Source organism: Nonomuraea sp. NPDC049607, from assembly GCF_040675375.1.
In the GTDB taxonomy this organism is placed as follows: domain Bacteria; phylum Actinomycetota; class Actinomycetes; order Streptosporangiales; family Streptosporangiaceae; genus Nonomuraea.
Window position 1 is genome coordinate 57,382 of the sequence record NZ_JBFAOV010000034.1, and the last position, 43,283, is coordinate 100,664.

A 43,283-nucleotide genomic window follows, 5' to 3' on the forward strand; every position below is an offset into this window, starting at 1 on the left:
CGCCGACGCGCTGCCGCAGCACGTCGATGACCTCGTCCAGGCCGCGGCGGAGCACGTCGGCGGCGGTCAGGATGCCGAACCCGAGCCGCCGGTCGTCCTCCAGGTCCTTCTTGCCGTACAGAGGACCCCGGATGCCGACGTGGCTCAGCGCCTCGGTGTCGAGGATGCCCTCCTCGACCGCCCGCCGGAAGGGGGTGCCGTGGGTGTACTCGGCGCCGAAGTAGGTGTCCCAGGTGTCGAGGTGCGCGTCGAAGTGCAGCAGCGCCACGGGACCGTGCTTCTTGGCCGCCGAGCGCAGCAGCGGCAGCGCGATCGTGTGGTCGCCGCCGATGGTGACGAGCTTGGCATCCAGCTCGTCGGCCGCGGCCTCGATGGTCTCGACGGCCGCGCCGATGTCGAACGGGTTCGCCGCGATGTCACCGGCGTCGGCCACCTGCACGCGCTCGAACGGCGACACGTCCAGCCCCGGGTGGTAGGGCCGCAGCAGCCGGGACGCCTCCCGTACGGCGGCGGGCCCGAACCGGGCGCCCGGACGGTAGGACACGCCCGCGTCGAAGGGCACGCCCACGACGGCCACGTCCGCCCGCTCGACCTGGTCGAGCCGGGGCAGCCGGGCGAAGGTGGCGGGCCCGGCGAAACGCGGGACCCGGGAGGAGTCAACGGGACCGATGTGCATGTCCGTCAGTGTTCGTCACGCTTCTGACCTGCGGCAATTGTTACTCCCACAAAGTAATACGGTGTGTGTTGTGGTTGACCACAAGATGACGGTCGAAGACCTTCTCCGCTCCCCGGCTCTCCAGCTCCGCGTGCTCGCCGGCGAGGCCGGGCTGTCCCGCTCGGTCTCGTGGGCGCACGTCAGCGAGCTGGCCGACCCGACGCCCTGGCTGCTCGGCGCCGAGGTCATCATGACCACCGGCATCGGCCTGCCGCGCTCGGCCGCCCGGCAGCGCGCCTACCTCGAACGCCTCGACGACGCCGGGGTCTCGGCGCTCGCCCTGTCGGCCCAGCTCCACGTCCCGCCGCTGCATCCGGCGTTCTTCGAGGCCGCCGAGGAGCGCGGCATGCCGGTGCTGGAGGTGCCGCTCGCGGTGCCGTTCATCGCCGTCTCGCAGGAGGTGGCGGCGGCGCTGCAGGAGGACGCCAGCCACCGGCTGGGCGCCCAGCTCCAGGTGTTCGGGGCGCTGCGCTGGCTGGCCGCCGAGGACCTCGACACCGTCACGTTGTTCAAACGCCTGGAACGCCTGTCCGGCTACGACGTCTACCTGTGCACCCCGCAGGGCCGGCCGCTGCTGCCCGGCGTGCCGGTCCCCTCGCTCGGCGTCCTGCCCGCCGAGCCCGACGCGCCGCCCACGATCCCGGGCGGCTTCGCGCTGCCGGTGCCGGCGCCCGGCGGCCCCGCCGGGTTCCTGGTGGCCTTCGAGCGCGAGGGCGCGCGGCCCGCCGGGCTGGCCGTGGTCCAGCACATCGCCACCGTGGCCGCCCTCCAGGTCGCCATGGCCAGGCACGAGCGCGAGACCCTGCGCAGAGAGGGCGCCGAGACGCTGGCCGAGCTGCTCCAGGACGTGCTCGACCCGCCCGCGGCCCGCCGCCGCCTGGCCCGGATGGGCCTGCCGCTGGAGGCCGGGTCGGTGCTGCTCGTCGTGCGTCACGCGCCCGACGACGCGCTGCGCAGGGCGGTGGGCGAGCTGCCGCACCTGATGCTCAGGCGCGGCGACGACCACTACCTGCTGGGGCCGCCCGGCCTGGCGCCGGCGGTCGCCGCCGTGCCCGGGGTGAGCGCGGGGGCGAGCCGCCCGTTCCCGCCGGGCGAGTCGCTGCGGGTCGCCCAGCGCGAGGCCGTGTGGGCCGCCGCGCACGCCGCCGAGTCGGGCAAACCGCTGGTCCACTACGGCGACGACACCACGGGCCGCTGGCTGCCCGACGACCCCTCGACGCTGTCGGCGCTGGTCGACCACGTGCTGGGCGAGGTGCTGGCCTACGACGAGGCCCACGACTCGCGGCTGCTGCTGTCGGTGCGCACCTGGATGGAGCGCAACCGGCACGTCGAGAACGCGGCGGCCGCGCTGCACGTCCACCCCAACACGCTGGCCTACCGGCTGCGCAGGTTCGCCGCGCTGAGCGGACGCGACCTGTCCTCCAGCGCGGCGTTCGCCGAGGTCTGGCTGGCCGTGCGCGCCGCCCGCCAACTCGGCCTGTGCTGAGCCCTTCCGGTCAGCGGAGCTGGACGGTGGCGATCTCCCATGGCTTCAGCGGCAGCCTGAGCGTGCCCTCCTCCGCCTCCAGCGGCTCCTCGGGGCGGCCGGTCAGACCGGCCCGCCTGGCCCTGGTGAAGGCACCCCGCACGACGGCCTCCGTGTCCGTCTCGGTGAGCGCCACCAGGCGCAGCTCGTGCCAGTCGTCGCGGCGGCGCAGCGAGGTCATCGTCACGCCCTGGCCGGACACCGACAGCCCGGCCGCCGCCGGGGGCTGCGGCAGGTCCCATTCGCCCCTGCCGGGCACGACCAGCAGGTCGTGCCGGAACCTCTCCGCCTCCGGCGGCACGTCCCGCCAGTCCATGTACGGCATCAGCGCCAGCGACACGGTGTGCGGCCCGCGTGACTGCGCCGCCGGGGTCGGGAGCTGCGGACCGGCCGGCTCGGGGCGCAGCGCGTTGTGGTTGCGCGACAGGTAGCCGACCGAGCGGAGCAGCGTGAGCGCCAGCTCGTAACCGTCGTCCAGCAGCTCGTACTCGGTCACGTGCTCCAGCAGCGCGGCCACGCCGCCGGCGGCCACCCAGCCGGAGGCGGGGAAGGTCGGCAGCGGGGTCTCGCCGCAGCCGCCCTCGCTCTCCAGCCCCCGCCTCACCACCGCGAACTGCCCCTCGGCCAGCGAATGGTCGGCATGCCGGGGCAGCGGCACGTGCAACCGCACCCGATGGTCGGCGCACCGGTTGTCGAACGACACCCGCAGCCGGACGAACGGCTCACCCGCCCGCAGCTCGACCAGCATGGTGACCATGACGTCCTCGGTCTCGCCGGTGCGCGCGCGCGGCGGGAGCTGCGGCGAGAACTCGACGCCCTCGCCCGCCGCCGGCCACAGGTACATCCGGGTCACCTCCACGACGGCCACGAGCGGGCCCGGGCAGATGAGCTCCGTGCTGATCGACACCGGCTCGGACACGACCAGGTCGTCCTTGGGGGGCGCGTGGTTGTAGGTGTCGCCGGAGTCGCCGCCGTCCTCGATGCGGCACACGCCGGTGATCGTGCGGCCGTCCTTGCCGAACAGGCCGAGGGTGCCGTCCGGCTCGATCTCGACCCGCAGCAGGCCGTTGTCCAGCGCGCTCTCGTCGGCCTGGACGGGCAGGACCTCGGTGTCGGAGCCGAACCAGCAGTGCTGATGATGCCGGCTCTTCCAGGTCTCCCCCGGCGGCATGGAGTACGGGACCCCTTCCTCCCCCGGCAGCAGGTTCGTGTGGCCGAGGGCGGGCACCTCGACGAAGGCCGCGACCGTGCGCCGGACCTCGGCCTCGACGCGGACGTACTCCACACCGTCGAGCGCGCCGCGCAGCTCGGCCGGGTCGAACGGGCCGATCGGCTCGCGGGCCACGGTGAGGATGAGGGTGTCCTCCAGCACCTCCCAGTCGACGATGTGCTGGCCGTACAGCTCGGTGCCGTGCACGTAGGTCAGCACGGTGGCCGGGTCGATGCGCTCGTCCAGCAGGAGCGTCGGCGCGTACTCCAGGGTGTGGGTGGGCACCGGGAGGCCGGCGGGGTCCACCAGCGGTTCCAGACCGGCCATGTCGACGATCACCACGCCGCTGCGGTCGGCCGGCGTCGGGTTGACGACGAGCACGCCGTGGACCGGCACCGCCGCCGCCAGCCGCGCGGTCACCATGTCGCGGACGGCCTGCCCCAGGTGCTCGGCCTCGGCGATGCGCGCGGCGACCTGCTGGGCGGTCTCGTCCACGCCGCAGCCGGTGACCGAGTCGTGGCCGCTCGCGTCCACCAGCCGCCGCCAGGCCATGTCGAGGAACCGGCCGGGCCACGGGCCGCCCCAGAGCGCGGCCAGGGGCTCGGCGTAGCGCTCGACCATGCGCTCGGCCCGGCCCATGGCCTGTTTCACGGCGGCGCGGACGGAGATGACGCCGGGCAGGATGTTGGCGCGGGCGTGCGAGCGCAGCTCGCCGTAGACCTCGGGCAGCCCCGCGGTGTCACCCGGAAATTTCTCGATATAGCCGGACAAGGTGTCCATGCGGGCGCCGATGGCCGCCACCATCTCCGGCAGCCCGCGCACGGGGGCCGAGTGGTCGGTGCCGTACATGGCCAGCAGCTCGCCCTCGGGGCCGTGCCAGGCCCGCATGGACGTGACGAACTCCGCCGCCCGCCCCTCCAGCCCCTTGACGTCGGAGAACAGGTGGGCGCCGTTGCCGTAGCCGCCCTCGGGCAGGTACTGGGTGCGGATCGCCGTGCCGTCGGGAGCCACCCAGGCGAAGGCGTCGGTCGTCACCGACGAGGGCACCCCGCGGTAGACGCAGGCGTGCTCCAACCCGGCCCGCCGCAGGATCTGCGGCATCTGGGCGGCGTGGCCGAACATGTCGGGCAGGTAGCCGACCCGCATCGCGCCGCCGAGCTTCTCCGCCCCGGCCAGCCCGAGTTCGAGGTTGCGGACGATGTTCTCGCCCGAGCACAGGAACTCGTCGAGCAGGATCTGCCACGGCCCCACCGCCAGCCGTCCGGACTCGACGAGCGCGGCGACGCGGTCCCGGTTCTCCGGGCGGACCTCCAGGTAGTCGTCCACGCAGGCGAGCTGGCCGTCGAGGGTGAAGTGGTAGGCGGGCTCGGCCTCCATGGTGTCGAGCACCTCGTCGAGCAGGTCCACCAGCCTCAGGCGGAAGCGCTGGAAGGGCTCGTACCACTCTCTGTCCCAGTGTGTGTGCGGAACGACCACTATGTCCATGCCGCCGCCTCCCCTCCGATGGGCAGCCGATGCTGGACGGCGTAGCGGGCGGCGATCCGCTGAGCCGTCACGATGTCCTCCAGTGCGCCGCCCGCGTCGGTGATCGGCGGGCTGCCATCGTTCACATAAGCATGGAAGGCCGTCAGTTGTACCTCGAACGCCTCGGTCACCTCGCGGTGCTCGGCGCGGGTCTCGGCCCCGGAGACCACGGTGAGGGTGGTGGGCGCGTTCATCAGGTAGGGGGTGGGGAAGGCCAGCTCGAACGTGCCCTCTTCGTGGTGGATCGCGACGGTCTCGCGGTAGGCGGGGTAGTCGTCCAGGTAGTGCCAGCGGATGTGGAAACGGCCCGCCACGGGCAGCGGCCCGGAGATCTCCAACGAGCCGGGCGTCGGCCCCCAGCTCTCCACGTACGAGATCTCCTCGGGCGAGCCGGTGAAGCGCCGCAGCAGCGACAGGTCGTGGCAGATCGACCCCAGGGAGACCGCGTACACGTTGCGCAGCGACTCCGGGGCCGCCTGGCCCAGCGCCCGGGAGACGAGCGCGTCCTCGGCCTCGCGCAACGCCCCGAGCACGCCGGGCTCGACGTCGCTGGCCCGCGTCAGGTTCGCGAACGCCAGCTGCGACTCCCCGCTCGGATGCAGCACGGTCACCTCGACCGACCGGATGGCCGCCGGCCCGCCCAGCTCGTCCAGCAGCGCGGCGGCCCGGCGCACGGCGGGGTCGTACTGCTTCATGTAGCCGACCATCAGCCGCCCCTCGGGCAGCGCCGCCACCTCGGCCCTGGTCAGCGCTAGCGGCTTCTCGCACAGCACGGCGTACCCGGCGGCCAGCGCCCGGCGCACGGTCTCGCCGTGGGAGCCGGAGGCCAGCACGATCACGGCTTCGAAGCCGCCGTCGGACAACATCTCCGCCAGGTCGGTGTGGCGCCGGGGCGCGCCCAGCCGGTCGCCGACGGCGTCGGCCAGCGTGCGCGACAGGTCGCAGACGGCGCTCACCTCGAACAGGTCCCGCCGCCTGGACAGCAGCGGCACGTAGACCGCCTGGGTGACGGCCCCGCACCCGACCAGCGCGATCTTCACAGGCCCAGCTCCCTCAGCCGGTCGCGGTTGGCCGCCTGGTCGGCGATGTTCCGCTCGACCGGCCGACGGCCCGGCATCGTGTCCTGCTCGACCACGATCCAGCCCTCGTAGCCGATGGCGTCGAGCGCCGCCACGACCGCGGGCAGGTCGAGCTCGCCCGCGCCCAGGCGGGTGAAGCCGCCCCTGCCCATCAGCTCGCGCAGGTCGGCGCCGTCGTCGAGGGCCTGGGCGAGGATCTTGGTGTCGCCGTCCTTGACGTGCACGTGCCCGATCCGGCCGGCCCAGTCGCGCAGCGCCGCCACCGGGTCACCACCGGCCAGCAGCAGATGGCCGGTGTCCAGGCAGAGCTGCACGTCGGTCAGCTCCAGGAGGCGCTCGACGTCGCCGGGGGTCTCGACGTAGGTGCCGAGGTGGTGGTGGAAGGCGGGTTCCAGGCCGCGTTCGCGGCAGCGGTCGGCGGCCTCCTGGACGCGGGCGGCGTACCCGGGCCAGTCGGAGGCGGGCAGCCCGGGGGCGCTCCCGCCGGGCCTGGCGAACCTCTCGGGCGAGCCCGAGCAGGCCAGCGTGGGCCGGGGCGCGAACGGGGCGGGCGCCTCGGGCGCGGCGGTGAACACGTCGAGCGCGGCCTCCAGCGCGGGCAGCCCCCGCCGGTACGCCTCGGCGTCGCCGTAGCGCAGGTCGACCCAGCCGCCGGCGAGCAGCAGGCCGTGCGCCGCCAGCCGGGCGGCCAGCTCGGGGCCGGTGCCGAGGTAGCCGATGGGCCCGGAGTCGATGCCCTGGTAACCGGCCTCGGCCAGCGCGCGGACCATCTCGTCGGGGCCCAGGGGCGGCGGTGCGTCGCTGAGCTCGAAGACGCCGAAGCTCACCGGCGCGTTCGCGACTCTCCTCACTCGCATAGGGCGATCACCTCGTTCTCGTAGGTCTCCAGGCGGTGGCGTCCCTCGGCGGCCGGCAGCAGCACCCGCTCGCCGCGGACGGCCTGGCGGGCGCCACCTGGGCGGACCAGCACCAGGCCGTCGGCGTCGAGCGCGAGCAGCTCGTCGCCCAGCCGGAGCAGCAGTGGCGCGTCCGGCCCGGCCGAGACCGCGGTGCGCCCGGCGCGTACGCCGTCGAGCACCGCGCCCGGCTCCTCGGCCAGCACCCACGTGGTCGGCGCGCCCGGGAGCCCGTCGCTGCCGTCGCGGTGGAAGTCGCTGCCGCCGATCGCCACCACGTCGTCGCGCCAGGCGTCGGCCCAGGCCAGCGGCGCTCCCCAGCGGCGGTCCCACCATCCGGAGCTCCACACCTCGGCCACCCTCGGACGTTCGGCGAGGGGCAGCAGCCAGGCGCAGTCGCCGCCCAGCGGGTGGTTGATGGAGATCAGGCCGCCCGCGCGGCCGGCGTGCTCGGCCCAGGAGTCGGCGGGCCGCCGGAAGTCCACCCAGCCGACCTCGCCGAACACGTTGGCGTGGCCGCGGTCGGTGGTGACCTCCTGGCCGGGGATGAGGGTGACGCCGCGGTCGGTCGCACGCAGCCAGGGGTGGTGGCTGACGGTGTTGTGGTCGGTGACGGCCAGGAAGTCCAGGCCCCGGCCGCGGGCCAGCTCGGCCAGCTCGGCGACGGTGAGCGAGCCGTCGCTGTGGACGGTGTGCGCGTGGAAGTCGCCGGCGAACCAGCGCAGCCCACCGACGTCGGGGACGTCCCTGCGCGGCGGCCGTTCGCCGGGCGGCGGCTCGGCGGCGACCGGCTCGGACGGGGCCGTGCGCAGGACCGAGACCTCCAGGATGAAGTCGAGCCCCTGCGGCGGCACGCGGTGCAGCCCGAGCCACACGTGCCAGGTTCCGGGCTCGGGGTCGCCGGGCAGGTAGCCGGGGGTGGCCCAGTCGCGGGTGATCGTGAACTCGGCGCGCGCCCCTCCCGACCAGCCGCGGAAGCCGTCGGGTGAGCCGCAGCCGAGGTCGAGCACGCCCTGGGACCGGTCGTAGTCGAGCCGCACGGTGACGGCCCCGGACCCGGCGGGCACCTCGAAGGGCAGCTCGCGCAGCGCCCGTTCGAGGCGGTCGTCGAGGCTCCAGTGGCCTTTCACGCCGCTCCGCCCTTGCCTGAGGCGGGGCGGAAGGAGAGCTTGGTGGTGTGCTGTTCGTGGTGGACGCCGTTGGGGACGAACATGAGCGAACCTCCTCACCGTCCGACACTACAGAAGTGAGGTGACGGGGGCCCGGCCTGAACGATCATTCCTAACTTAGCGGACATCCTTATGTCATGACAATATGCCATAGTGTCGAGATAGGGTGCGTCCTCTGGAGGTGCGTTGTACGACCTGATCACGATCGGCCGCTGCGGCGTCGACGTCTATCCGTTGCAGACCGGCGTCGGGCTGGCCGACGTCGAGACCTTCGGCAAGTTCCTCGGCGGCAGCCCGACCAACGTCGCCGTCGCGGCGGCACGCCATGGGCTGCGCTCCGCGGTGATCACCGCGGTGGGCGCCGACCCCTTCGGCGCCTACGTACGACGGGCCATCCGCGACTTCGGCGTGGACGACTCCCACGTCAGCGTCATCGAGGGCCCGGCCACCCCCGTCACGTTCTGCGAGATCTTCCCGCCCGACCACTTCCCGATCTACTTCTACCGCGGCGAGCACCCGCCCGACCTGCGTCTCACCCCCGGCCACCTCGACCTCGACGCCATCCGCGCGACCGGCCTGTTCTGGTTCTCGCTCACCGGCCTGAGCAAGGAGCCGAGCCGCGCGGCGCACGCCGCCGCCCTGTCGGCCCGCACCTCCGGCTGGACCGTGTTCGACCTCGACCACCGCCCGGCGCTGTGGGAGTCGCGCGAGGCCGCCCGCGCGGCGGCGCGCGAGGCGCTGCCGCACGCGAACGTGGCGGTCGGCAACCTCGACGAGGTGGAGAACGCGGTGGGCGTGCGCGACCCGGAGGCGGCGGCGAGGGCGCTGCTCGACGCCGGGGTCCGGGTGGCGATCGTCAAGATGGGCCCGGCCGGGGTGCTCGCCCGCACGGCCACCGAGACCGTCGTGGCCGAGCCGGTCGAGGTGAAGGTGGTCAACGGCATCGGGGCCGGGGACGCGTTCGGCGGCGCGGTCTGCCTCGGGCTGCTGCGCGGCTGGCCGCTGGAACGCACGATCCGCTTCGCCAACGCCGCCGGGGCCTTCGTGGCCGCCCGCCTGGCCTGCGCCGACGCCATGCCCACCACCGACGAGGTGCACGAACTGCTGGACGAGGTGCCCACGTGAGCGACCTCACGCTGCCGGGTACGGCCCGCTACGAGTGGCTCACGCGCGTCCGCGCGACGCGCCCCGAGGAGATCGCCGCGGCCGCCGCCCGCCGGCGACGCCGGAGGATGCCCGAGGCGGACGAACGGCTGCTGATCATCGCCGCCGACCATCCGGCCAGGGGCGCCCTGTCCGTACGCGACCGCCCGCTGGCCATGGGCAGCCGCCACGACCTGCTCGACCGGCTCCAGACGGCCCTGGCCCGGCCGGGGGTGGACGGCATCCTCGCCTCCCCCGACGTCCTGGAGGACCTGCTCCTGCTGGGCGCACTGGAGGGCAGGCTGGCGTTCGGCTCGATGAACCGGGGCGGCCTGCAGGGCTCGGTGTTCGAGCTGGACGACCGCTTCACCGGCTTCGACCCCGAGGCCATCGACTCGATGCGCCTCGACGGCGGCAAGATGTTGTGCCGCATCGACCCCGGCGACCACGCGACGGCCGCCACCCTGGAGTCGTGCGCCCACGCGGTGACCGGGCTGGCCCGCAGGCGGCTGGTGGCCATGGTGGAGCCGTTCTGGGCGGCGCGCTCGGAGTCGGGCGTGCTGCGCAACGACCTGTCCCCCGACGCCGTGATCCGCTCGATCAGCGTCGCCCAGGCGCTCGGCGCCACCTCGGCCCACACCTGGCTGAAGATCCCCGTGGTGGCCGAGATGGACCGGGTGATGGCCGCCACCACGCTGCCCACGCTGCTCCTCGGCGGCGACCCGCCCGACATCGGCGCGGCCTACGCCGACTGGCACCGCGCGCTGGCCCTGCCCGGCGTGCGCGGCCTGGTCGTCGGCCGCGCCCTGCTCTACCCATCGGACGACGACGTGGCGGCTGCGGTGGACGGCGCCGCCGCCCTGGTGAGAGAGGCACACGCATGACCTACCTGCCCTACGGCAAGGCCGCCGGCGGCCCCTGGTCGGTGGAGATCACTCCGTCGCTGGCCGGATGGACGTACTCGGGGCTGCGGGTGGCGGACCTGACCGGCGCGCCGCTGGAGTTCGACACCGGCGAGGAGGAGATGATCGTCCTTCCGCTGGCGGGGTCGTGCACGGTCGAGGTCGCCGGGGAGACGTTCGTGCTGGCCGGGCGCGGCTCGGTGTTCGAGGGGCCGAGCGACTTCGCGTACCTGCCGATCGGCGTCCGGGCCACGTTGAGCGGCTCGGGACGCATCGCGCTGCCGTCGGCCCGCGCGACCCGGGCGCTGCCGCCGCGGCACGTGCCCGCCTCCCGGGTGCCGGTGGAGATCAGGGGCGCGGGGCAGGCCAGCCGGCAGGTGAACAACTTCTGCGCCCCCGGCGTGTTCGACTGCGACAAGCTCATGGCCGTCGAGGTGCTGACGCCGGGCGGCAACTGGTCGTCCTATCCGCCGCACAAGCACGACACCCCCAACCCCGGCGAGGCGGTGCTGGAGGAGGTCTATTACTTCGAGGTCGCCGGCGACGGGCTCGGCTACCAGCGCGTCTACTCCTCCGAGCGGGGGCAGGTCGACACGCTGGCCGAGGTCTCCTCCGGCGACGTCGTCCTGGTCCCGTACGGCTACCACGGGCCCTCCATGGCCGCCCCCGGGTACGACCTGTACTACCTCAACGTGCTGGCGGGCCCGGCGGAGGAGCGTTCGATGGCGTTCTGCGACGATCCCCGGCACGCCTGGATCCGTTCGTCCTGGTCGGGCCAGGACATCGACCCGAGACTGCCGTTCGGGGGGCGCGCATGACCCGGTTGACCGTCGCGCAGGCCGTCGTGCGCTTCCTGGCCGCCCAGTGGAGCGAGCGGGACGGCGTGGAGCGCCGCTTCTTCGGCGGCTGCTTCGGCATCTTCGGCCACGGCAACGTCGCCGGGCTCGGCCAGGCGCTGGCCACCGGGGGCGAGGACCTGCCCTACCACCTGGCCCGCAACGAGCAGGCCATGGTGCACACGGCCGCCGCCTACGCCCGGACCGCCAACCGGCTGGCCACGCTGGCCTGCACGACCTCGATCGGCCCCGGCGCGACGAACATGATCACGGGGGCGGCCGGCGCGACCGTCAACAGGCTGCCCGTGCTCCTGCTGCCCGGCGACGTCTTCTCCACCCGCGTCGCCAACCCGGTGCTCCAGGAGCTGGAGGACCCGCGTTCGTACGACGTCTCGGTCAACGACTGCTTCAGGCCGGTCTCGCGGTACTGGGACCGGATCAACCGTCCGGAGCAGCTGCCGGCCGCGCTGACGGCGGCCCTGCGGGTGCTCACGGACCCGGCCGAGACCGGCGCGGTGACGCTGGCGCTGCCGCAGGACGTGCAGGCCGAGTCCTGCGACTGGCCCGAGGAGCTGTTCGCCCGCCGGGTGTGGCACGTGCCGCGCCCGCGGCCGGACCGCGCCGCGCTGGCCAGGGCGGCCGAGCTGATCAGGTCGGCGGCCCGTCCGCTGATCGTCTCGGGCGGCGGGACGATCTACAGCGAGGCCACCGCCGAACTGGCCGCCTTCGCCGAGGCGCACGGCATCCCGGTCGCCGAGACCCAGGCCGGCAAGGGGTCGCTGCCGCACGGCCATCCGCTGGCGATGGGCGCGGTGGGCGCGACCGGCACCACCGCGGCCAACGCGCTGGCCCGCGAGGCCGACGTGATCATCGGGATCGGCACCCGCTACAGCGACTTCACCACCGCGTCGAGATCGCTCTTCGCGGCGGACGCCAGGTTCGTGAACGTCAACATCACCGCCTTCGACGCCGCCAAGCTGTCAGGGCTGCAACTGGTCGCCGACGCCCGGGAGTGCCTGACCGACCTGACCGCGGCCTGCGCCGGCCGGCGCCCCGACGACGCCTACCTGGCCAAGGCCGCCGAGCTGTCCCGCGACTGGGACGCGAGCGTGGACCGCGCGTACTCCCTCGACGGCTCCCCGCTGTCGCAGGCGGCGATCATCGGCGCCGTGAACGCGGCGGCGGGCGCGGACGGCGTCGTGGTGTGCGCGGCCGGGTCCATGCCGGGCGACCTGCACAAGCTGTGGCGGCCGAGCGGCCCCGGCAACTACCACGTCGAGTACGGCAACTCCTGCATGGGCTATGAGATCGCGGGCGGCGTGGGCGTCAAGATGGCCGCGCCGGAGCGCGAGGTGTTCGTCCTGGTGGGTGACGGGTCGTACCTGATGATGGCGCAGGAGCTGGTCACCGCGGTCGCCGAGGACGTGAAGCTGGTCGTCGTCCTGGTGGACAACTCGGGTTTCGCCTCCATCGGGCGGCTGTCGGAGAGCGTCGGCGCGCGCCGCCTGGGCACGTCCTACCGCTCCCGTACGGGCGGCCCGCTGCCGGTCGACCTGGCGGCCAACGCCGCGAGCCTGGGCGCGGCCGTGCTGCGTCCGGAATCGCTCGCCGACCTGCGCAAGGCCCTGGAGGAGGCCCGCTCGTCCGCCGGGACGACCGTCGTGTACGTGCGCACCGACCCCATGGCCGACGACGCCCCCTCCTCGCAGGCGTGGTGGGACGTGCCCGTCGCCGGGGTGGGCGCGGCGGCCGAGCGGGCGGCGTACGAGGAGGCCAAGCGGTCGCAGCGGCCGCACCTGACCCCGCCGTCCTGACAGGGTTGCCCTCGATCACTGCCGGGAAAGGCTCTGACCAGGCACGATCGGGGGTTGGGCATGAGGCCGTGGCGGGTGCTGGGGTGGATCGCGATCATCGCGGTGGCCTTCTTCTGCCTCTATCACCTGCGCACGGTCGTCATGTCCGTGATCATCGGCGTCTTCCTCACGGCGTTGCTGCACCCGCCGGCCCGCTGGCTCACCTCCCGCGGGCTCGGCCCGGCGCTGGCCACCACGATCGTCTTCGTCGGCGGTCTGCTGCTGGCCGGCGCGCTCATCGCGCTGCTGGTGCCGCCCACGGTGGACAGCCTGAGCGAGATGCGCACCAGCCTGGGCAAGGCGTTCGGCGACCTGCACGGCCTGGCCGCCCGGTTCGGGCTCGACGACCAGCGGCTGCTCGCGCAGGCCAGGGAGTACGTGTCCAAGCAGGGCAGGCAGATCACCAGCGGCGCCATCGCCGGGGTCAGGACGGCCGGCGAGATCGTCGTCGGCGCGGTGCTCGCGGTCATCCTGTCGGTGTACTTCGTGCACGGCGGCGAGCGGCTGTTCGCCTGGATCGTCGATCTCGTGCCCGAGGGGGCCAAGGCGCGCTGCCGCGACACCGGCACGTTGATCTTCGCGGTGATCGGGCGCTACATCCGCGGGGTGGCGATCGTGGGCGTGGTCGACGGGTTCTTCATCGGGCTCGCGCTGTGGATCCTCGGCGTGCCGATCGCGCTGCCGCTGGCCGTGCTGACGTTCGTGGGGGCGTTCCTGCCGGTGGTGGGGGCGTTCATGGCCGGGCTGCTGGCGGCGGTGGTGGCGCTCGTGGCCAAGGGGTGGCTGGTGGCGCTGATCGTGGTCGCGGTGACGGTGGCGGTGCAGCAGCTCGAAGGGCACGTGCTGGCGCCGCAGGTCTACGGCAAGGCGCTCGACCTGCCGGGAGCGGTCATCCTGGTCGCGATCACGGTGGGCAGCGTGATCGCGGGCATCACCGGGGCGTTCCTGGCCGCACCGGTGACCTCGGTGCTCGTCGCGCTGCTGCGGCGGCCCGCGGCCCATCTGATCACTCCCGGGCCGCGCTGACCTCCTCAAGCTGCTCACGCGACCACTCGATCCGCCCCTCCCGCAGGTCGGCGATGACGGCGCGGAGCCAGCGGGCCTCGGCCGCCGTCACCTCGCGCAGGTATTCGCACTCCAGCATCGTGACCCGCGGCAGGCCCTCCTCGGCCAGGCCCGACTCCAGCTCGGCGAGCGTGCGCTCCACGGCCGCCGCCCGCCGCTCCAGCGCGTCGGCCAGCCCGCCGGGGCCGAGCAGCATCGCGTTCGCCAGCGCCGCGGGGAACTGCGGGAACTCCTGTTTTGGACGGCTGAGCATGTCGTCCATCCAGGTCAGCAGCCGCTCGCGGCCAGCGTCGGTGATCTCGTAGACCGTGCGCTCCGGGTACTGCTGGTCGCGCCCGGTCTCCCTGACCCTGATCAGCCCGGCCTCGCCCAGCCGGTCGATCGTGCGGTAGAGCCCGGCCCGCTGGCCCACGTTGACCACCAGGTCCTTGCCCCACTGCTTGAGCAGCCGCTGGATGCCGTACGGGTGCAGGGGCTGGTGGTTCAGCAGGGTCAGCACGGTCAGAGCGAGCGGCGAGCCGCGGTCGAGCGCCATGGGTTCACTTTATCGTTCGGCGAGACTAGTTGACTTGCTACTAGTTGCAATGCAACTATCAAGCCCATGACCACAGCAGACCGCCCAGAGGGCGTCATGACCGAAATTCCCGTGCTGATCGTCGGCGGCGGCTACGCCGGGCTCACCGCCGCCCTGTTCCTGTCGCACCACGGGGTGCCCTGCGTGCTCGTCGACCGCCACCCCGGCGTGTCGCTCCTGGGCAGGGCGCGCGGCATCACCCCGCGCACGATGGAGATCTACCGGCCGTTCGGCCTGGAGCAGGCCGTCAAGGAGGCCGGACGGCCCTTCGACGAGGAGGGGGGCGTGGCCCGCTGCGCGACGCTGGCCGGCGAATGGCAGTGGCTCTTCGAGGGCGGCTCCTCCCGGGCGATGCCCGAGCTGACCGCGGGCGAGTACGGCATGGCCGACCAGAGCACGGTCGAGCCGGTCCTCGCCGAGGCCGCCCGCGCCCGGGGCGCCGACCTGCGCTTCGACACCATGTGCCGGTCGGTCGAGCCCGACGCCGACGGCGTCACGGTGGTGACCGAGGACGTTCGCACCGGCGAGCGGCGGACCCTGCGCGCCCGCTACCTGATCGCCGCCGACGGCTACCGCGGCACGATCAGGGAGCAACTGGGCATCGCCCGCGAAGGGCACGGCGTCCTGCGCAACTACCTGTCCTTCGTCTTCAGGGCCGACCTGTCGGAGCTGGTCACCAAGCGGGCGCTGTTCTGGATCCTCGGCGCGCCCGGCGGGACGGCCTCGGGCGCGATGGTCTCCCACGCGCTGCCGAACCATTGGGGCATGGCCCTGACGTACGACCCCGCGTCCGAGTCGCCGGCCGACTTCACCGACGAGCGGCTGGCCGCCTCGGCCAAGGAGCTGATCGGCCGCGACCTGCCGGTGGAGATCGTCAGCAGGGCCGCGTGGGAGGAGGCGGTGGGCGTCGCCGCCCGCTACCGCGAGGGGCGGGTCTTCCTGGTCGGCGACGCGGCGCACGTCTGGCCGCCGGCCGGCGGGCTGGGCGCCAACTCGGCCGTCCAGGACACGCACAACCTGGCCTGGAAGCTGGCCGCCGTGCTCGACGGCCGGGCCGGCGACGCGCTGCTGGACACCTACGAGGCCGAACGCCGCCCGGTGGCCCTGACGCTGGCCGACCTGACCGTACGCAGCCAGGCGGCCAGGTTCGGCCCCGGCCAGGAGGACGACCCGCTGGACCACGTGCTGGCGATCTTTGGACAGCGCTACCGGTCGTCGGCCATGGTCGGAGCCACGCACGAGACGGTGCTCGGCGACGCGGTGGCCCAGGGCGCCCGTCCCGGCACCCGCGCCCCGCACCTCTGGCTCGACCGGGACGGCGTGCGCATCGGCGTCCACGACCTGTTCCACGACGCCTTCGTCCTGCTGTGCGGCCCCGGCGGCGCCGACTGGGCGCGGGCCGCCGGCCCCGGCGTACGGGTCCACCAAGTGGGCGCGGACGTGCTCGACGTCGAGGACGCCTGGGCCGCGCGCTACGGCGACGCCGCCGCCGTCCTGGTCCGCCCTGACGGCTACGTGGCCTGGCGGGCCGACGGGCCGGCGGTCGAGGGCGAGGTCGGCAGGGTGCTCGCCCAGGTGCTCGGATCCGGCACATGACCGTCATATGGTGAGTCATGCGATGGATCACGTTCGACTGTTTCGGCACCCTCGTCGACTGGCGGCACGGCATCGGCAGCAGCCTTGAGCTGATCGCGCCCGGCAGGGGGGAGGAGCTGCTGGAGGCGTACCTGCGGCACGAGACCGCGGTCGAGACCGAGACGCCGCGGGCCCGCTACCGCGACGTCATGGCCGAGGCGCTGCGCCGCGCCTGCGCCGACGCCGCGTTCCCGCTGAACGACGACGACGCCCGGGTGCTGGGCGACACCCTGCCCTACTGGCCGGTGTTCGGCGAGGTCGGGGAGGAGTTGTCGGCCCTGCGGGCGGCGGGCCGGCGGCTGGCGCTGCTGACCAACTGCGACCGCGACCTGATCGCCCAGACGCTGCGACGGCTGCCCGTGCCGTTCGACGCGGTGGTCACCGCCGAGGACGCCGGGGCCTACAAGCCGGACGAGGCGCACTTCGAGCACTTCAGGAAGGCGTACGAGCCGGCGGAGTGGGTGCACGTGGCGCAGAGCCACTTCCACGACATGGTCCCGGCGCAGCGCCTCGGCCTCCGCCGGGTGTGGATCAACCGGCACGGCGAGCGGCCCGCCGACCCGGAGGTCGTCCGGGTGGTCCTGCCCGACCTCCGCGGCCTGCTCGCCGCCGTCGAACGGGCCTAGCGGGGCTTGTCCAGGATCTCGGCGACGCCTTCGAGGAAGGAGTCGACGTCGGCGATCAGGTAGCCGGCGCGGAAGAGCACGGTCGAGAACCGGGCCTCGCGCACCTCCTCGGCGGTCACGGCGAACTCGGTCGTGCCGCGCAGGGTGGCGACGACGCGGTCGAGGAAGGCGTCCACCTCGTCCTCGTCGTAGCCGGTGCCCATGCGGCCGGGGCGGAAGGCCACCCGTTCGACGCGGGCGGCCTGGGTCTCGAACCACTCCTCGCGCAGCAGTTCCCCGGTGGGTTCGGCCATGGCCGGCCGTACCGGGCGCTTGGCCTGGGTCTCCAGGGCCACGACGAACGCCTCCAGCGCGAAGTCCACCGCGGTCTCGTGGTAGCCGCCGCGCTTGGCGCGGAAGGTCGCGGCGCGGACGTCGTCCGCGGTGACGGGCTCGACCGGGTGCGGGCCCCTGCCGAGGGTCGACTCGATGCGCACGATCAGGGCGTCGACTTCCACGGGGTCATAGCCTGAACGCATACCCATGACGCGCGGAAAGCGGTTCAAGCCCACTCCTCCAGAGATGTGCCGGGGTGTCTCCATTGTGAGGGCCTTTATCCCCGCCCTGCGCCCTGACATATAACGTTGCAGCACCATGCGACTGTTACAGGTCTCCTTCCGCTACCGGAGACGTCAGCCCTTCATCCTCGAAGAAGCCGACGCGCAGCTCGCACCGGGCGACGTGATCGAGCTGACCGGGGTCAACGGGGCGGGGAAGTCAACCTTGCTGCGGCTCCTCGCGGGGCTCGCGCGGCCGACGCGGGGGCGCATCACCGACCGTCCCGGCGTCGTGGGCTTCGCCCCCGACCGCTTCCCGACGTCCCAGCCGTTCACGGTGACCGCCTACCTGAACCACATGGCCTCCGTACGCGGCGGCGCGTGGCGGCCCTGGGCCGAACGCCTGAACATGGGCCACCTCCTCGGCCTGCCGCTCGGCGAGCTGTCCAAGGGCAGCGCGCACAAGGTCGGCCTGGCCCAGGCCCTGATGGCGGACCCCGGCCTGCTGATCCTGGACGAGCCCTTCGCCGGCCTGGACGCCGACGCCCGCGAGACGCTGCCCGCCATCGCCACCGAGGTCGCCGGACGCGGGGGCATCGTCATCGCCAGCGACCACCAGGGCGGCCTGCGCGGCCTTCCCGGGCTGCGCTCGTGGTCGGTCGTGGACGGCCGGCTCAAGGAGGCCACCCCCGCGGCCACCGGCCACGAACGCGACCCGGAACGCCCGAGGGTCACCGTGGCGGTCACCCTGCCCGCCGACGAGCTCCCGCTCTTCCTGACCAGGATGCGCGACAAGGGCTACCAGGCCGGCGAGATCGAGGACGCCCCAGCCCTCCCCCACCCCGCCGAGGAGCCCGGATGATCGCTCTGGCCGTCTTCCGCCTGGCCGCGTACGTGCGGTCGCACCGCGTCCACCAGGCGCTCCTGCTCACCCTCGCGATGCTCGCGATCGTCTACGGCAGCCGGGCGCCCAAGGGCACCGAGGCCGCCGTGCTGGCCGACGGCGCCGTGCTGATCATCCCCATTCTGGCCTGGGCCACGCGAAGCCTGCTGGACACCGAGCCCGACCGGCAGCGCGAGCTGTCCGCGATCATGGTGGGCGGGCGCGGCAAGGAGGTCGGGGCGGGGCTCGTGGCGAGCCTGGCCGCCTGCGCCGGGCTGGCCGCCCTCGGGCTCGGCTGGGCCGTCCTGCTCGGGCTGAGCGAACGTCCCGGCCGGGACGTGCTCGGCGCGGCCCTCGTCCTGCACGCCCTGGCCGTGCTCGCCGGGACCGCGCTCGGGGCGCTCACCAGCCGGGCCGTGCTGCGCTCCCCCGCGGTCTCGATCATGTCGCTGGTGCTCGGCTTCCTGGTGATGCTGCTGCTCAGCGCGTCCCCGGCGTACTGGCTGACGGTTCCGCTGGTGGTCTGGATGCGGACGGCCGGGTCCGGTGAGCTGCTCGACCAGCTGCCCCAACTGGCCGCGATCTCCCTGGTGTGGTGCCTGGCGGGACTCGCCCTGTATGCCTGGAGGCGCCGTAGGGTAGGTTAGTGAGCATTCACTCACCCCCGAGGAGGCAACGGTGAAGGTGATCTGCCTGGGTGACAGCATCACCCGTGGGCAAGTGAGCGTCGACTACGTGGCCATGCTGCGCGACCGGCTGCCCGGCGAGACGGTGATCAACGCGGGCGTCAACTACGAGCCGTCGTCCGAGCTGCTCAAACGCCTCGACGACGTCGTGCGGCAGGATCCGGACGTGGTCACCGTGCTCATCGGCACCAACGACGCCAACGCCACTCTGAGCGAGAAGCGGGCGAGGGCCCTGCGCAAGCGCTGGAAGCTCGCGGAGAACCCCACGCCCGCCGCGTACGCCGCCAACCTGACGGCCATCGCCGCCCGCCTGCAGAACGAGACCATGGCCCGCGTGGCGCTGATCTCCCCGCCGGTCATCGGCGAGGACCTGGACTCGGTCGCGGTGCGCCGCACCCAGGAGTTCGCCGAGATCGTCAGGACGGTCGCCGCCGAGCAGGGCGTGACCTACCTGCCGCTCAACGAGCGCATGACCGCCGACCTGGAAGGCACCTCGCCCCGCACCCACTACCGCCCCGAGGGCAATCAGGCGCAGACCGCCGCGATGCAGCACTTCCTGCTCGGCCGCAGCCTGGACGCCATCTCCAGGGGCCGCGGCCTGCGGCTCACCACCGACACCGTGCACCTCAACAGCCGGGGCGCCGCCATGATCGCCGACTTGGTCGAGACCTTCGCCGCCCGCTCGACCGCCACGAGATGAACCGCCCCCGCCGCCCGCCGCGAGGTGAAGGCGCACGCTGATCGGTGGCGGGGCCGGACCCTACTCGGCCGCGGCGAGCTGGCCGCAGGCGCCGTCGATCTCGCGGCCGCGGGTGTCGCGCACGGTCACCGGCACCCCGTGGAACTCCAGCCGGCGCACGAACGCCCGCTCGTCCTCCGGCCGGGAGGCCGTCCACTTGGAGCCGGGCGTGGGGTTGAGCGGGATCAGGTTGACGTGCACGAGCTTGTTCCTGACCAGCTTGCCGAGCAGGTCGGCCCGCCACTCCTGGTCGTTGACGTCCTTGATCAGGGCGTACTCGATGGAGATGCGGCGCTTGGTCCTGGCCGCGTACGACCAGGCCGCGTCGAGGACCTCGGCCACCTTCCAGCGCGTGTTGATCGGCACGAGCGTGTCGCGCAGCTCGTCGTCGGGCGCGTGCAGGGACAGCGCCAGCGTGACCGGCAGCCCCTCGTCGGCGAGCTTGCCGATGGCGGGCACCAGCCCGACGGTCGAGACCGTGACGCCGCGGGCGGAGATGCCGAGGCCGTGCGGCGCGGGCTCGACGATACGGCGCACGGCGCCGATCACCTGCTTGTAGTTGGCCAGCGGCTCGCCCATGCCCATGAAGACGATGTTGCTCACCCGGCCGGGCCCGCCCGGCACCTCGCCCGCCGCCAGCGCGCGGGCCCCGGAGACCACCTGCTCGACGATCTCGGCGGTGGACATGTTGCGGGTCAGGCCCGCCTGGCCGGTGGCGCAGAACGGGCAGTTCATGCCACAGCCGGCCTGCGACGACACGCACATCGTGACCCGCTCGGGATAGCGCATGAGCACCGACTCGACCAGCGCGCCGTCGAACAGCCGCCACAACGTCTTGCGGGTCGTGCCGCCGTCGGTGGTCAGCTCCTTGACCGGCGTGAGCAGCGTCGGCAGCAGCGCCGACAGCTTGTCGCGGGCCGCCGGGGACAGGTCGGTCATCGCGGCGACGTCGGTGGTGTGGCGCTCGAAGTAGTGGCGCGAGAGCTGGTCGGCGCGGAAGGCCTTCTCACCCAGCTCGGCGACCGCGGCCCGGCGCTCGGCCATGGACAGGTCCGCCAGGTGCCGCGCGGGCTTGGCCCGCCGCGGCGCGACGAAGGTGAGCTGGCCTGGCTGCTGGGACACGTTTCTGCCTTTGCTCGGGGGACTACCGGGATTTCTCACCGGCCAGGTTAGTGAACGCCGGCCGCGGAGGCGGCATTCCTGATCACGGTACGGCTCGCGTCAGGGTCGCCGCCCGATCTACAGTCATCTCGTATGGCGATTTTCCGGTCGGCATCTGGCGAGGGTGGGACCGAGGTCGTCCTCGCCGCCGGTAACCCCTACGGCAGCCGCACGCTCGTGGTCGAGCGGGACGAGGACTCCTCGGTAGCTTACCTGTGCTCGCCGGAGGGCGCCGTCCACGGAGCGGTCTGGCTGGCCAACCATCGGCCGGCCCCGGCCGTGGTCGACCTGGCCCGGATCAACTCCGGCCTGCCCCCGCTGATGCCCAGGAGCAACACGACGCATCCCGAGGGACGCAGGCCGCTCGGGCAGCTGTCCGCCCTGTGGTTCGAGGAGGGCGACGGCGTGGCCCTCTACGAGGACGACGACCTGCTCGCCGTCATCCCCGGCTGGGCCGACATGAGCAGGGGCATGCCTGGCTACGCCCGCGACGCCGTGGGCGAGTCGCCGTTCGCGTGGGCGCTGTCGGAGGCGCTGGAGGGGCTGCGACCGCGCATCTCCAACGCCACCTCCTACTGGCGCTGGCGGCACGGCGAGGGGTCGTGGCCGTCGTTCCAGCAGTTCGTCATGGGCCATCTCGACCGGGTGCTGGGCCCGGCGGGCCGCTACTGGGACGCCAGCGGCGAGCGCCTGCCGACCGTCGGCATCACCGAACGGCCCCCGTACGAGGGCCGCGAGCCGACCGTGCTGTCCACGGTGGGGATGAGCTGCCAGCGCATGCCGACGGTCGAGCAGTGGATCGACCGCCCCGACGCCTACGCCCGCATCGAGCTGGCCGTGGCCACCCGGGACGACCCCAGGGACGCGGCGCTGCTGCTGGTGTGGCTGGCCCAGTATCCGTGGCACTCGGTGACCTGGCTCGGCCACGGGCACACGGCCAAGTGGTACCACGAGCCGTCGACGTTCCCGCTGGGGCCACAGTACTCGGGGGTCCTCATGCGGGCCGACCCACCCGACATGCCAGACATGTCGGGGTTCGCGTTCGGCGGGGAGGCCGTCCGGTGGTTGTGGCTCACCCCCGTGACGACGGAGGCGTTAGAGGAACAGCGTCAGTAGCAGCCAGACCGGCACCAGCGTGGTCACCAGCGAGTCGAGGCGGTCCATCAGGCCGCCGTGCCCCGGCAGGATCGTGCCGAGGTCCTTGATGCCGAGGTCCCGCTTGATCATCGACTCGATGAGGTCGCCCACGGTCGCCAGCAACGCCGCCAGCGCTCCGATCAGCGCGCCCAGCCAGAGCGGGCCGTCCAGCAGCCAGGTCACCAGCCAGCCGCCGACCAGCGTGCAGGCGATCACCGACCCGGCGAAGCCCTCCCAGGTCTTCTTCGGGCTGATGACCGTCATCTTGTGCCTGCCGAACAGCACACCCGCGACGTAGCCGCCGATGTCGCTGGCCACGGTCACCGCGATGAAGATCAGCACCCGGTCGCGACCGTCGGGCGGCGCGAGCAGCAACGCCACGAACGCCGCCAGCATCGCCGGGTAGAACAGCGTGAACACCGAGGCCGTGCCGTCGCGCACGTAGCCGTCGGTGCCGTCGCTGAACATCCGCCAGACCAGCAGCACGAACGCGAACACCGCGAACGACCCCAGCAGCCAGAAGGGACCGCCCCAGTACGCCCCGGCCTGCATGGCCACCAGGCCCGCGAGCACCGGGACGGCCGGGACCTTGATCCCGCGCGTGGCGAACGCCTTGGTCAGCTCCAGCACGCCCACGCCGACGCACACCACGACCACCAGGAGGAAGAGCTCCTTGATCGTGTAGAGGGTACCGAGGACCAGTGCACCCAGCCCCACACCCACCGCGATCGCGGCCGGCAGGTTCCTTCCGGTACGGCTGCCGCCGTCGGGACCGGTGCCGGCCGTACGTTCTTCCACAGACACTCTCCATAGCCACGGCCCCCGCCTTCCGGCGAGGGCCGCGAGGCGTGCCGCTCAGACTTCGAGCAGCTCGGCTTCCTTGTGCTTGAGCAGCTCGTCGATCTTGGCGACGTGCTTCTGGGTGAGGTCGTCGAGTTCCTTCTCCGCCCGGCGGACCTCGTCCTCGCCCGCCTCGCCGTCCTTGATCATCTTGTCGAGGGCCTCCTTGGCCGTACGACGGATGTTGCGGATCGACACCTTGGCGTGCTCGCCCTTGTTCTTGGCGACCTTGATGTACTCCTTGCGGCGCTCCTCGGACAGCTCCGGGAACGTCACGCGGATCACGTCGCCGGTGTTGGTCGGGTTGACGCCGAGGTCGGAGTCGCGGATGGCCTTCTCGATCGCACCCATCGCGCTCTTGTCGAAGGGCTGGATGATGACCATGCGCGCCTCGGGCAGGTGGAACGAGGCCAACTGCTGCACCGGTGTCGGAGTGCCGTAGTACTCCGCATTGATCTTGTTGAACATCGCGGGGGTGACCCGGCCGGTCCGGATGGTCGCGAAGTCCTCCTTCGCGACCGAGACGGCCTTGTCCATCTTCTCCTCGGCTTCGAGGAGGGTTTCGTCGATCACAGCGGCTCCCTGTCTACTAGCTGGCGGTGTCGGGCTAGAGCTCCCTCATTTGCCTGCGGGACTCACCAGCGTGCCGATTTTCTCACCGCGTACCGCTCGCAGGATGTTGCCCTCGCCCATCAGGTCGAAGACCACGATCGGCAGATCGTTGTCCTTGCACAGGCTGATCGCGGTCGCGTCCATGACCGCGAGGTCGCGGAGCAGCACCTCGCCGTAGTCAAGGTGGTCGAACCGGACCGCGTCGGGGTTCTTGCGCGGGTCGGAGTCGTAGATCCCGTCGACCTGCGTGCCCTTGAGCAGCGCCTCGGCGCCGATCTCCAGGGCCCGCTGGGACGCCGCGGTGTCGGTGGAGAAGTACGGCGAGCCGAGACCCGCTCCGAAGATGACCACGCGGCCCTTCTCCAGGTGCCTGATCGCGCGGCGCGGCAGGAAGGGCTCGGCGACCTGCTGCATGGTGATGGCGGTCTGGACGCGGGTCTCGACGCCCCGCCTCTCCAGGAAGTCCTGCAGCGCCAGGCAGTTGATCACCGTGCCGAGCATGCCCATGTAGTCGGCCCTGGCGCGGTCGATGCCGCCCTGGGACAGGGTGGCGCCGCGGAACATGTTCCCCCCGCCGACGACGACCGCGACCTGCACGCCCTCGCGCACGGCCTCGGTGATCGAGTCGGCCAGGTGGTCGACGACGGCCGGGGCGATGCCCAGCGGGTCGTCTCCGGCGAACGCCTCGCCTGACAGCTTCAACATCACCCGCTTCCACCTCAGTGGACTCTGCGGGCTGGGTGATGAGGAAGCCGCCGTCCGTGTGGATTCGTGGGCTGACTCCCGGTGGTCCTGCACGGCGGCGGCCTCCTTCATAGGGTGAAACTCTGGGCAGGCAGTTTGCTCAAGCCTAAGCCTGGCCGACCTTGAATCGGACGAAGGCGAGCACCTCGACGCCGTTCTCCTCGGCGTACTTGCCCACGCTCTTCTTGTTGTCCTTCACGAAGGCCTGCTGGACCAGGGTGAAGTCCTTGTACCAGCCGTTGACGCGACCCTCGACGATCTTGCCGATGGCGGCCTCGGGCTTGCCCTCCTCGCGGGTCATCTCCTCGAAGAGCTTGCGCTCCTTCTCGACGACCTCGGCGGGGACGGAGTCGGCCTTGAGGTACTGCGGGGCCATCGCCGCGGCGTGCTGGGCGATGTCCTTGGCGACCTCGGCGTTCGGCTTGTCGAGCTGCACGAGCACGCCCACCGCCGGCGGCAGCGCCGGGTCGGTCTTGTGCATGTACGCGCCGATGTAGCCGCCCTCGAGCACGGCGAAGCGGCGGATCTCGATCTTCTCGCCGAGCGCGGCGTTGGCCACGTCCAGGTGCTCCTTGACGGACTTGCCGTCGAAGGAGGAGTCGAGCAGCGTCGCCACGTCGGCGGGCTTGCTCTCCAGGATGTGCGCGACCACACCGGCGGCCAGCTCCTGGAAGCGCTCGCCCTTGGCCACGAAGTCGGTCTCGCAGTTGAGCTCGAGCAGGGCGGCGGAGGAGTCGCCGTCCTGCTGGAGGGCGACGAGGCCGTTGGAGGCCGTGCGGGCCTCGCGCTTGCCCACGTCCTTGGCGCCCTTGAGGCGCAGGAGCTCGATGGCGCGGTCGAAGTCGCCTTCGGACTCCTCAAGCGCCTTCTTGCAGTCCATCATGCCGGCAGCGGTGATCTCGCGAAGCCGCTTGACGTCGGCCATGTTCACGGAAGCCATTGCTCTTATTCCTTGTGGGATTTCGTCGTCGTCGTGGGATCGGGGTGGACGCCCTGGGCGCCCTCCCCTGGTCGGTGCGGCAGGAGCGTGCCGTACCAGGGCCTTGTCGTGCGCGGGTCGTGCGCGGGTCGTGCGTTCTGCCTCGGTCTTGCGCGGTCTCAGGCTGTGATGCTCGGTTGCGGACTGTCGTGCCGGGTCGCCCTTGGACGATGCCCGGACGCCGAACTTCCGCCGACAGGCCGGCCTTCCACCTGCCCCCGGACTCCCGTCCGACCGGCTGGGCATTCACCCGGCCTTCCGGCCATCCGCCCGATCGCCCCGGGTTTCCACCTGGCCTGCCTGGCTTTCACCTGGCCTGCCCGGCTGTCGCCCGGGACTCCACGTCAGCAGGACGGGCTCCGCCGGTGGAGCGCCGCTCCGCCTCGCTCGGCATACTGCCCAGCGAGGCTCGGCTTATCGCTCCGGCCCGATGGTCATCCCCCTCGGCTCACCGCCTCGGTTCCCGATGGCCACCCGGCCTCGCTCACCGCCTCGGCCCGACGCCACCCTGCTTCGGCTTACCGCCTCGGCGTGGTGCCGTCCTGCCCGGCTTGCCGTCCCGGCTCGGCCGTTTGCCCAGTCGAGACGCGTACCTTGCCCTTCCAAGCCTCAGCCCTCACAGGACCCGGGCCCTTCCGGAACCCTCGCCCCTCACGGGACGGGCCCCTTCCGGAACCCTCGCCCCTCGTAGGACCTCGGCCCTTCCGGAAGCCTCACCTGCAACCGGACCTGGGCCCCTTTCGGAGCCTCAGCCCTCGCAGGACCTCGGTTCCGCTCGCCCTCGCTCAGCCGGGTGCCCGCCCCGCGCCGCGGTCTGTGACGACCTGCGGCGCGGAACCGGCGCCTGTGCCGTGCCCGGCCTCACGCCCGAGCCCGGCGGCCGGGTCTCAGGCCTGCGGCTCGGACTCGGGCTTCGCCTCGGCGGCCGGCGCGTCCTCGGCCGGAGCCTCGGCAGCGGGGGCCTCCTCAGCGGGGGCCTCAGCCGGAGCCTCCTCGGCCGGAGCCTCGGCCGCGGGAGCCTCTTCGGCGGCGGCCTCAGGAGCGGCCTCCTCAGCGGCGGCCTGACCCTGGCCCTGCTCGATGAGCTCGCGCTCCCACTCGGCCAGCGGCTCGGCGGCGGCCGGCTTCTCGTCGCCGCGGGCGGCGCCGGAGCGAGCCATCAGACCGGCGGCGACACCGTCGGCGACGACCCTGGTGAGCAGGCCGACGGCGCGGATGGCGTCGTCGTTGCCCGGGATCGGGTAGTCGACCTCGTCGGGGTCGCAGTTGGTGTCGAGGATCGCGACGACCGGGATGCCAAGCTTCTTGGCCTCGCTGATCGCGATGTGCTCCTTCTTCGTGTCCACGATCCACACCGCGCTGGGCACGCGGCCCATGTCACGGATGCCGCCGAGCGTGCGCTCGAGCTTGTCCTTCTCGCGACGGCGCATGAGGAGCTCCTTCTTGGTGAGCCCCGAGCCGGCGACGTTGTCGAAGTCGAGCTCCTCGAGCTCCTTCAGACGCTGAAGCCTCTTGTGCACGGTGGAGAAGTTGGTGAGCATGCCGCCCAGCCAGCGCTGGTTCACGTAGGGCATGCCGACCCGCGCGGCCTGCTCGGAGATGGCCTCCTGAGCCTGCTTCTTGGTGCCGATGAACAGGATCGTGCCGCCGTGGGCGACGGTCTCCTTGACGAAGTCGTAGGCACGGTCGATGTACGACAGCGACTTCTGCAGGTCGATGATGTAAATGCCGTTGCGCTCGGTGAAGATGAAGCGCTTCATCTTCGGGTTCCACCGACGGGTCTGGTGGCCGAAGTGAACGCCGCTCTCGAGCAGCTGTCGCATGGTGACGACGGGGGCCATGTGATGGTCCTCCAGGTCTGGGCGCCCTGCGGATGGGCGCAGTTCTCGGTTGTGCCGCGGCAGCGCGTTGTCTACCGCCCTGATGCCCCAAAACCGCTCCAGCCGGGCCGAGGCCCGGACCGAGGGTGCGGTCCGCAACGGGGCATGCGAAGTCGGCCTGTTGCCACAGGCCATCGAAAAGTCTACCTCCCACACCGCCCCAGGCTGACCGTCTGAGGTCAAACCGACATTCCGGGTACGGCTCAGCCCGCACCGTGGTCCTCCGTGGGCAACCCCGGCCACGTCCTGGGGGCGACCGGGAAGAGGCTGATCTGCGCCTCGGCGACCCTGGCCCCGCTCGGCGCCTCCTCCGGACTGCGCCGATGAGCGATGTACGGCTCCAGCAGCTTCTCGATCTCCGCATTCAGCCGTCCGAGCTCGCTCGCGTCGACCCTGATCCGGGTGCGGCTGAAGCGGATCACGTCGCGCCATTCGTCCGGCTCGTGCTCGCTCCTGGCCAGGGCCCGGTCCGCCTCGTCGCCGGCCTCCTTGCGGAACGCCTTGATCAGCAGGGTCTTGGCGTCACGGACCTCCGGCTGGTCGTCCGGCAGCACGCCCACGCTGAACGGCTTGTGCGTCGATCTCCACAGCCGTTCGCGTCCGTCGCCCCTGGGCGGGGCGTCCTCGACGAAGCCGTACTTGGCCAGCATGCGCAGGTGGTAGCTCGCGGCGCTGGGCGTGATCCCGGCGATCTCCGCCACCTCGGTCGCCGTGGCACTGCCCTCCACGCCGAGCCGGTTGAGGATCAGGAGCCTCGCCGGGTGGGCCAGCGCTCGCATCATCTTGGGATCGCTGAGCCTCTCCATGTCCTGCGTCATGTGCCAAAGGTACCCGCCGGCAGATGTGAAGCATTCCCTTTACAACTCTGAAGGGATTCCTTCATACTTATGAAGTCTTCCTTTCACATCTGCCCCCGCACTCCCCGAACTCGGCATCCCGGAGACCCTGAGCATGGACACGACGCCCCCAGTCCCCCTTCGCAAGCAGCGCGACTACCGCCTCCTGTGGAGCGCCCGCACGATCTCGATCACCGGCTCGGAGGTCTCCAAGCTGGCCGTCCCCCTGACCGCCATCACGCTGCTGACCGCCTCCCCCACCGAGATGGGGCTGCTCACCGCCGCCGCGCCCCTGCCCGCCCTGCTGTTCGGCCTCCAGTCGGGCGCCATCTCCGACCGCCTCGCCCGGCACCGCCCGCTGATGATCGCCTGCGAGCTCGTGTCCTGCGCGGCGGCCCTCACCGTCCCGCTGGCCTGGCTGTTCGGCGTCCTCACCGTGCCCTGGCTGGTCATCGTGGCCCTGGTCATCGGTACGGCCGGCGTCATGTTCAAGTCCGCCAACTTCCCCTACATAGCCGCGGTCGTGGACCCGTCGCAGCGCACCGAGGCCATGGCCGGCTTCCAAGCCTCGTACTCGGTGGCCTCCGTGAGCGGACCCGGCCTGGCCGGCATCCTGGTCCAGACGCTCACCGCGCCGTTCGCCGTACTGGCGGAGGCGCTGTCCTTCCTCGCCTCCGCCTTCCTGCTGCGCTCGATCCGCACGCCCGAGCACAACGAGCCCAACCGCTCGTCCAGCATGTGGCGCGACATCGTCGAGGGCCTGCGAACCAGCCTCACCAACCGCACGCTCCGAGCCGTCCTCGGCGCGGGTGTGACGATCAACTTCTTCGCCATGGCGTACATCGCCGTCTACATGCTCTACATGGTCAACACGCTCGGCATCCCCAAGGGGATGATCGGCTTCCTCACGGCCCTGAGCGGCCTGGGCGGTCTCCTGGGCGCCTGGCTCACCTCCCGCCTGGCCAAGCGCTACGGCGAGAACCGCGTCCTGCTCGTCGCCGTCCTGTTCTTCCCGCTGGACATCCTCGCCGTCGGCGTCGTGGACGGTCCCCTCTGGGTGAAGCTCACCGTCCTCGGCCTCACCGGCGTGATGACCGGCGTCATCGTGGTCGCCTTCTCCACCTGCATGGGCGTGATCACACTCCGCGACACCCCCACCGCCCTCCGGGGCCGCGTGAACGCCACCATGACCTTCGCCGTGCAGGGCGTCCTGGCCCTCGGCGGGCTGACCGGCGGCGTACTGGGCGAGTTCATCGGGCTGCGACCGGTCATTCTGCTGAGCGCGGCGGGCATCGCCCTGAGCACCCTGTGGATCTGGCTCTCCCCCCTACGCCCCAACAGTCCTCAGAAGCAGCACCTCCACACCCCGCCCCCTCCCTCTCAGCCCTCCCTCCCCCACGCGCTGACCCACCTCATCGAATCCAAGCGCCGCTCCCTCATCTAGCCCCTCGACCGCGCCCGATGAACTCCACAGCACCGCACAACGCCCCGCCCCCCGCCCCTGGCCTCCCGCCGCCACGGCTCTCCCCCCTGAGGCTCCTTGCCCCCGCCGCCACGGCCCCTCCCTCTGAGGCTTCTCGACCCGCCGCCACGGACCCTCCTCTGTGTCACGGTCGCGCGGCGCTCAACAGCGCCCGTTCTGGTGACGCCGACGGCGCCGTTCTCCGCCCCCACCCATCGCCACCACCTCTTGCCCCCACAGCTCCCCCACCCGCCCCCCTAACTGGCTGCTACCGCCGTCCACAGGAGGCTCACCCCCGCTCCCTTCGTCCACAGAATCCCGCTCGCCTCGACCTCCGGAGGGCGCCCCCGACAAGACTCCCCGCCATGTCCCCTCACCCAGCACCCCCACCGCCGGAGCCCTGCCCCCGGAACAAGGCACGCCAAGCCCTGACCGCATTGGCCATGCTCACAACGGTGATCAGCATCACGGCCATCACCACCCCGGTTCCTCCGGCAAGGGCCACCCCACCCGCCTGGCGCTGGCCACTCGACGGCACCCCCCGCATCCTGCGCCGCTTCGCCCCGCCCTCCGCCCCATGGCTGGCCGGACACCGAGGCATGGACCTGGCCGCCCCTGCCGACACGCCCGTCCTGGCCGCCGGCACAGGCACCGTCCACTACGCAGGCTCAGTAGGCGGAAGAGGGGTCGTCACCATCGACCACCCAAGCGGCCTCCGAACGACGTACCTGCCGATCACCGCGTCGGTGAAGCAAGGCGAGCCGATCATGATGGGCGCCCGTCTGGGAGTCGTACAAGCCGTACAGGGCCACTGCCAGGAGTCATGCCTGCACTGGGGCCTCATCCAAAGCTCCCGCTACCTGGACCCGCTGCTCCTGTTGGGCCACGCCTCCATCCGCCTCCTCCCCCTCTGGCCCACATCCACCACGCCCCCAGTCACCCCACCCCTGCTGCCTCCAACCCCCAAGGCACGGTCCGAAGCGCCCCTCACCTTCCCCTTCGCCCCCACTGAAAGCTCTGCGCCCAACACCACAACCCCGCCCACCAGCGCGCCCCAGCCCCTGCCTCAGCCCCTACCTCCGCCCCCGCTCCTCGTCCCCCTACACCCGTCCCTGCTCACGCTCCTGGGGCACCACGACTCCCCTTCCGCCCCGCAGAACCCACCCCCATCCCCCAACGCCACCGCCATGCAAACGCTCGCGCCTGTCGCACTTCCGGGCACCGAACCTCTGATCATCACCCCTGAAGCCACCCCCTCTCGTCCCGAGATGCGCTCCAGCAACCTGCCCGTCCGCACCCGATGGGCCTCAGCTCCCAAGCAACCGTTTGATCCAACCGAGCGCCCCACCACACCCCGCAAACCCGACATCCAGCTCCTCGCACATGCGGCCTCCCTGCCCACAGCCACAGCAGCCGGACTGGGCACTCTCCTTGGCGCCGTCCTCCTGATCACGGCCCTACGTCGCCGCCGACGCCTCCACAAGAAGCCGCACAGCCCAAGAACCGGCCAACCCGGTCAACATCGCAAGCCCCCACGATCGGAAGGAGCACACAGACGCCCGGATCCCCCCCTCACAGCGCTCCTCCTGAAGCCCGAAAACCCACCAAAAAAAGAGACCTTCGCCCTCAGCGCTCCAACACTCGCGTATACAGCCCCAAGCTCACGCCGAGACCCACAGCTGTCACTCCGAGAACCGCATAGATCCCTCCAGAGCGGCCACGATGCTCCTTCGCCCCGGAATGATGCACGCGACCCGCCAACCCTCATCGGGGCACGCTTGAGTCTCCGAACCGGACCAAGCCCCTCCCCCAGAGTGACTCCTTCGCCCCTCGTCCCCCTCACCGCCGCCGGCGCCATCGCCGCCGCGGGCGCCATCGCCGCCGCCAGCGCCGCCGGACCCTCGGACCACCAACTCGCGAGGCGACAGGCTGCCCTGCCGAGTTGTGGCTTGAAGTAGCGCACGAGTCGCACAACCCCGTGGAAGTTGTGAGTCGCGTGTTGCAACACGACGTCCGTTGCAAAGTGAGTTGTGGCTGTTCGTGGCGACCAGGGCGCCCCGCCCCTAAACGAGCAGCGCCGATGAAGTTCGTGGCCGCGTGGGAGGCCAATGTCACTGGCTGCCCGGCCATCGCTTCCCTACATGCGAGACACCTCCCTGCGTCGCGAAGGGAAGCTGATGAAGCGACAACCACGCCTTGGTCCCCCTCTGGGCACACAGGGGCGACCCATGTCTTCTTTTCGTACGCACTCCCAGCGGGTGATCCCTCTTCTCCTGCTCCGCTGCGGGAACGTCGGCTCCCCCTGCTCCGTTGCAGGAAAGTCCGGCGATGCGCGTGCCCTGTGATCTGGAAGACGCTGGGCCATCTGGGATAGGGCCGGCGAAATGGGGTGTCCCCTATACCGGCACATGCCAGGCTCTTCAAGCGTTCAGCGCAGGCACCCCTCGTCTCCGCACGCCTCCTGTCCAGCTGTACTCGCGCGCCTCCTGTCCAGCCGTACTCGGACCCCGGCGCTCCGCGGCCAGGTGGATCACCGCCTCCTTGTCTCTCCGGGCCGTCGTACGTTCACGATCTGCGCCCGCGGAGGCACGTGCCTGCACTCCGTCGCTTCTCATCCCTCCAACAGCTCTCGCATTGGCGTCACCGCTGTGTCTCCACACCGCCGGGTCCTCAGGTCGATGTGTCGTCATGCCTAAGGTGTCGGCGTCGCCTGGGCGGTGCGCGTTGAACCCACCTGCGTTCGTGAGCTCAAGCTTCGACGCCCAACGGCCCACTCGCTCCCTCGTCTCCCAGCGGGTCAGCGAAGGCCACAGAGCGAAGGGTTTCTGGGGCGAAAGGCCGCAGGTCGCCAAGGTGGAGGGTTGTGAGGGGGCGGAGGGCCGTAGGCAGTCAGTGGGAACGGTGTGAGGAGGGGCGTGAGGGATTTGTGAGCGGACGGTTGCAGCCCTGGTTTCATCGATCAGGCGCGGGGGTGGGCTTGGCGGTAGGCGGTGCGGAGGCGGTCGATCGAGACGTGGGTGTAGATCTGGGTCGTGTTGAGGGAGGCGTGACCGAGCAGTTCCTGGACGCTCCGCAGGTCCGCTCCCCCTTCGAGCAGATGGGTTGCCGCGGTGTGCCGCAGGCCGTGTGGGCCCATGTCCGGGGCGCCCTCCGTCTGGGCCAGTCGCGCGTGGACCACCCGCCGTACGGTGCCCGCGTCGATCCGGCCGCCACGGACGCCGAGGAAGAGGGCCGGCCCGGAGCGTTCTCGAACCCAGATGGGGCGTCCGTTGATGCACCATCGGTCCAGGGCTCGAAGGGCCGGTAGTCCGAACGGCACGGAACGCTCCTTTCGTCCCTTGCCCAGGACCCTGATGACGTGCCGGTCCCGGTCCACGTCGTCGACGTCGAGCGCGCAGAGTTCACCCACCCGCACGCCTGTGGCGTACAGGAGCTCCAGGAGAGCCTGGTCTCGGAGGTCCTTGGGGTCGCCCGTGGAGGCGGGCGCGTTCAGGACGGTCTGGGCCTGCTCCTGGTCGAGCACGGCGGGCAACGGGCGTGGCGCCTTGGCGCTGCCCAGCAACAGCCCGGGATCGGCGGCCAGCCAACCCCGGCGATGGCAGTACGCGGTGAAGGTGCGGACGCAGGCTGTTCTGCGGGCCAGCGTGGCCCTCGCCTTGCCGGCGCCGTGCTGGTCGGCCAGCCAGGCTCGCAGCTCGCCGATGTCCAGGCCGTCGAGCCGACCGCGAAGGTGGTCGAGGAGGGCGGTGATGTCGGAGAGATAGGCACGCACTGTGTGCGGAGAGAGGTCGCGTTCGAACCGCAGGTACCTCTCGAACTCCGCAAGGACTTCGTCGGCATTCAGGTCGGGGTTCAGGCTGTCGTTCAAGTCGTTGTCCAAGGCTTCCCCACTGTCCGCGCGGACATCCACCAGTCGTATCACTGCTCGCTCATGCCCGGCTCAGTACGGTGCCCACCGGGCCGCGTCGGCAACCCCACCGTCCCAGTGATCGCGCACGTCCCGCTACAGGCGCTGACGGCGGCTCGGCTGCGCGTCGCGCCGTCCACATGTCGGTCACCTGCGTGCGACTCATCCCATGAACTCGTGCGTGACCGGTCAGAAGGGGGTTGCGAGTTCTTGGGGGTGGGGTGGGGGCGGAGTGTCGTCTTCCGCGGGGGGAGGTGGGTCTGTGGCTGGGGCTTCGTTGGCGGGAGGCGGGGCCAGAGCCATGGTTTCAGGGGCCTTCAGGTAGCTGGTTGTGGTTTTGCGGAGGCGCCAACCGCCGGCTGCTCGTTCTATGTAGCCGGCCGCGGCCAGGCCGCCCAGGGCGCTCAGCGTGATGTCCATGCTGACGCCGGCCGAGACAGCTATCGATGCGGGACCGGCGCCGCCGCGGGTGGGGATGGCGTCCAGGACTCTCTTGGTGGATTCGCTGAGACGGTCACGGGAGACGACGGGGGTTCTCGTCTGTTGGGCCAGGTCGTCGCCTATGACGCCGACCAGGTCGATCATTTCCTCTGGCGTCGTGACGCAGACCGCCTTGCGTTCCCGCAGGAGTTTGTGGCACCCGGCCGACAGCGCGGACGTGGTGGGGCCTGGCACGGCGCCCAGGTGCCGATTGAGGGTGAGCGCGTGGCCTGCGGTGTTCAGGGCACCGCTGCGCAGGGCTGCCTCCACCACGGCCGTTCCTCTGGTCAGGGCGGCGATGAGACGGTTCCTGATCAGGAAGCGAGCGCGGGTGGGGTGGACGCCGGGCGGACATTCGCTCATCACGACACCCTGGTCGCGAACCTTGGCGAACAGGTCCTGATGGCCGCTCGGATAACAGATGTCCACTCCGCAGGCCAGGACGACCACCGTGGGCGACTCGGCCAGCAGGGCACCTTTGTGCGCCGCGCCGTCCACCCCGTACGCGCCGCCGGAGACGACGGACCAGCCTGCCTCGCTGAGGCCGATGCCGAAGTTGGCCGCGATGTGCAGGCCGTACTGGGTGGCCGCTCGCGCTCCTACGACGGCCACGGATTTGAGACAGGCGAAGCGGAGGTCGGCCGAGCCGTGCAGCCAGAGGCCGAGGGGACGGCTCGGGCCGAGGTGGTCCAGCTGCGTGGGCCATTCGGGATCGCCGGGGATGATCAGCCTGGCTCCGAACCGCTCGCCGGCTTCCAGGTCGGCGGCGGGCTTCGAGGCCGCCAACCGGACGAACCAGGCGTTCAGCCGCCCCGGCAGGTCACACGGACGTTCCTGCCGCGACTCCTGAGCGGTGAAGGCCGGGGGAAGTGCGCGCTCGCGGATCGCCTCCACCGCGCCGGAGGCACCGAGGTGCGCCACCAGACGGCCCATGGCCGTGTCGCCCACGTCGGCGGCTCGCATGAGGGCCGCACGTGCCACATGCTCCGGACTGGTCACATTGCCTCCTGATGATCTTCATGGGCGGGTGGGTGGCCGGGGTCACGGTCGTACTCCGAGCCAGAAGCCGAGGGCTGCGGTGGTCTCGTCTTCTTCGGGGCGGTCTTTGCCTGCGAGGTCGGCAAGGGTCCAGGCGACGCGCAAGGTGCGGTCGAGGCCGCGGGCGGTGAGGGAGCCCGAGTCGAGACAGGAGGTCATGGGCTTCATCGCCGCCTCGGAGGGACGGAAGTCGGCATGGAGGACGGAGGAGGGGATCTCGGCGTTCGTCCGCCAAGGGGTGTGGGCCAGGCGTTTGACGGCGCGTCGGCGAGCCAGCAGGACGCGTTCCGCCACCGTCTCGCTGGACTCGACGAACTGACGGTCGGCCAGAAGCTCGCGTCTGGACGAGCGGGCGACCGTGACCTTCATGTCGATGCGGTCGAGCAGGGGGCCGGACAGTCGGCCCAGGTATCGGCGTCTGGTGGTGGGCGAGCAGCGGCAGGTGGCGCCGGCCTGGTCGTCGGCCTGGGCGCAGGGGCACGGGTTCGCGGCCAGCACGAGCATGAACCGGGCGGGGAACGTGACCGAGGCCGCGGATCTGGACACGGTGACGCGCCCGGATTCCAGCGGTTGCCGCAACGAGTCGAGGACGTGACGAGGGAACTCGGGAGCCTCGTCCATGAACAGCAGGCCCCTGTGGGCGAGGGACACCGCGCCCGGACGGACGACCGTGCTGCCGCCGCCGATGATCGCGGCCGCCGTCGCCGTGTGGTGAGGGCTGACGAACGGCGGACGGTTGATCATGGGACTGTCGGGCGGCAGCAGACCCGCGACGGAATGGATGGCCGTGACCTCCAGGGCGTGGTCGAGCTCCAGGTCCGGCAGGAGGGTGGGAAGGCGTTCGGCCAGGAGGGTCTTGCCGGTGCCGGGCGGGCCGACCATCCACAGGTTGTGGCCGCCGGCCGCACACACTTCCAGCGCTCGGCGCGCCACGGGCTGGCCGACGACGTCCGCCAGGTCGACGGCGGGCTGTGTCACGGGCTTGGGCGTCTCGGCACGCCCATGGGCCTCGGGTTCGGGCGGCTTGTCGCCTTTGCGGAGCCACTCGACCAGCTGACGCAGATGAGCCACCGGGATCACCTTCACGTCGGGGACCAGACCGGCTTCACCCGAGTTCTCCGACGGGACGATCACCGTGGCCTCCTCGTGCGCGGCCGCGGCGCCGAGGATGGACGGGAGCACGCCGCGTACGGCCCTGATGCGGCCGTCGAGGCCGAGTTCGCCCAGGAAGAAGGGCTCGGCGATGCGCTCCGCCGGGACGACTCCGGAGGCTCCCAGGATGGCCATGGCGATGGCGAGGTCGAACTGGGAGCCGCGTTTGGGGAGGCTGGCGGGGAAGAGACTGACGGTGATGCGGGCGTCCGGCCACGGGTAGCTGCTGTTGACCACGGCGGAACGCACCCGGTCGCGGGCCTCGCTGAGCGCCGTGTCGGGCAGGCCGATGAGGTGGATTCCGGCCAGGCCGTTGCCCACGTCGGCCTCCACCTCGACGCTGCGGCCGCTCACCCCGACCAGTGCGACGCTGCGGGTCCGGGCCACGGTCATCTAGATCGCCCCCCGGATGTGGCGCAGGGCGAAGTTGCCCGCGAAGCGCTCAAGGGCGATCACGTCGATGCGCACGGCATCGAAGGAGCGGGACTGCGCCGACAGCCATTTGGCCGCCAGCATGCGGAGCCGGGCCAGTTTGGTGTGGCTCACGGACTCCAGGGCTGTTCCGTGGGACCTGCTCGATCGGGTCTTCACCTCGACGACCACCAGGACCTGACCGTCGACGGCGATGATGTCGATCTCGCCGCGGCGGCAGCGCCAGTTGCGTTCGAGGATCGTCATCCCCTTGGCTTCGAGGTAGATCGCGGCCAGGTGCTCGCCTTCTTTGCCGAGCTCGTCTTTGGAGGCCATGCGCCGTCTCCGTTCATCCGTCTGTCGGGGTTGTCCGGGGACCGACCTTGGCGGATGGCGAGGGGTTCGGAAGGAGGCGAACGGGATTCTGGGGACAGCCGGGGGATGACGGTGATGGCCTGTGGATAACTTCGCGCTACGGGGTGCTCTCCCGCCTCGGCGCGCGACACCGGTGCGCTGGCCTCGGGGATGAGGGACGCCGGCGAGCGCCCCAGGGCGGGCCGTAGGACGCCAGAACCCTAACTCCGGGACGGCGGAGAACGCCGGAGCGCCCTACGCCGGGACAAACGACGCCAGCGCGCCGCAGGGCGGGTTGAGGCACGCGCCGCAGGGCGGGTTGAGGCACGCGAGCGCTGCGACGTGGCCGACCGCGGGCCAGATGCTGCGCGCTCAGCCCGGTGTGGCGCCCCGGGAGAGACGGCTCCCGGGAGCGCGCCAGCAGCCGCACGGCTCGATCAGGCGGCGATGGACGGATGTCCCTACGGGCCGTTGCGGCGCTGCCATCGACTGACGTGTGGCAGGTGAGGGATGGCGCGTGGAAGACGGCACCTACGTGAACGGTGATGTTGCCGTGAAAGGAGGGGACGGCAAGCCCCCGTCCCCCCGCGGCCAGACGCCGTCGGCGCCCCGCGCCGACGGCCCCGGGTTCTACCCCGAGAACCCTTCCTTGGGCATCTCCAGGTCCGCCTTGGCCAGCTCTTCCACGTTCACATCCTTGAACGTGACCACCCGCACGTTCTTCACGAACCGCGCCGGCCGGTACATGTCCCACACCCAGGCGTCCTGCATCTTCACATCGAAGAAGACGTCGCCGTTCTCCGCGGTACGGACGTCGAGGTCGACCGAGTTGGTCAGGTAGAACCGACGCTCAGTCTCCACGACGTATGTGAACAAACCGACGACATCACGGTATTCGCGGTAAAGCTGCAGCTCCATCTCGGTTTCGTATTTTTCGAGATCCTCTGCGCTCATCGCGGTCCTCCTGTCGTACCGGTCCCCCGGTTCGCCTGCTCAGGCAACCCCGGCCCCCATCTCATTTTCACCCATGCCCCTGGCCACCGTGACGAAGGAGTAACGGTGTTCGGGGCACGGGCCATGCCTCTCCAGTGCCAAACGGTGTCCTGGCGTGACATACCCCTTGTGCTCGGCGAAACCGTACTGAGGAAATCTTCGATCCAGATCGACCATCAGGCGGTCCCTCGTCACCTTGGCCACGATCGACGCGGCCGCCACGCAGGCGGCCACCTGGTCCCCCTTCCACACCGCCAGGGACGGTGCGGGCATACCGGGCACCGGGAAGCCGTCCGTGAGGATGTACTCCGGGTCACACGGCAACTGCGCCACGGCCCGCCGCATTCCCGAGACGTTGCTCTTGTGCAGCCCCCGGGCGTCGATCTCCGCGGCCGGGATCACCACGATGCCCACGTGGGCGGTGGCGACGACGCGGTCGTACAGACGCTCGCGCACCGGCGCGGACAGCAGCTTGGAGTCGCCGAGACCGGCGATCTCCCTGCGCAGGACGACGGCGGCGACGACCAGCGGCCCGGCGCAGGCGCCGCGGCCCGCCTCGTCGACCCCCGCGACCGGGGTCAGCCCACGGCGGGCCAGCGCCCGCTCATAGGCGTAGAGTCCGGAATCGCGCCGGACGACGCTCGGTCGAGGGCGGAACGCAACTGTCATGACACTCGCAGCGTACGCCCCATTCGCCGCAAACCGCGACCGAAAGCCCCTTACTTGACCTTGTCGAAAGTCTCGGGTGTGGAGAACAGGTAGCCGCGCGACAGCGGCCAGTAGCGGACGACCGCCTTGCCGATCACGTCGTCGACGGAGATGAAGCCGCCGCCGGGCTCGTCCATGTGGGCGCGCGAGTCCGCCGAGGCGGTGCGGTGGTCGCCCATCAGCCACAACTTGCCGGCCGGGACGGTGACGTTGAACTTGTCGCCGCCGCCGAAGTCGCCGGGGAAGAGGTAGGACTCCTCGTCGAGCGGCGTGCCGTTGACGAGGATGCGGTGCTTGGAATCGCAGCACTCCACCTTGTCGCCGCCGACGCCGATGACCCGCTTGATGGTGTCCTCGCCGGTGCGCCAGCCCTTGAAGACCACGATGTCGCCGCGCTCGGGACTGCCCGCCAGCTTGTTGACGAAGACCCGGTCGTTGATCAGCAGGGTGTTCTCCATCGACTCCGACGGGATGTAGAACGACCCGATGACGAACGCCTGCAGCAGCAGCGCGATGCCGACCCCGAGCACCAGCAACAGGACGGTCTCCCGGAAGCCGCCCTTTTTCTTCTCTTTGGCCACGCCCTCCGCCTTCTTGGTGACGGCCATCAGCGCTTCCTCCCCAACCGTCGCCGACGAACCAGGACCAAGGGTACGGCCAGCCCGAACCCGGCCACCAGCGGTACGGCGCCACCGAGTGCCTGCAGCGCGGGTTGCGCGAAGGTGTCGGGTATGGACAGCACGCCCGCCCGGTTGAACGGCCAGACGATCACGAAGGCCCGGCCGATGACCTGACCTTCGGGAATCGAGCCGCCGCCCTGGTCACCGGTGTGGGAGCGCGAGTCGAGCGAGACGGAACGGTGGTCGCCCATCACCCACAGCCGCCCAGGCGGCACGGTGATGTCGAAGAACCTGTCGGACGGCACATTGCCCGGATAGAGGTAGCTCTCCTCGTCGATGGCCGTGCCGTTGACCGTGATGCGCCCCTTGGAATCGCAGCACTTGACGTGGTCGCCGCCGACGCCGATGACCCGCTTGATGTAGTCCTTCTCGCCGGGCACGACGCCGAAGGCCGTGCCGACCCAGCGGAAGAAGGCCCCGATGGGGTTGGACGGCTCCTCCATCTCGAACTCGCCGTCCCAGGAGTCGACGCCGGAGAAGACCACCACGTCGCCGCGCTCGATGTCACGGGTGTGGTAGACGAGCTTGTTGACCAGGACCCTGTCGTTCTTGAGCAGGGTGTTCTCCATGGACTCCGACGGAATGTAGAAGGCCTGGATCACGAACGTCTTGATGATCAGGGCCAGCACGAGGGCCACAACGACTAGAACGGGCAGTTCTTTCCAGAACGACCCCTTCTTCTCCTTGTCGCCTTTTGCTGGCTTCTGAGTCTCTTCGGCGACCACGTCCACCTCGTCCTCGACAGGGCGGCGCGAGGCGCCGTACTCCTGGTCTTCGCTTGTCATCGCTGACGAGCCTAGATGATGGAACGGCTCGACAAGCCTCGACCGACGTTACACCCAAGGGCGAGTCGCTCCACATAAAGGAAATGGCCCCGCAAAGCCGAAAGGCCCGTGCGGTGCACGGGCCTTTCGGGAAAAGATTCGGGTTACTTCGCGGGGGTCGCCTCGCGCTTCTCGCGGATACGGGCGGCCTTGCCGCGCAGGTCGCGCATGTAGTAGAGCTTGGCGCGACGCACGTCACCGCGGGTCACGAGCACGATCTTCTCGATGACCGGGCTGTGCACCGGGAAGGTGCGCTCGACGCCGACGCCGTAGCTGACCTTGCGGACCGTGAAGGTCTCGCGGGCGCCGCTGCCCTGCCGCCGCAGCACGAAGCCCTTGAAGACCTGGATGCGGGAGCGGTTGCCTTCGACGACTCGTACGTGGACCTCAAGCGTGTCACCGGGACGGAACGCCGGGACGTCGCTCCGAAGGGTCGCCTTCTCGAGCTCCTGGATCTTCGTGTGCATGAGAGCAGTCCTCAAGTCCTCGCGAGCACGCGGAGGTCCACCCGGCCGGAGCTCGCGGCGGACACGCCTGCTGATTTGATGAACCCGGGACCGTTACCCGGGCATGACGGACCAACCGTTTGACGGTCGGCAGCGATTCAGTTTGCCACATCTTCCGGCCGGACGCGAAACGACAGCTCTTCGAGCAACTTCCTGTCGTGCTTGTCGAGCGTCTCCGGATCGAGCGCCGCCGCCAGTTCCGGCCGGTTCGCCACGGTACGCCGGAGCGCCTCGTCCCGCCGCCACCGGGCGACTTTTCCGTGATGTCCGGACAGCAGCACGGCGGGAACCTCGTGCCCGCGCCAGACCGGCGGCTTGGTGTAGACCGGGCCTTCCACCAGGTTCTGCATCGAACCAGGAGCGAAGGAGTCGTCGACGGCCGACTGCGCATTGCCCAGCACGCCGGGCAGCAGCCTGCCGACGGCCTCGACCATCACCAGCACCGCGACCTCGCCGCCGGCCAGCACATAGTCGCCGATGCTGACCTCGTCGACCCGCAGCCGGGCGCCGTACTCGGCCATGACGCGCGAGTCGATGCCCTCGTAGCGCCCGCAGGCGAACAGCAGCCACGGCTCGGCGGCCAGCTCCTGGGCCAGCTCCTGGGTGAAAGGCCGACCGCTCGGCGTCGGCACGATCACCCGCGGCGTGCCGTCGCCGATCACCGAGTCGATGGCCTCGCCCCAGACCTCGGGCTTCATCACCATGCCGGGACCGCCGCCGTACGGCGTGTCGTCGACCGTCCTGTGCACGTCGTGCGCCCAGTCGCGGAGCTGGTGGACGCGTACGTCGAGGGTGCCGCGCTCGCGTGCCTTGCCGATCAGGGAGACGTCGAGCGGGGCGAAGTACTCGGGGAAGATGGAGATGATGTCGAGGCGCATCACAGCAGGCCCTCTGGCGGGTCGACGACCAGGCGCCCGCCCGTCAGATCGACCTCGGGCACCAGGGCCTTCACGAACGGGATGAGCGCGTCGTCCTGCCCGCGCCGGCGTACGACCAGCAGGTCCTGGCCGTGGTGCAGCACGTCGGTGATCTCGCCGACGGGCTCGCCCGACACGGTCTCCACCGCCAGCCCGACGAGCTGGTGGTCGTGGAACTCGTCCGGGTCGTCCGACGGCTCCACCTCGGCGGAGTCGATGACCAGCATGGTGCCCCGGAGCTCCTCGGCCCCGTCGCGCCCGTGAACCCCCTCGAACGCGATCAGCAGCACACCCTTGTGCCAGCGGCGGCTCTCGATGACGAGCGGCCCCCTGCTCGCCGGGTCGGTCACGACGGACGCGCCCTCGGCGAAGCGCAGCTCGGGATCGTCGGTGCGCACCTCCACGGTCACCTCGCCGCGTACACCGTGCGGACGGCCTATCCGGCCGACGACCAGCTGCACGTGAAACCCACCTTCTCCTAACGCAAGCGCCCCCATCGGCCTTTCAGGACCGATGAGGGCGCGAATTCCTGACGCTAACGGACTGCTTCGTCCAGGTCGAGCAGATCGACCCGTACGTACTTCCCGTCGGCCAGGGCGTTCACAACGGTGCGCAGCGCCTTGGCGGTGCGTCCGCCGCGTCCGATGACCTTGCCCAGGTCCTCGGGGTGCACCCGGACCTCCAGGACGCGCCCGCTGCGAATGCGGCGAGCGCGGACCCGGACATCGTCAGGATGTTCGACGATGCCCTTAACGAGGTGCTCGAGAGCCTCCTCGAGCACGTCAGCCCTCGCCCTCGGTCGGGGTCTCGGCGGCGGGGGCGACCTCGGCCTCTTCCTTCTTCTTGGCACGCTTGGGCGCCGTGGTGGCGGCCGCACCGGTGTCGCCACCGGACAGCGCCTCCTTGGCCGCGGCCTCGTAGAGGGCGTGACGGTCGGGCGCGGGCTCGGCGACCTTCATCGGCGCCGGGGCGGCCTCGCCCTTGAACTTCTGCCAGTCACCGGTGAGCTTGAGCAGCTTGAGCACCGGCTCGGTCGGCTGCGCGCCGACACCCAGCCAGTAGGCCGCACGCTCGGCGTTGACCTCGATGCGCGAAGGGTTTTCCTTCGGGTGGTACAGGCCGATCTCCTCGATCGCCCGGCCGTCACGCTTGGTGCGGCTGTCGGCGATGACGATTCGGTACTGAGCGTTGCGGATCATGCCGAGCCGCTTGAGCTTGATCTTGACTGCCACTGGTGTGGTCTCTCCTGCATTCGAGCGTGGGTGAACGGCACCTCATCGAGTGGGGCACGATGAGACGACGCTCCAGGGACAGGCGCGGCCGGCGGGAGATGAGAGGGCACCCACCTGGTCACGATGTTCCAACATGTCATTCTGCCAGACCGCGAACACTGCCTTCGACCAGTACCGGCAGGCCGCGGCAAAGGCTCGGCAAGGGCCGCGTGTCACCTCGTCCGACTTGATCAACTTCCCTGCGGAATGAGTTGGGTGACCACCACGACCCATCCGCTGCTCACCCGCCCGCGAGTGCTCACCGCCGGCGTGTCCGTCCTGCTCACCGGCGCCTTGTTCGGGCTTACGGCCACCGCCGCGGCGGGCGAGTTCGCCAACGCCAATGGTATGACCCTGACCATCACCGAGATCCCCGAGGTGGGCCAGCCCGGCTTCTCGGGCACCTGGGGCACCGCCTCCGTGGGGCCCGACCCGGGCGTCGACAACGGTGACTGGAGCGACCCCGACAACGTCACCCAATTCACCGACCTCGCCAACGAACAGCTCCAGGCGAGCGGCCTCGACGCGCCCGATGTCTGGGAGGCCAGCGCCTCATTGGTCGTCGACAACCTCTATCTCAACCAGAACGCCTCTGAGCCGCTGCTCGTCACGGGGAACGTGTCCACGCACGCGCGGTGCACGCCGCCGGCTCCGGCGATGTCGTCCACCCTGGTGACGCCCGGGTCCGTCACAGTGCTCGGCGTGCCTGTGGAGGTGGGGACCACCGAGGTTCGCGCGACGGGCGAACAACTCGGCTACCCCGGCGTGGCGTTGTCGTTCCTGACGGTGGTCAGG

Annotated in this window: 42 protein-coding genes (1 of these 42 running past the window's edge); 15 read left to right on the forward strand and 27 right to left on the reverse strand. The window is 71.1% G+C overall.

The window, feature by feature from the left end:
• Nucleotides 1–676: the 5' portion of an agmatinase gene (speB, locus tag AB0J97_RS41370; protein WP_364099758.1), read on the reverse strand. Its footprint begins 257 nt before the window's first position; 676 of the gene's 933 nt are visible here — the first part of the coding sequence; its start codon is at nucleotides 674–676; the stop codon falls past the left edge of the window.
• A gap of 70 nt (nucleotides 677–746) precedes the next feature.
• Here speB and AB0J97_RS41375 point away from each other — a divergent pair, with 70 nt between their 5' ends.
• A complete protein-coding gene (locus AB0J97_RS41375; RefSeq protein ID WP_364099761.1) occupies nucleotides 747–2,201 on the forward strand; it encodes a PucR family transcriptional regulator in 1,455 nt (484 codons plus the stop codon).
• Between the two features lie 10 nt (nucleotides 2,202–2,211).
• On the opposite strand, the gene AB0J97_RS41380 is transcribed toward AB0J97_RS41375, so the two are convergent.
• Genes AB0J97_RS41380 through AB0J97_RS41395 form a run of 4 tightly spaced genes read right to left on the reverse strand, consistent with a single transcriptional unit; the run spans nucleotide 2,212 to nucleotide 8,079 of the window.
• On the reverse strand, nucleotides 2,212–4,935 hold the full coding sequence (locus tag AB0J97_RS41380) for an alpha-mannosidase (protein WP_364099764.1): 2,724 nt from the start codon (nucleotides 4,933–4,935) through the stop codon (nucleotides 2,212–2,214).
• Nucleotides 4,926–6,014 (reverse strand): Gfo/Idh/MocA family oxidoreductase, encoded by a 1,089-nt coding sequence (locus tag AB0J97_RS41385; RefSeq protein ID WP_364099767.1) that lies wholly within the window; start codon nucleotides 6,012–6,014, stop codon nucleotides 4,926–4,928. The genes AB0J97_RS41380 and AB0J97_RS41385 overlap by 10 nt, the downstream gene beginning before the upstream one ends.
• The gene (locus AB0J97_RS41390) at nucleotides 6,011–6,910 is read right to left on the reverse strand and encodes a TIM barrel protein (protein ID WP_364099770.1); all 900 of its coding nucleotides are present in this window, start codon (nucleotides 6,908–6,910) and stop codon (nucleotides 6,011–6,013) included. The genes AB0J97_RS41385 and AB0J97_RS41390 overlap by 4 nt, the downstream gene beginning before the upstream one ends.
• Nucleotides 6,901–8,079 carry a CehA/McbA family metallohydrolase gene (locus AB0J97_RS41395; RefSeq protein ID WP_364099772.1) on the reverse strand — a complete coding sequence of 393 codons (1,179 nt, stop codon included), beginning with the start codon at nucleotides 8,077–8,079 and terminating at the stop codon, nucleotides 6,901–6,903. The genes AB0J97_RS41390 and AB0J97_RS41395 overlap by 10 nt, the downstream gene beginning before the upstream one ends.
• Before the next feature lie 225 nt (nucleotides 8,080–8,304).
• Between AB0J97_RS41395 and iolC the strand changes: the two genes are divergently transcribed.
• From iolC to AB0J97_RS41420, 5 genes are read left to right on the forward strand one after another with little or no spacing between them, the layout of a single operon-like run.
• Nucleotides 8,305–9,243 carry a 5-dehydro-2-deoxygluconokinase gene (gene iolC, locus AB0J97_RS41400; protein ID WP_364099775.1) on the forward strand — a complete coding sequence of 313 codons (939 nt, stop codon included), beginning with the start codon at nucleotides 8,305–8,307 and terminating at the stop codon, nucleotides 9,241–9,243.
• The gene (locus AB0J97_RS41405; protein ID WP_364099778.1) at nucleotides 9,240–10,145 is read left to right on the forward strand and encodes a deoxyribose-phosphate aldolase; all 906 of its coding nucleotides are present in this window, start codon (nucleotides 9,240–9,242) and stop codon (nucleotides 10,143–10,145) included. The genes iolC and AB0J97_RS41405 overlap by 4 nt, the downstream gene beginning before the upstream one ends.
• The gene (gene iolB, locus AB0J97_RS41410) at nucleotides 10,142–10,981 is read left to right on the forward strand and encodes a 5-deoxy-glucuronate isomerase (protein WP_364099781.1); all 840 of its coding nucleotides are present in this window, start codon (nucleotides 10,142–10,144) and stop codon (nucleotides 10,979–10,981) included. The genes AB0J97_RS41405 and iolB overlap by 4 nt, the downstream gene beginning before the upstream one ends.
• Nucleotides 10,978–12,813: a 3D-(3,5/4)-trihydroxycyclohexane-1,2-dione acylhydrolase (decyclizing) gene (iolD, locus tag AB0J97_RS41415; protein ID WP_364099784.1), complete on the forward strand. Its 1,836-nt coding sequence runs from the start codon at nucleotides 10,978–10,980 to the stop codon at nucleotides 12,811–12,813. Before iolB ends, iolD begins: the two co-directional genes overlap by 4 nt.
• A gap of 60 nt (nucleotides 12,814–12,873) precedes the next feature.
• Complete coding sequence (locus tag AB0J97_RS41420; protein ID WP_364099787.1) at nucleotides 12,874–13,878, forward strand: AI-2E family transporter; 1,005 nt, start codon at nucleotides 12,874–12,876, stop codon at nucleotides 13,876–13,878.
• On the opposite strand, the gene AB0J97_RS41425 is transcribed toward AB0J97_RS41420, so the two are convergent.
• The gene (locus tag AB0J97_RS41425) at nucleotides 13,859–14,452 is read right to left on the reverse strand and encodes a PadR family transcriptional regulator (RefSeq protein ID WP_364099790.1); all 594 of its coding nucleotides are present in this window, start codon (nucleotides 14,450–14,452) and stop codon (nucleotides 13,859–13,861) included. The two genes, AB0J97_RS41420 and AB0J97_RS41425, sit on opposite strands and share 20 nt — an antisense overlap.
• 96 nt (nucleotides 14,453–14,548) lie before the next feature.
• On the opposite strand from AB0J97_RS41425, the gene AB0J97_RS41430 reads away from it, so the two are divergent.
• Nucleotides 14,549–16,087, forward strand: a complete 1,539-nt coding sequence (locus tag AB0J97_RS41430) for an FAD-dependent monooxygenase (RefSeq protein WP_364099793.1) — start codon at nucleotides 14,549–14,551, stop codon at nucleotides 16,085–16,087.
• A gap of 17 nt (nucleotides 16,088–16,104) precedes the next feature.
• Nucleotides 16,105–16,752, forward strand: a complete 648-nt coding sequence (locus AB0J97_RS41435) for an HAD family hydrolase (protein ID WP_357707154.1) — start codon at nucleotides 16,105–16,107, stop codon at nucleotides 16,750–16,752.
• Here AB0J97_RS41435 and AB0J97_RS41440 read toward each other — a convergent pair.
• Nucleotides 16,749–17,249, reverse strand: coding sequence for a DivIVA domain-containing protein (locus AB0J97_RS41440; protein ID WP_364099798.1), 501 nt, complete (start codon nucleotides 17,247–17,249; stop codon nucleotides 16,749–16,751). The genes AB0J97_RS41435 and AB0J97_RS41440 overlap by 4 nt on opposite strands.
• A gap of 136 nt (nucleotides 17,250–17,385) precedes the next feature.
• On the opposite strand from AB0J97_RS41440, the gene AB0J97_RS41445 reads away from it, so the two are divergent.
• From AB0J97_RS41445 to AB0J97_RS41455, 3 genes are read left to right on the forward strand one after another with little or no spacing between them, the layout of a single operon-like run.
• Nucleotides 17,386–18,150: an ATP-binding cassette domain-containing protein gene (locus AB0J97_RS41445; protein WP_364099801.1), complete on the forward strand. Its 765-nt coding sequence runs from the start codon at nucleotides 17,386–17,388 to the stop codon at nucleotides 18,148–18,150.
• The gene (locus tag AB0J97_RS41450) at nucleotides 18,147–18,818 is read left to right on the forward strand and encodes a hypothetical protein (protein ID WP_364099804.1); all 672 of its coding nucleotides are present in this window, start codon (nucleotides 18,147–18,149) and stop codon (nucleotides 18,816–18,818) included. The genes AB0J97_RS41445 and AB0J97_RS41450 overlap by 4 nt, the downstream gene beginning before the upstream one ends.
• Nucleotides 18,819–18,849: 31 nt before the next feature.
• On the forward strand, nucleotides 18,850–19,557 hold the full coding sequence (locus AB0J97_RS41455) for an SGNH/GDSL hydrolase family protein (RefSeq protein WP_364099807.1): 708 nt from the start codon (nucleotides 18,850–18,852) through the stop codon (nucleotides 19,555–19,557).
• A gap of 60 nt (nucleotides 19,558–19,617) precedes the next feature.
• Here the strand turns inward: AB0J97_RS41455 and rlmN are convergent, their stop codons facing one another.
• Nucleotides 19,618–20,718 (reverse strand): 23S rRNA (adenine(2503)-C(2))-methyltransferase RlmN, encoded by a 1,101-nt coding sequence (gene rlmN / locus AB0J97_RS41460; RefSeq protein WP_364099810.1) that lies wholly within the window; start codon nucleotides 20,716–20,718, stop codon nucleotides 19,618–19,620.
• Nucleotides 20,719–20,850: 132 nt separating this feature from the next.
• Between rlmN and AB0J97_RS41465 the strand changes: the two genes are divergently transcribed.
• Entirely contained in the window at nucleotides 20,851–21,873 is a 1,023-nt protein-coding gene (locus AB0J97_RS41465; protein WP_364099813.1) for a suppressor of fused domain protein, read from the forward strand.
• Here AB0J97_RS41465 and AB0J97_RS41470 read toward each other — a convergent pair.
• The 6 genes from AB0J97_RS41470 to AB0J97_RS41495 form a co-directional block, all read right to left on the reverse strand.
• Nucleotides 21,853–22,692: a phosphatidate cytidylyltransferase gene (locus AB0J97_RS41470; RefSeq protein ID WP_357707146.1), complete on the reverse strand. Its 840-nt coding sequence runs from the start codon at nucleotides 22,690–22,692 to the stop codon at nucleotides 21,853–21,855. The genes AB0J97_RS41465 and AB0J97_RS41470 overlap by 21 nt on opposite strands.
• Nucleotides 22,693–22,749: 57 nt before the next feature.
• Nucleotides 22,750–23,307, reverse strand: a complete 558-nt coding sequence (gene frr / locus AB0J97_RS41475; protein ID WP_352350337.1) for a ribosome recycling factor — start codon at nucleotides 23,305–23,307, stop codon at nucleotides 22,750–22,752.
• Between the two features lie 45 nt (nucleotides 23,308–23,352).
• Nucleotides 23,353–24,051: a UMP kinase gene (pyrH, locus tag AB0J97_RS41480; RefSeq protein WP_357707145.1), complete on the reverse strand. Its 699-nt coding sequence runs from the start codon at nucleotides 24,049–24,051 to the stop codon at nucleotides 23,353–23,355.
• A gap of 145 nt (nucleotides 24,052–24,196) precedes the next feature.
• Entirely contained in the window at nucleotides 24,197–25,030 is an 834-nt protein-coding gene (gene tsf, locus AB0J97_RS41485; protein ID WP_357707144.1) for a translation elongation factor Ts, read from the reverse strand.
• A gap of 926 nt (nucleotides 25,031–25,956) precedes the next feature.
• On the reverse strand, nucleotides 25,957–26,910 hold the full coding sequence (gene rpsB, locus AB0J97_RS41490; protein ID WP_364099819.1) for a 30S ribosomal protein S2: 954 nt from the start codon (nucleotides 26,908–26,910) through the stop codon (nucleotides 25,957–25,959).
• A 242-nt stretch (nucleotides 26,911–27,152) separates the two neighbouring features.
• A complete protein-coding gene (locus AB0J97_RS41495; RefSeq protein ID WP_364099822.1) occupies nucleotides 27,153–27,767 on the reverse strand; it encodes a helix-turn-helix domain-containing protein in 615 nt (204 codons plus the stop codon).
• Nucleotides 27,768–27,900: 133 nt separating this feature from the next.
• Between AB0J97_RS41495 and AB0J97_RS41500 the strand changes: the two genes are divergently transcribed.
• Together AB0J97_RS41500 and AB0J97_RS41505 are read left to right on the forward strand one after the other, a co-directional pair.
• Nucleotides 27,901–29,229: an MFS transporter gene (locus AB0J97_RS41500; RefSeq protein WP_364099825.1), complete on the forward strand. Its 1,329-nt coding sequence runs from the start codon at nucleotides 27,901–27,903 to the stop codon at nucleotides 29,227–29,229.
• A gap of 617 nt (nucleotides 29,230–29,846) precedes the next feature.
• On the forward strand, nucleotides 29,847–31,205 hold the full coding sequence (locus AB0J97_RS41505; RefSeq protein WP_364099857.1) for a peptidoglycan DD-metalloendopeptidase family protein: 1,359 nt from the start codon (nucleotides 29,847–29,849) through the stop codon (nucleotides 31,203–31,205).
• Between the two features lie 1,001 nt (nucleotides 31,206–32,206).
• On the opposite strand, the gene AB0J97_RS41510 is transcribed toward AB0J97_RS41505, so the two are convergent.
• From AB0J97_RS41510 to rpsP, 13 genes are all read right to left on the reverse strand, one after another.
• Nucleotides 32,207–33,157 (reverse strand): tyrosine recombinase XerC, encoded by a 951-nt coding sequence (locus AB0J97_RS41510; protein WP_364099829.1) that lies wholly within the window; start codon nucleotides 33,155–33,157, stop codon nucleotides 32,207–32,209.
• A gap of 186 nt (nucleotides 33,158–33,343) precedes the next feature.
• Nucleotides 33,344–34,582, reverse strand: a complete 1,239-nt coding sequence (gene dprA, locus AB0J97_RS41515) for a DNA-processing protein DprA (RefSeq protein ID WP_364099833.1) — start codon at nucleotides 34,580–34,582, stop codon at nucleotides 33,344–33,346.
• Nucleotides 34,583–34,675: 93 nt separating this feature from the next.
• On the reverse strand, nucleotides 34,676–36,217 hold the full coding sequence (locus AB0J97_RS41520) for a YifB family Mg chelatase-like AAA ATPase (RefSeq protein WP_364099836.1): 1,542 nt from the start codon (nucleotides 36,215–36,217) through the stop codon (nucleotides 34,676–34,678).
• Entirely contained in the window at nucleotides 36,218–36,571 is a 354-nt protein-coding gene (locus tag AB0J97_RS41525; protein ID WP_364099839.1) for a YraN family protein, read from the reverse strand.
• 648 nt (nucleotides 36,572–37,219) lie between these two features.
• On the reverse strand, nucleotides 37,220–37,543 hold the full coding sequence (locus AB0J97_RS41530) for a DUF2469 domain-containing protein (protein WP_026215037.1): 324 nt from the start codon (nucleotides 37,541–37,543) through the stop codon (nucleotides 37,220–37,222).
• A gap of 39 nt (nucleotides 37,544–37,582) precedes the next feature.
• Nucleotides 37,583–38,251, reverse strand: coding sequence for a ribonuclease HII (locus AB0J97_RS41535; RefSeq protein WP_357707131.1), 669 nt, complete (start codon nucleotides 38,249–38,251; stop codon nucleotides 37,583–37,585).
• 50 nt (nucleotides 38,252–38,301) lie between these two features.
• The gene (lepB, locus tag AB0J97_RS41540) at nucleotides 38,302–38,898 is read right to left on the reverse strand and encodes a signal peptidase I (protein WP_357707130.1); all 597 of its coding nucleotides are present in this window, start codon (nucleotides 38,896–38,898) and stop codon (nucleotides 38,302–38,304) included.
• Complete coding sequence (gene lepB, locus AB0J97_RS41545; protein WP_357707129.1) at nucleotides 38,898–39,755, reverse strand: signal peptidase I; 858 nt, start codon at nucleotides 39,753–39,755, stop codon at nucleotides 38,898–38,900. The genes lepB (AB0J97_RS41540) and lepB (AB0J97_RS41545) overlap by 1 nt, the downstream gene beginning before the upstream one ends.
• Before the next feature lie 143 nt (nucleotides 39,756–39,898).
• A complete protein-coding gene (rplS, locus tag AB0J97_RS41550; protein ID WP_357707128.1) occupies nucleotides 39,899–40,261 on the reverse strand; it encodes a 50S ribosomal protein L19 in 363 nt (120 codons plus the stop codon).
• Between the two features lie 137 nt (nucleotides 40,262–40,398).
• Entirely contained in the window at nucleotides 40,399–41,178 is a 780-nt protein-coding gene (gene trmD / locus AB0J97_RS41555) for a tRNA (guanosine(37)-N1)-methyltransferase TrmD (protein WP_364099846.1), read from the reverse strand.
• Nucleotides 41,178–41,678: a ribosome maturation factor RimM gene (rimM, locus tag AB0J97_RS41560; RefSeq protein WP_364099849.1), complete on the reverse strand. Its 501-nt coding sequence runs from the start codon at nucleotides 41,676–41,678 to the stop codon at nucleotides 41,178–41,180. Before rimM ends, trmD begins: the two co-directional genes overlap by 1 nt.
• A gap of 74 nt (nucleotides 41,679–41,752) precedes the next feature.
• On the reverse strand, nucleotides 41,753–41,998 hold the full coding sequence (locus tag AB0J97_RS41565) for an RNA-binding protein (protein WP_020546537.1): 246 nt from the start codon (nucleotides 41,996–41,998) through the stop codon (nucleotides 41,753–41,755).
• A gap of 1 nt (nucleotide 41,999) precedes the next feature.
• Nucleotides 42,000–42,449 carry a 30S ribosomal protein S16 gene (gene rpsP / locus AB0J97_RS41570; protein WP_357707125.1) on the reverse strand — a complete coding sequence of 150 codons (450 nt, stop codon included), beginning with the start codon at nucleotides 42,447–42,449 and terminating at the stop codon, nucleotides 42,000–42,002.
• Nucleotides 42,450–42,704: 255 nt separating this feature from the next.
• Here rpsP and AB0J97_RS41575 point away from each other — a divergent pair.
• The coding region (locus tag AB0J97_RS41575; protein ID WP_364099853.1) for a hypothetical protein at nucleotides 42,705–43,283 on the forward strand (579 nt) is incomplete at its 3' end.

Coding starts and splice junctions, on each gene's coding strand:
- AB0J97_RS41380 (WP_364099764.1), bottom strand. CDS start 4,935: ATGGACATAGTGGTCGTTCCGCACACACACTGGGACAGAGAGTGGTAC.
- AB0J97_RS41390 (WP_364099770.1), bottom strand. CDS start 6,910: ATGCGAGTGAGGAGAGTCGCGAACGCGCCGGTGAGCTTCGGCGTCTTC.
- iolB (WP_364099781.1), top strand. CDS start 10,142: ATGACCTACCTGCCCTACGGCAAGGCCGCCGGCGGCCCCTGGTCGGTG.
- iolD (WP_364099784.1), top strand. CDS start 10,978: ATGACCCGGTTGACCGTCGCGCAGGCCGTCGTGCGCTTCCTGGCCGCC.
- AB0J97_RS41420 (WP_364099787.1), top strand. CDS start 12,874: ATGAGGCCGTGGCGGGTGCTGGGGTGGATCGCGATCATCGCGGTGGCC.
- AB0J97_RS41425 (WP_364099790.1), bottom strand. CDS start 14,452: ATGGCGCTCGACCGCGGCTCGCCGCTCGCTCTGACCGTGCTGACCCTG.
- AB0J97_RS41430 (WP_364099793.1), top strand. CDS start 14,549: ATGACCGAAATTCCCGTGCTGATCGTCGGCGGCGGCTACGCCGGGCTC.
- AB0J97_RS41435 (WP_357707154.1), top strand. CDS start 16,105: ATGCGATGGATCACGTTCGACTGTTTCGGCACCCTCGTCGACTGGCGG.
- AB0J97_RS41445 (WP_364099801.1), top strand. CDS start 17,386: ATGCGACTGTTACAGGTCTCCTTCCGCTACCGGAGACGTCAGCCCTTC.
- AB0J97_RS41450 (WP_364099804.1), top strand. CDS start 18,147: ATGATCGCTCTGGCCGTCTTCCGCCTGGCCGCGTACGTGCGGTCGCAC.
- AB0J97_RS41465 (WP_364099813.1), top strand. CDS start 20,851: ATGGCGATTTTCCGGTCGGCATCTGGCGAGGGTGGGACCGAGGTCGTC.
- pyrH (WP_357707145.1), bottom strand. CDS start 24,051: ATGTTGAAGCTGTCAGGCGAGGCGTTCGCCGGAGACGACCCGCTGGGC.
- tsf (WP_357707144.1), bottom strand. CDS start 25,030: ATGGCTTCCGTGAACATGGCCGACGTCAAGCGGCTTCGCGAGATCACC.
- rpsB (WP_364099819.1), bottom strand. CDS start 26,910: ATGGCCCCCGTCGTCACCATGCGACAGCTGCTCGAGAGCGGCGTTCAC.
- AB0J97_RS41495 (WP_364099822.1), bottom strand. CDS start 27,767: ATGACGCAGGACATGGAGAGGCTCAGCGATCCCAAGATGATGCGAGCG.
- AB0J97_RS41500 (WP_364099825.1), top strand. CDS start 27,901: ATGGACACGACGCCCCCAGTCCCCCTTCGCAAGCAGCGCGACTACCGC.
- AB0J97_RS41505 (WP_364099857.1), top strand. CDS start 29,847: ATGGACCTGGCCGCCCCTGCCGACACGCCCGTCCTGGCCGCCGGCACA.
- AB0J97_RS41520 (WP_364099836.1), bottom strand. CDS start 36,217: ATGACCGTGGCCCGGACCCGCAGCGTCGCACTGGTCGGGGTGAGCGGC.
- AB0J97_RS41525 (WP_364099839.1), bottom strand. CDS start 36,571: ATGGCCTCCAAAGACGAGCTCGGCAAAGAAGGCGAGCACCTGGCCGCG.
- AB0J97_RS41530 (WP_026215037.1), bottom strand. CDS start 37,543: ATGAGCGCAGAGGATCTCGAAAAATACGAAACCGAGATGGAGCTGCAG.
- AB0J97_RS41535 (WP_357707131.1), bottom strand. CDS start 38,251: ATGACAGTTGCGTTCCGCCCTCGACCGAGCGTCGTCCGGCGCGATTCC.
- lepB (WP_357707130.1), bottom strand. CDS start 38,898: ATGGCCGTCACCAAGAAGGCGGAGGGCGTGGCCAAAGAGAAGAAAAAG.
- lepB (WP_357707129.1), bottom strand. CDS start 39,755: ATGACAAGCGAAGACCAGGAGTACGGCGCCTCGCGCCGCCCTGTCGAG.
- rplS (WP_357707128.1), bottom strand. CDS start 40,261: ATGCACACGAAGATCCAGGAGCTCGAGAAGGCGACCCTTCGGAGCGAC.
- trmD (WP_364099846.1), bottom strand. CDS start 41,178: ATGCGCCTCGACATCATCTCCATCTTCCCCGAGTACTTCGCCCCGCTC.